Below are 57671 nucleotides of genomic sequence, written 5' to 3'. Positions count from 1 at the left end.
CCTGGTGGCATTTGCACTGCTGTCCGCGCACGCCGCCGCCCGCGCGGGCGTGCCGGCCTTCATGTCCCTGGTGCCGCCAGCGCGGCCTGACGGGCTGTCGGCGAGCGCGGGATCGCCGCCAGGCCGCAGCGTCGCCATCGCCTTCGCTCTTGGAACGCTCGCGCTCGCTCTCGCGTTAGGGCCCGGCAAGGCGCTGGTCGGCCTGATCCTGCTGTCGCTCGCCGGCCTGTTGCTGGCGCGGCTTGCCGTGCGCCAGATCGGCGGGCAGACCGGCGACATCCTCGGTGCCTTCGAGCAGATCGGCGAGATCCTGATCCTGCTGGTCGCCGCGGCCTTTCAGATGGGACGCTGACCTCATGGTCGAGTTCGACGACACCTTCCGCCGGCACCTGCGCGAACTGTTCGTGTGGCGCCGCGACGTCCGCCGCTTTCGAACTGACCCGCTGCCGGACGGTGCCATCGATCGCCTGATCGAGACCGCCTGTCTCTCGCCCTCGGTCGGCCTGAGCCAACCCTGGCGCTTCGTCACCGTCGATGATGCTGCACGACGTCGCGCCATCATCGACGATTTCACGGCGTGCAACGCCGATGCGCTGAACTGCTATTCCGGCGACCGCGCGGCGCGCTATGCCACGCTGAAACTGTCCGGCCTCGAACAAGCGCCCGGCCACCTCGCCGTGTTCGCGGACAAGGCCAGCGACATCGGTCACGGCCTCGGCCGCGCGACCATGCCGGAGACGACGGAATATTCCGTGGTGGCCGCGATCACCGCGATGTGGCTCGCTGCACGCGCCGAGAGCATCGGCATCGGCTGGGTCTCGATCCTCCATCCGGATCGGATCCACGCCATTCTCGACGTGCCTGATACCTGGAAGTTCATCGCCTATCTCTGCATCGGCTATCCGGAAGTCGAATGCGAACAGCCGGAGCTCGAGCAGAAGAAATGGGAGCACCGGCGTGGTGCGGCGGAGTTCACGTTGCGACGTTAGCCCCAAGCTCGTCATCCTCCGTCATTGCGAGCGCAGCGAAGCGATCCAGAAACTTGCCGCGGAAAGCCTCTGGATTGCTTCGTCGCAAGGGCTCCTCGCAATGACGACGGGGAGAAAGCAGCTCGCCGCTACGACTTGCTCTTGCCGGCAATGGCCGCCACGGGCGCGGGGTTTTCCTGCTTCTGGAACATCAGCAGCGGCCGAAGGGTGACGCGGCCATAGGCCTCGTAGTGGTGCTGGGTCGAGACGGCCATCTTCAGCGGCGTCGCGTAGTTCGCCTCGAACGTCATGAACGACGCGTAGGTCCAGGAGAAGCCGATACCGACCGAGGTCATTTCGGTGACCCCGGGGAACGTCGAATACACCGCACCCCAATCGGTGAAAATGTAGGTGTCAAAGCCCCTGAGCCATTGCGACCAGTTGTAGTGCAGCTCGGCGTTGAAATAATAGCCGCTGTCGCCGGACGCCGCGTTGGAGGGATAGCCACGCACGGTGGTCGGACCGCCGATCGAGAAGATCTGGTCGCCCGGCAGAAGTTTCTCCTGCGTGTACTGCCAGCTCGCCAGCACGTTGGTGCTGAAATTCGCCGGCCCCGCGGCGCTGGTCGCGATCAACGAGCCGGTAAAGGTGTTGAACGCGCGGTTGTTGCCGAGCACGTGATCCTGCCAGGCGATGTAATTCACCGCCGGTGAGACCGTGATCGAATAAGTGTTGCCGGAATTGGTCACCGAGACGCCGGCGGTGGCCTTGTCGTAGTGGTCGTTGGTCACGTCGACCGTGGCGAAGCGGCTCACCGTCTTGCCCTCGGTCTCGGCGGCGTTGAGCAGCACCAGCCAGTTCTGGGTCACCCAGACCGGCTGGCTGAAATTGACCGCGGCCTGGCTCGAGCGACCGGTGACGTCGAGCGCGACGAACGGCCCCTGGATGATCTTGATCTTGCCTTCGGTATAGCTGACGCCGACGCGGCCGCCCCAGGGATTGACCGGAATGCTGTAGGCGACGTTGCCGTTGAGATTGCCGTCGGAGCGAACGCCGTAGAAGGTCAGGCGGTCGTCGACGCCGAACAGGCCGTGGCGCTTGTAGAACGCCCCACCCTCCCAGCGCCCGGTGTTCTCGGCGCCCTGGTTGTCGGTGAAGAGCTGCAAGGTGTCGATCGGCGGCTCGATCACCGCGAACTGGAGGTCGGTCAGGCCGAAGCTCGTGCCGGGCTGGAGCAGCGCCTTGATCTGCACGTCGTTGGTCCGGTTGAACCAGGTCACGTCGCGATTGAGCTTGGGAACGTCGAGGACCTCGCCTTCGGGCTCCCTAACGCGGTCGAGAATGTAGTCGGTGCGGGTCTGCTTGTTGCCCTCGATGGTCGTCTTCTGCAGCCGACCTTCAGTCAGCTTGATCCTGACCACCCCACCCTTGGCATCCTGCTCGGGCAGCGTTGCAATGCCCGTGACGATGCCGCGCTCGGTGTAGATGGCGTTGATGTCGGCGACGAGCTGCAACAGCGAGGCAATGTCGACGTTCTTGCCGATGTATTTTTTGGCGATCTCGTCGAGCTCGGCCGGCGTGATGAATTTGGACTGGTCGAACTCGACCTTGCGCAGGCGGAATTTCGGACCGCCCGGCTTCAGAAGCTGGGATTTCTCCCGCTCACCGCCAATCACCGCCGGACCGTTGAGTTTTGGCGGCGCGCTCTGCTGCTCGAGCTGGCGGCGCTGCCGGTCGACATCGTTCTGGATCACGCCGGGATTGATCGACTGGGCACGTGCGGATGCGATGCAGCAAGCTGCAAATCCGACCCCCAATGCTACCCCCAGAACGCGCATCCCGAATCCCGTTACCATGCCTCCGCGAGGCGGCCAATGGCCGGCTTCGCCGTCTCAACAGCCGCATCCTTCCAGCCCGTGCGCCCCGCACGCTGCCCCTGACGGCGCAGCTTGCGCATGTCGCTCAGGCCCTCGATGTTGACGGCGGGACCGGAGCCGATCGTCTCGACCGGCCGCGGCGTCAGCAGCGCATCGAGCCGCGCCTGGCCGGAGAGGCCGAGCAGGTAGAACGTCCCCCCGTCCTTCTTCGCAAGCCAGGTCTCGATGCGCTCTCCCCCCTCACTATCGACGGAGATGTTGCGCATCGCGCTGGCGCCGGTGAAGTCGTTGCAGCAGGTGTGGGTCGGCCCGTAGTTGGTGACGGTCGCCGAGATGTCGCCGGTGTAGAACACCACATAGGCGTTGCTGACATTGGCGTTGCCGACCTGGCTCATCGTGAACACGCCGCCCGGCTGGTAGAGCTGGAGCGACGGCCAGTTGGACGGCGCCGGCGAACGGTTGTTGAGCAGCACCTGTTCGGTGCCCGTGGTGAGCATGAGCTGGCCCGGCACGTAGCCATTCAGGATCGCAACGGCGTGCGCGTCGGTCCAGAAGTTCGCATCCACCACCCTGAACTGGTTGATGATGATGCTGTCAGGATCGATCGAAACGTTGGCCGAGGTCGCCGTGCCGCCGTTATAGCCGGTGATGTTCATGATCAGGGGGATCGGCGGCGTCGAGCGGATCTGCTCGCCGGTGACATTGATCGTGTTGGCGGCGAGATCGAGCGCCTTCACCACGCTGACGGACCTGATGGTGATATCGCCGGGCGCGGACAGCGCGATTCTGTTGCCGCGCAAATGGTCGAGCACCAGCGATGTGCCGGTGTTCAAGTTCACGTCGCCATTGGCCGACATCGACCCGCCCAGGACCGAGCCGTTGGCGGAGTGCAGATTGATGTCACCGGCGTCGCCCGGGATTCCGAGGGTGGTGAGCTGGCTGAACGCGATGTCGCCCACCGCATTGAGGGTCTGCGTGCCGCCGCTGATGGCGGTGCCGAGCGTGATCCCGCCCGTCGTCGCCGTGATGGCGAGGCTGCCGCCAATGTTGAGGTTGTCCCACTGAACCACCTGGCCCTGCAAGGACGCCGCGCCGGTCACGGTTGTCAAATTGTGGCCGGTATTGGATGTCGCCGCGATCAGGTTGGCGGATCCATGGGCATTGATCGATCCGCCCGCCAGCATGCCGGTGCTGGCGACGATGCTGACGGCGCCGGCATCGCTCGGGGTGCCGTCGGTGGTGAGCTGGTTGAACGTCACGTCCTGCCGGGCCTGCAAGGTCAGGCTACCGCCGCTATGGGCCGTGTCGAGCGTGACGCTGCTGCCGCTCGAGGTCATCGCGAGAGAGGCTCCCGCGTTGAGCGTGTTCCAGTTCACGAGGCCGGCGCCGGTGATCGAGCCGGAACCGGTGGCTGCGGTCAGCACCCCGCCGGTGTTGGTCGTGCCCGCGGTCAGCGAGGCCGAACCGTTGGCTGCGACCGAGCCCTGCGTCGCCGTCCCGTTCACCAGAACCGTCTGTGCCAGCACGAACCCGTTGGTGGCGGTCACCGCGACATCGCCGACATCGGTGTTGGTGCCGGTCGTGGTCAGGCTGTTGAACGTGACGTTCTGGTTGGCCCGAATGGTCTGCGAGCCGCCGCTGCTCGCGGTCGCCAGCGTAATGCTGTCGGCGGTCGAGGTGACACCCAGCGTCGTCGCCGAGGTCAGCGAGGTCCAGTCGACCAGGCCGCCGCCGCTGATCGAGCCCGAACCGGTGGCTGCGGTCAGCATCCTGCCGGTGTTGGTCGTGCCCGCGGTCAGCGAGGCCGAACCATTGGCTGCGACCGAGCCCTGCGTCGCCGTCCCGTTCACCAGAACCGTCTGTGCCAGCACGAACCCGTTGGTGGCGGTCACCGCGACATCGCCGACATCAGTGTTGGTGCCGGTCGTGGTCAGGCTGTTGAACGTGACGTTCTGGTTGGCCTGAATGGTCTGCGTGCCGCCGCTGCTCGCAGTCGCCAGCGTGATGCTGTCGGCGGTCGAGGTGACACCCAGCATTGTCGCCGAGGTCAGCGAGGTCCAGTCGACCAGGCCGCCGCCGCTGATCGAGCCCGAACCGGTGGCTGCGGTCAGCACCCTGCCGGTGTTGGTCGTGCCCGCGGTCAGCGAGGCCGAACCGTTGGCTGCGACCGAGCCCTGCGTCGCCGTCCCGTTCACCAGAACCGTCTGTGCCAGCACGAACCCGTTGGTGGCGGTCACCGCGACATCGCCGACATCGGTGTTGGTGCCGGTCGTGGTCAGGCTGTTGAACGTGACGTTCTGGTTGGCCTGAATGGTCTGCGTGCCGCCGCTGCTCGCAGTCGCCAGCGTAATGCTGTCGGCGGTCGAGGTGACACCCAGCGTCGTCGCCGATGTCAGCGAGGTCCAGTCGACCAGGCCGCCGCCGCTGATCGAGCCCGAACCGGTGGCTGCGGTCAGCACCCTGCCGGTGTTGGTCGTGCCCGCGGTCAGCGAGGCCGAACCGTTGGCTACGACCGAGCCCTGCGTCGCTGTCCCGTTCACGAGAACCGTCTGCGCCAGCACGAACCCGTTGGTGGCGGTCACTGCGATATCGCCGACATCGGTGCTGGTGCCTGTCGTGGTCAGGCTGTTGAACGTGACGTTCTGGTTGGCCTGAATGGTCTGCGAGCCACCGCTGCTCGCGGTCGCCAGCGTGATGCTGCCGGCGGTCGAGGTGACACCCAGCGCGGCTGCTGCGGCGAGCGTGGTGCCGGTGACGTTTCCAACCGCGGACAACGCCATCGCGCCGACCGTGGTGTTGAGCTGCGTGAAGCCCAGCGTGCCGGCGCTGTCGATCGTCATGGCGCCGCTGCTCGTCGCGGCATCAATCACGAGGTCGCCGGCAGCCGCTGTCAGGGTCTTGGCATTGAAGGTGCCGCTCGCGCCCGCGGCCGTGCCCGCCAGCACGCTGTCGAGCGTCAGCTTGCCGCTGGACACGATATCGACCGAGCCGGAGGTGGCCGACAACTGGCTGGCGTGGAGATCGGCGACCGAGCCGAGATAGATGCCGCCGGTGCTCGCGGTGGCCGTCAGCAACGGCGTGTCGACGCTCACGCGCTGCGTCTGGGTGCCGATACCGGTGGCGGAAAGCGACACTTCGGCATTCGCCGCGGTTGCAGTCAGGTTGGTGTGACCATCGCCATTGGCCGTGATGGCGCCATTGGTGCTCGTGACCGTGATCACGCTCACGGTCGAAGCCGGGCTGGCAGTCGACGTCATCTGGCCGAGCACGATATCGCCGGGCGCGGTCAGGCTGATCAATTGCCCGGCCTGGATCGAGGCGTTGCTGGCCATCGTGATCGAACCGCCGACCGCGGTCGAGCCGGTCAGGCACGGGCCGGAGCAGACCGTCACCGATCCCTGCGACGAACCCGCGGCGCCGCCGAACGAGATGCCGGCATCGCCGATCAGTGTCAGGCCGTTGACGGCCGTCAAATTGCCGACGTTGAGCGACACTGGATTCTGCGACGCCAGCGTCGGGCTGTAGATGAGGGCGCTCCCGGCGATCGTGCCGCTCAACAGTCCGGTGGCGCCGACCTGGAGCGTGAACGGCGTGTTCTGGGTGCCGACATCGCCCGAGGCGTTGAGGATGATGTTGTTGGCGGCCATGGTGACGCCAGCCAGGTAGCTGGAAATGTTGCCGTTGGTCGCGGTCAGCGAGACGGTGTTGGTGGCGAACACCTTGCCGAAGATCGCATCGCCGCCGGTCGCGGTCAGATAGGCATCGGTGCCGGCCTGCGCCGAGATCAGCTTGCCGTTGATCCGATAGCTGAACGCATTGGCGGCCGAACCGATCGCATTGGTGGCGGCGAGCGTCAGATCGCCGATCGCACCGTTGCTCGGATTGATGACGACCTGGCTGGCGAACAGCGCAGCGCCGGACGCGTTGGTGGCCGTCAGAATGCTCTGCGGCGCCAGCAAGGTCACGTCGCCGCCGGCGTTGATCTGACCGACGGTCAGCGTCGCAACCGGCTGGCCGGCGCTTGCGGCGGCCTGGACATACACCGTCGTTCCCGCCGTCGCATTGAAGGTGCCGCTGGCGTTGACATAGACCGGCGCGGTTTGCGCCAACGCGACATTGGTCAGGTCGTTGACCGTGATGCCGTTCGGCAGCGTGGACAGCGTCAGACCGCTCAGCACGTTTCCGTTGAGGGTGACGCCCGCGCCGAGATGGGCGACGTCGAGACTGGCGAGCGCCTGCGCGCTGAGCGTCGCGCTGAAGGTGATCGAACCCGGCGTGGTCGCGACCGACAGCGCCGCCTGCTGATCGGTCGTGATGGTGCCGTTCTTCAGGTCGGTCAGGGCGATCACAACGCTCGGCGCCGTGGTGCCGATGCTGTTGGCGGCATTCAGCGTGACGTTGCGGCCGACGATGCTGGCGACCGCGTTGGTGCCGACCGTACCCGCCGACGGCAGCAGCGCTGCGTTGCTCAGCGTCGAGACGATCTGTCCCGTCGAATAGACGGAGTTACTGACAAGGCTGAGAATGCCGGCGCTGACCTGCGGCGTGCCGTTGGCCGTCAGCGTCTGATACTGCGAGTTACCGTAGGCCTGGATGGTCGTCACGTTCGCCTGGTACAGCGAGTTGGCGTAGTTCTGCACGGTCTGGACCAGGCCCTGGTACTGGGTGTTGCCATAGGAGCTGATCGAGGTGGCATAGGACTGGTACTGGGTCGCGGCGTAGCCCTGGATCGTCGTCAGGTCGGACGTATAGGCCTGCACCGCAAACGCCTGCACTTGCGCGTCGGTGGGATTGTTTCCGAGGAAGGCGGCTGCCGCGGCCTTGACGTTGGTAATGCCGGCAGAGGTCAGTGTCAGGACGCCGTTCTGGATCGTGCTGTTGCCGGCGCCTACGATCGTCTGGAACACCTGATACGACTGGGTCAGGACCGACGAGCTCGAAGTCAGGTTCGAGTAGTAGCTTTGCAGCGTGGCCGTATTGAGCGTCAGCGCTCCGGCCTGCACGGTCCCCTGCCCGAGCATCGTGATGAAGCTGTTGTAGTCCGCGGTCGAGATCGTGCCGTAGCCGTTGCCGCCGCCCCACGGGTTGCTGGTCGTGCCCGAATGCGCCTGCTGCGCCCAGTCGGTCAGAACCGCATTGGTGATCTGCATCGGGGCGGAGCAATTATTGTACTGGCAAGAGCCGTATCCGTTGGTGGTCCGGTAGGTGCCGCTCGCCAGGTCGACCACGACGTCGAGGTTGTTCGTCGCGTAGTTGATCACCTGCTGCTGCAGCGGCTGGTACTGGCCGTTCGCGTAGGACGAGAACGTGCTGCCGTAACTCTGATACTGCGAATTGGCGTACGTCTTGATGGTGGTCGCGAAGCTCTGGTACTGGCCGTTGGCATAGGCCTGAACCTGCGCCGCGGTCGGAGCCGTGGTGCCCAGATGCAGCGCTGCAGCCGTCGCCGCCGAGAATTGCGCGATACCGGCAGCCGACAGCGTCAGCACGCCGTTGACGACCTCGCCGTTGGCGTTCGCGGTCAACCCCTGGAACAGCTGGTAGTTCACGGCCGTCAGGGCCGCCGGTGCGTAATAGGCGACGCCGGGATCGTTCAGCACCAGGCTCGACGTCGAGACCCCGTTCACCGTCGTGGACTGCACCGTGCCGCTCGCCAGCAATTGCTGCAGGCCGGACGTGCCGAGCGCGGTGGACGCATTGGCGAGAATTCCCGAGGTGCTGAACTGGAACACCCCGGACGCGCCGGTGCCGTAAGTCGCCAGCGTCTGCAGCTTCTGCAGCACCGCCGCCGAGGTGAGCACGAACTGGCCGTTCTGCACCGATCCCGTCGCCAGCAGCGTGCTGAAGGCCGTGGCCAGCGGTGCCGACAGGACGAGTGAGGACGCGGGCGCAAGACCTGCGGTGGTCAGCGTCAGCACGCCGTTCGAGACCGAGCCGTTGGCCGCGTTGGTGAGCGTCTGGTAGGCCTGCAGGTCGGTGCCGTACAGCGCCTGGCTGGCATATTGCGCCATCTGGGCGTCGGTGACGGTGGTCTGCCCTTGCGCCAGGATCGTGCCGGAGCACATGAAGTGGCAGTTCTGATCCTGGTCCTGCAGCCGCGCGAACACCTTGGCGGCGAGGCTCGTATACTGCGTCTGCGCGCCGGACACGATCGACTGCGCGTAGGACTGGTAGGCCGGGTTCGCGCTGTTGAACAGCGAGTTCTGGTATTGCTGGTTGGCGTAGGCCTGGACCTGCGTCGCCGTCGGGCTAGCGATACCGAGCGCCGCCGCAGCGATCGAGGTGTAGGCCGTAAGGCCGCTGCTCGACAGCGTAAACACGCCGTTGGTCACCGTGCCGTTCGCCATCAATTGCTGGTATGACGTGTAGGCGGCGTTGACGCCGGCCTGCGCGTTGGCGAGCACGCCGGAGCTGCTGAAAACGAAATTGCCGTTCTGCAGCCCGCCGCTCGACGTAAGATTGACGTAGGCTTGATAGTTCGGCGTCAGCTGGGCCAGGGCCAAATTGTTCAGGCCTGCCGGCGTCAGGGTCAGCACGCCGCTGGTGTTGGTGCTGATGGTCGACACCAGCGACGAATAGGCCGCGTAGTTGGCTGCGCTCAGTCCTGTCTGAGCATAGGTCCCCACATTGTTGGCGGCGAGCACGAAGGCGCCGTTCTGGATCGATCCCAGCCCGGCGAGAGAGAGGAACGCCGTCCGGTCGGTGGCGGATATCAGCGAGGAAAAATTCGCCAGGAACTGCTGCGCGCCGGCCGGGATGAAGGTCGCATTCGGTCCGAGCAGCATGTCGACCGTCATCGTGCTGCCGAATTGCGCGTTGTAGGCGGCGATGATTTCGGTGGCGAAATTCCGGTACGCGGTGGTCGCCGCAGTGGAAATGGAGGTCAGGTAACCCTGATACTGCACGGTCGCCGCGCCGTTGATGTTCGTGGCGTACGACTGGTACAGCGCATTGGCATAGGTCTGGACCTGCGCATCGGTCGGGTTGGGATTTTGCGCGGTCGCCGCCGCCTGGCGGAAGGCGGCAATGCCGGCGGCGTTGAGCACCCAGACGTTTCCGACCAGCGAGCCGTTGCTATAGAGCGTCTCGAAGTTCTGGTAGTCCTGCGTCAAGGCCGTCTGCGCCATCGACGAGACACCGTTGCTGTTGAGCTGGAAGGTGCCCCCGCTCAGGGTGCCGTTGCTGAGCAGCCCGGAGAACTGCGCGTAGTTCGCGCTCGACAGCGCGCTCTTGGCGTAGCTCAGGATGCCGCTATTGGTCAGGACGAACACGCCGTTTTGCAGCGAACCGCTGGCGCTGAGCAGCGAGAACGCGACCGCCGGCGTGGCGTTGAAGGTCGTCGCCGTCTGCAGCGGCTGATACTGGGCCACGGCATAGCTCTGAATGGTCTGGGCGTAGCCCTGGTACTGGCCGTTGGCGTAGCTCTGGATGGTCTGCGCGTAGGTCTGGTACTTCGCGCTCGCGTAGGTCTGCACGGTCTGCGCGTAGCCTTGGTACTGGCTGTTGGCGTAGCTCTGGATGGTCTGCGTCAGCCCCTGGTACTGCGCATTGGCGTAGGCCTGGACCTGCGCGTCGGTAGGCGCCGTGATTCCGAAGGCCGCAGCCGCAGCCGCCTTGAAGGCGGTGACGCCGGCCGACGTCAAAGTGAGCACGCCGTTCGTCACCGATCCGTTGGCGCTCGAGGTCAGGTTCTGGAACGTCGTCGCCTGCTGCGTGCTGAGCGCGGCCGCGGCGTAGGCGGTGATGCCGGCCGCGGTCAGCACGAGGCCGCTGGCGCCGACGGTGGCGTTGGTGCTCGACGTCAGCGTCTGGAACGCGCCGTAGGTTGCGCCCAGCGCCGCCGAGGCATTGGCGGCGACGCCGGCCGCCGTCAGCGTCAGGACGCCGGCTGTGCTGACCGTCGCGTTACCGTTCGCCGTCAGGGCCTGGAACGTGGTGTAGTTGGCCGATCCCGACCCCAGCGCGGCCGCGGCATAGTTCACCACGCCCGCCGCCGTCAGCGTCAGCGTGCCGTTGTTGACCGAACCGTTTGAAGTCAGGGTCTGGAACAGGCCGTATTGCGCCGACGTCAGGCCGGCAGCGGCGTAGTTCGCGACGGCGGCATCGCCGATGGCGCCGCCGTTCAGCGTGAACACGCCGTTGACGACCTGGCCGTAGCTGGTGAGCGCCAGCAGCGCGGCCGAATTCGCGGCGTAGTTCGCAACCTGCGGATTGGTCTTCCAGCCCGAACCGTAAGCCTGTCCGAACACCGTTGTGAGCGACTGATACAGCGTCGGCGCGTAGGCCTGAATCGTGGTCTTGAAGCCCTGGTACAGCGTGTTCACATAGGCCTGCACCTGCGCGTCGGTCGCGGTGGTGCCGTTGTTCAACTGCGCCGTCGCCGCCGCCCTGAACTGGGCAACACCGGCGGCCGTGAGCGCGACCTGGCCGTTCGTCACCTGTCCATAGGTCACCGTCAGGTTATGGAAGGTCGTGTAGTCGGCCGATGTCAGCGCGGCGGGCGCGTATTTCGCGATCGAGGCCGGATCGCCGGCAAGCACGAAAGTGCCCTGGGCGTTGGCGTAATTCTGGATCGCCTGGGCGTAGGCCTGATACTGGCCGTTGGCGTAGGTCTGGATCTGCGCCGACGTCGGGTTGGTGATCCCGAGCGCGGTCGCCGCGGCGGCCTTGAACTGCGTGATACCGTTCGCCGTCAGCGTCAGCACGCCACCCGAAATGGTCGAGTTGGCCGCCGCGGTAAGGCTCTGGAACGCGGTGTAATCGTTGGCGCTCAGAGCGCCGACGGCCGCACTGGCGAGCCCGGCGGCCGTCAGCTGGGCCGCGCCGGCCTGAACCGTGCCGTGCTGCATCAGCTGGGAATAGAGCACGAGATCGCGATTCACCGTGTTGCTGAAGGCAATCACGCTGGCGAGTGCGGTGTCGTTGGCGCCGTCGAGCGCGGTCAGATGCAGGGCCGACGAGACGGCTGCGACCTGCGCCGAGGTCAGCGTCTGCGACGCCGTCTGTCCGCTGGCATCGAGGATCGTGCCGAACGGCACGTTCAGGAGCACGTCGCCGGAAGCCGAGGCGATCAGCCCGACCCGCAAATCGCTGGAATAGGCGGAGGTCGCCGCGGTCTGCGTCAGGCCGATATCGCCATGGGCCACGACGTTGACGATGCCGCCGCTGTACGAGCCGTCGGTCTGCTGGGCGGCATTGGCGCTGATCGACAGCGGATTGGTGATCGAGCCGATGCTGCCGAGCGTGCTGATCATCGTGATGTTGCGGCCGCTGACCTGCGAATTGGTCCCGGCGAGGAGGTCGCCGGTGGCGGTGATGTTGACGTCGCCGAAGCCGGTCGCGGCGTTACCCGACGACACCTGCCCGAGCGTCGCGCCCGAAGCGAGGTTCAGGTACACGCCGCCGACGCCGGCCTGCGCCGACAGCGCGCCGGGCGCCGAGCCGGAATTGGCCATCGTCGCCCGGATCGGGGCTGCCAGCGAACCGATCGCGCCCGCGGCGTTGAAGCTCGCGCGCTGGGTCAGGATCGAGCCGGTCGAGGTCTGCGAGATGTTGCCGCCGGTCGTCGTGTTGAAGAGCTGCTGCTGCGACGACGATGCCACCGACAGCGCGCCGTTCGGATTGACGATGCTGCCGGCGAAGATCACGTTGCCGGTCGACGTGATGTTGACGGTGCCGCTCGCATTGCCGCCGAAATTAATCCCGAACCGGTTGTCGGCCTTCACCGACGACGTCAGGTACAGCACGCCTGTCCTGGGGAAATTGTAGACCCAGTCGCCGACGCCTTGAGCCGGATTGTTCTCGTAGAAGCCGTAATTGCAATAGCTTCCGTCGCAGCCGTGATACGCCGGGATGAGCTGGCCATAGCTTGTCACCGAACCGCTGATGGTCTCCTGGAACACCGGCATGGTGGTGGAATTGCCGGTCGTGATCGTTCCTTGCGCCGTGGTCGATAGCCCGCCGGTCGACGTGACATACGACCATGGCTGGTTGGGATTGTCGAAGATCCAGTGCGCTCCGGCGTCCACGGTCCGACGGATCGTTGCCTGCTCGACCCACTGGAAGCGCAGTCCGGAGACCGGGTCGTAGGATCCGTTCGAGCCGCCGATCACGGTGCAGTTGTTCGCGCTCGTACAGTCGCCGCTGGGCGTGGCGCCGTTCGAGGTCATGAACTTGTTGATGGCGTCGGTCTTCGGCGAATAGACGTAGGTCGAGGTGTTGTTGCCGGAGGTGATGTTGCGGTCGACGATGGTGACCGTGCTGGTCAAGGCCGCCGCCGCGAGCGTGTTGCCGGTATTGACGCCGTTGAGCACGAGGTCGAGGCCGGTCTGGTTGTTGATGCTGACGCTGCCGTAGCCGCCGTTGACGTGAACGTTGCCGAGCTGGTTGGTGCTGATGATCTTGCCGTCGAGCAGCACGCTGGCGCCGCCGGACGAGGCGTTGATGTTGGCGACGGTGATCTGGTTGGTGATCGCGCTGTAGGTCACCAGCGGCTTGCCGAACTGATCGGTCACGATCGTGTAGATCGGATCGAGGGTCGGGTTCGTCGAGACATTCTGCTGATAGTTGTACTGGAAGCGGGAAAGGGTTCCGCCAGTCGGCGTCGTCGTCGTGATCGTCTGCGTGCAGCTGTCCGGATCGAGGATGCAGCCGAACGAGTTGCTGTTCGTGACCGTCCGGGTCGTGGTCGTCAGCACGAGCGGAGCAGTCAAGTCCGCGCCGAGAGTGACATTGTAGTTGGTCTGGCGTCCCGCCGTGATCGAGCCGTTGATGTCGATGATGCTGGCCTTGATCGCAACCTGGCTGCCGTAGATCCGGAAGCTGTTCTGGCTGCCGGACAGGTCCGCCTGCGCGTATTGGCTCGCGATCGTCTGCGTCGCGTCAGTTGACTTGGTCAGGGAGTAGTACTGGATATACGGCTGCATGCCGTCGGTGGAGTTGCCGACATTGAAATCGTAGTTCTGCGCGTGGCTGACGGCGGCGTCGGGCCAGCCGTTGTAAATCTGCAGGTAAGCGTTACAGGTGCCGGCGGCCTGGTAGGCGCAGTTTCCGAAGAAGATCGTGCTGATGTTGTTCGGCGCGCGATCGCCGACCTCCCCGTAAAGGAGGCTGTTGAGCGTGGCCGCATTGCCGGCCGTCGGATGCAGCGTGTTCGCCAGGTAAGCCGCCGCGATGTCACCGACCGGCGCTGCCGCCGACGGATTGCCGCCCGGCCAGACCATGAAAGTCGCCCACTCCGAGAACGGCGAGCCGCCGGCCAGATACATGCCCGAAGGATCATTGGCCGAGACCGCAACCGCGCCGTTCGGGACCGTGACGGCGACCTGCTGGCCGGTCATGTTGGCCGTCATGCCGTAGGATCCCAGCGTGTTGTTCACGGTCACGAGGCCGTTGACGTTGGTGACGTCGCCGACGATCAGCAGCGTCGGCCCGTTGGTGCTGGTGTCGAAATTGGCCGGATTATACGAGTTGTTGATCGCGATGGTGGCGATGCCGTTCGGGTTGGAGTGAAGGTGCGGCGATCCTGAGGCAAAGCTGCTGGCTGCGCCCGTGAAGAAGATGTCGCCGGCCGCCGCCACGCCGATATACGCGCCGTTGATGATCAAGGCGGCGGCGCTGGCATTGTTCACCGAGATCGTCGGCGAGCCCTGCGCGGTGACGCTGCCGCTGCCGGTGATGTGGTCTGCATTGAGCGTCACCGTGCCGCCGGAGGCGAACAACTGGCCGATCGAGAAGGCGTTGGGTGATCCGCTGAGCCCGTTGATCAGGGTCGTCCTGACCGTCGCGTCGAAGTTCTGGGTGACGAACGTGGTGCCGTCGAAGGAGTCGGTGTAGCTGAAGCTGAACGGTGCGCCGCCGGGCGCCACGCTGAGGCAGCTGGCGCTGTCATCGCAATTGATGGTGATCAGGAGCGAATTATAGATGCCGGCCGTGAGCGTGCCGTTGATCGTCAACTCGGCATGCGCCCCGTTGCTCGTGTTGCTATGGCCGTCGCTGACCGGGATGAACCCGATCTCGTAACCATGGCCGGAGCCGGTGGCCGTCGCCGTCACGGTTCCGGCATAGCCGCCGGTGACGATGTTCTGGCCGCTGTTGAGCGAGGCGCCAGCGACGATGTTGACGCTGGTGTTGTTGTTCAGGGTGGACGTCGCATTGGCGTCCGGAACAGCGATCAATCCCCTGGCAAAGCTGATCGCGGACGCATCACCCGCCAAATAGGTCGAATACGACCCCGTCGGGCTCTGACCGGCCGTGACGTCGACATTGTCGAACGCCGTCAGGTTGGCGGCGCCGATCACGATGTTCTGGTTGGTGGTGACGCTGGTGCTGGCAAAGGCGGCGGCGGCGACGAAGGCGACACCGAAGGTGTTGGCGTAGGACGAGGTACCGGCGGTCGAGCGGGTGTAGGTGCCGATCCCGATGTTGCCGAACGACGTGATCCCGACCTGATCGGCGGCCGCAGAAGACGGCGAGGCCAGCGTCCCCGAGCCATACGCCGAAGCCGCACCGATGTTGATGTCGTTGTCGACGGTCGCGCTCAACGACGAGCTGACGCCCGCGCCTTCGATCCCGCCGCCGGTAACCAGCGTCACGCGGTCGGTGCCGGTGATGATGCTGGTGGCGAGGATCGTCACATTGCCCGGGTTGGCGACGGTGTCGGTGCCCGCGGTCAGATGCGTGTTCTTGCCGATATTGACGGTCGCTGTGCCGGCAAGGGTGATGGCGCTGGTGGCCCCCACGCCGTTGATACCGCCGCCGGCGCCCGCATTGGCGCTCGAACCGGTTCCGACTTCGTTGAAAATGTTGCTGGCGGTGATCGTCAGGTCGGAGGCGCACGCGGCCACGTCGCAATGGCCGGGAGTGGAGCCCCTCACCGCGATGGTGTTGTTGACACCGATACCCGCCGTCACGACCGAATTGGCGAGGTGCGTCGACGCCGCGCCGCTGGCGCCGAGGGCGGCAGCCTGCCCGGTATCGGCTATCGTCGTATAATTGTCGGTGTGGCTGGCGAGGATCGCCAGCGACCGCACCGAGAGGAAATTGTCGGCGATGGAGGCCGTGGCGCCGCGGTTGCCATTGCCAATGCCGGCCGTGACCGTCGAGTTGGCCGACGTGTTCGCCGACGCACCGTTGCCGGCAAAGGTGCCGCCGCTTCCCGACACCGCGTGGACGTAATTGTTATCGGCACCGACGGCCGAAATCGACAGCGCGCCGGTGTTGGAGGCATTCGTGTTATTGCCGAGCGTCGCGGTGGTGGTGGTGCTCGAGTTCGCATTCGCCACGACCACGCCGACCGCCAGCAGTGCCGAGGCTGCAATGCCGGTGGCATTGGCGCTCTGGCCGGTGGTGTTCTGGGCGAGAATGGTGACGTTGCCCGACGCCAGGTTGACGTTGTCCCCGATCGTCGCCGAAACGTCGGAGGTGTTGGAGGCGACCGACGCGGTCGCCTGGACGCCGATGAGCATGCCGCCGACGGCACCGATCGCGTTGGTATAGGCCGCGTTCCCATTGCTCAGGACGTTTTCGTAAGCGGAGACGGTCACGTTGCCGCTCAGCGATGCATGGTCGAGCACTTGCGCCGACACCGTGGAGCTCACGGTTGCGGTTGCAACCGAGGCGCCGATAGCGGCGCCACCGGCAGCGACGCCGAGCGCGTTGGCTTCCGCATCCGGGGTGTCGCTCGCGGTCACCGTCAGGCCACTGGTGCTCGTGGTCGTGATGGTGGCGTAGGCGCCGACCCTTGCCGTGACGTTCGCACCGTCTGTCGCGGTCGCGGCCGATCCGTTGCCGGTCAGGATGCCGCCGGAGACTGCGACCGAATAGGCCCACAGCAGGCCTGCATCGTAAGCGCTGACCCCGACGGTGGTGGCATTGATGGTGCTGTGACCGAGCACCTGCGCGGTGACCGAGCTGGTCTTCCTGGCCGTCGTCACCGATGCGCCGACGGCGGCAAGACCGATCGAAGCGCCCTCGGTCTGGGCACGCTGCGACGTGGAATCGTTGGCAGCGACATTGACCGTGGTGGCGCTGACGGCGGCGGTGCCGGCGTAGCCGAGATTGGCGGCGGTGTCCGCGAACTGCCCGCCGATTTCCGCGGTGACCACGTTGCTGACCGTCCCCACCGCAACGGCGGCGTCACCGCCGAAGTAAAGACCGCCGCCGCCGGCAACCGCCTGGATGTCGATGGTCCTGCCAGGGTGCGAACCGCCGGTCGGATCCTGGACCGTCGCCAGGACGTTGACGGTGGGCGCCACCGCGATGGCATTCAGGTTGGCGAGCACGCTGCTGTTGACGGTCGCAAAGCCGATCGCCGCGCCGACGCCCGCATTCTTGCCGAAGCCGGCACCGAGCAGGAACATCTGCGCGCTGCTCGCGCTGGTGGCGCCGACATCGATCTCGCTGCCGGTGACGTGGCCGCCCGCGATCTGCGCCGTGACGCCATCATTGCCGCCTTCCAGCACCGTGCTGACATTATAGGTCGAGCTGGCATTGGCGCCGGACGGCGCCCCCGCCGTGCCGTTCGCGACCGCGCCGCTGCCCTGGCCCGAATTCGTGCCGTTATTGGCGGCCCCGAGTGTGCCGCTGAGCTGTCCGTTCTCCTGCCCCTGCGTATCCGCGTCCGCGACGTTGGTACCGATGACGATGACGCCGACCGTTGCGCCGATGCCGACCGAGCCGCCGATGCCGGCGGTGACTGCGTAGGACAGGATTTCCTTGGTGCTCTGGCCGACGACAGAGATCACGCCGGACGAGTTCAGGTTGCTGTTGCGGGTTTCCGCAATGGTCTGGCTCTTGAAGGAGATGACGTTGACGGCCGCGCCGACGCCGACGCCGCTGCCGCTCGCTCCGACCGCCAGCGCGCCGGCGATCTCGCTGATGTTAACGGTCTCGGTCGCGTTGACGCTGATGGCGCCGACCGCACCGCCCGTCGCCGACTGCACATTCGTGTCGTAAATTCCGGCGATCGTCGTGTTGTTCGCGATCTCGATATTGGCCATGCCCGCAATGGCGAGCGAGCCGGTCGAGACCGCGCCGCCGATCGAGTAGGCCTGGAAATTGTCCGTGGTCGTCGCACTGACATTGAGCGCACCGCTGAGCGTGATCGCGGTCGAATGCGCCGAGGCGCTGTTGCCGCGATAGTGGAACTCGTCGCCGATATAGGCCTCGGTCGTATTGGAGCTGACCTGCACGACGAACGCCGCGCCGATCGCGACCGAGCTGCCATAGGCGCCGCTGCCGTTCGCCGAGGCGATGCCGGTGCTGTCGGCGGCCCTGACGCTGAGCGAGTTGGCGGTGAGCGCGCCGCCATCGACATAGGCTTCGGTGGTGGCGAGGAAGACATTGAGCCCGACCGAGCCGCTGTTGAAGCCGACCGCAACCGACGAGGCGTCCTGCTCCGCATTGGACTTGACGGTGACGGCGCCGACGGTCGGCGTCGGAACGCCGCCGACGGACGCCGTACCGCCGACCGTGGCGTTGGTGATGGTCGCAAATGTCTGGCGCGACATCGTCGTGCTGATGATGGTCGCGCCGCCGCCGGTGCTGGCGGTGGGCGCCACGATGCCGACCCCGAACGTGCCCGAATAGGAGAAGCTCGAGGCCGCAACGTCGATCTGCGGCAGCAAGGTGGAGCTGGTCAGCCGCGTATCGATGCTGGCGCTGTCGATATAGGCGCGCGTCGTCCCCGACATCACGTTGACGATCGGGTTGATCATGATCGCGATGCCGGTGCTTGCGGCAAGGCTGGCGACGTTGGCGACGACCGCCTGGTGCGAGCTGGCGACGACGGCAAGGCCCCTCACCGTCTCCTGCGTCTCGGTGAGGTCGGGCGTGTTGTCGGTCGGCGCGCTGAAGGAGCCGATGCTGAAGGCGTGCGCGAGCGTGCCGCTGTTGACCGACAGGGTATCGGACGACGAGGTGCCGAGCGCATCGACCTTGGTCGACGCGCCGCTGATGAAGGCCGAGGTGCTCCCGTCGATCTTGTTGGTGACCATCGAGCCGGCGCCGCCGACCGAGCCGGTCGAAATCGAGAACGCGCCGGCAAACACCGAGATGCCGTCGGTGTTGTTGGCGAGCACGCCGACATTGTTGGTCGCGAGCACGTCGGCGCCGCCGCTGATCGCGGCGGTGACGTTGGTGCCCATCACATTGGTCGCAACCGATCCGGCAAGGCCGACCTGCGACGACAGCGCGACGCCGACCGCAACCGTCGAGATCGAGGCGTTCGAGGTCGCACTGACCCCGACATCGCTGCTGGCGATGATCCTGGCGCCGGTGACGCCGGCGTTGAGCTGGTTGTCGACCTCGCTGTAGACGATGGAAAGCCCGCCGGCGCTGCCTTGGGTCGCCGCGCCCCCGACGGCCGCCGTCGAGATGATCGAGGACCGGTCGAGCGCCTGGACGGTGACGTCACGCGCATTCACCACGGTATTGGCGGGGGTCGAGTTGCCGTCACCGATCGCCGCCGAAACGTCGTTCCTGATGGTGCTGATGACGGCGCCGCCCTGCCCGGCAAACTGTCCGGTCGCCAGCCCGAAGCCGATCGCGACGGACTGGATCTTCGAGGAATCCTCCGCTGCCACCAGCACGTCGCCGGTGGTCACGGTCATCTGGGTCTGGGTGATGAAGGCCGAATGCGTGGTGGAGATGGCGTCGACGACGATCGCGACGCCGATGTTGTTCTTGCCCGCCTGGAGGATACCGGCGATCGACGTGATTGCAGCGCCCGGCCCGGCGCCGACGCCGCCATTGAGCGCGGCGCCGCTGAAATCGACGCAGGCCTGCGAACCGCTCGAGGTGATGCAATTGTCGTGCGCGAGCTGGCCGCTGTTGGTGCTGCGCACGAGCGTCGCGAGCGCGTTGTCCAATCCGCTGTCGTCGACGCTCACCGCGCTCACGATGACGTTGCCGCCCGAGACCGTGACGTTGCTCGACGTGATGTAAGCCAGCACGGAGGGGCTGATCGAATCGACGACGATCGAGCCCGCAAGTCCGTTCTCGGCGTAGCCGCCGGAAGCGGCGCCGGCCGCGATCACGCTGGCATCGTCGCCGATGACCGTCAGCGAGTTGAACGCCGAAAGAGTAGAATTGGAGATATGCGCATCGACGGCGTTGCCGCCGCCGGGATTGCGGATTTCGGCATAGGTGAGCGCGATGCCCGCGGCGTTCTTGTCGCCGTTGAGGTAGAGCGACCCGCCGCCGATGGCGATATTGGAGGTCTGGTAGGCGTTGACATTGGCTGCGTTGGTCGTGCCGCCCGCGACGCCGGTGATGGTCGAGCTCTCGACATAGGCGGTCGCCGTATCCGAGATCGAGCCGACCGAAACCGAGACCGAAGCGGCAGTGCCGGTGCGCGTCGCGGAGAGTGCGAGCGCCACTGCCGTCTGCGAGCCGCCGCTGAGCGCCCGGACGTTGACGGCCGTCTCGTCGGTGATCGTCGAATTGGCGATATAGGCCGTGGTCGAGTTGCTGGACAGCGCGATCGCGATCGCACCGGCGAGCGCGGCGCTCGTGGCGTTCCCGCCCGCAAGGTTGAGCGCGCCGGACCCGGAGCCGTTGGTGGTGATGGTGTTATTGAGCGCCTGGACCTGGATGATTGGCGCGTCCGTGGCGGTATAGGGATTGCCGCTGTTGACGGTGACTCCCTTGATGTAGGCAGTGGTGTCAAGGGATGTGGCTGAGACCGCCGAGCTGCCGGCGACATCGATACTGAACTTCGAGGTTCCATTCTTCTTCGCGGCGGCCTGCTTGGCCACCTCGAGGGCCCCCAATCCTCCAAAATCCGGCGCGCTGTAGAGCGCCCCAAGCTTCTTCGTATAGCCGATCTGCGCGTACGGGTCGGATTCAACCGCCGCCACCGCGGCGACCGTCACCCGTCCCGCGGTCGCGGCATTGACCTGAAGGCTCTTGGTGGTCACGTGACCGCCCTGGCCGCTGCTGGCGTTCGGATCATCGCTGCTGAAAGCGCCGTCGGTGATGTCCTTGCGGTTATCGCCGACATAGGCCGCGGTATCGGCGACCGCCGTCATGTAGGCGGCGGAAACACCGACGCCGGAGGTGGTGCCGAGCTGGATCGCACCCGACAGCGAGAACAGCGACACGTCCTGGTTGGCCGAGATCGTGACCGAGCGGGGCGAGAGAATGGTTGCCAGCGAGCTGACCGAGGCGTGCGTCGTGTTGTCGATGAACGCCATCGACAGGATGCCGTTCAGCGCGATGCTGCCGGACGACGAGCCGGATGTCGGCGCGATCGCAAACAGCAGGTCGGTCGTTTTGGCGGTGACCGAGACGTCGCTTGCCGAGTTAAGCGTCGCGCCGGAGGACACGCCGGCGATGGTGTTACTGGTGGATTGAATGAGGTTGAGCGTTCCGCCCGCCGCGGTTCCCGGGCTGTCGGAGCCCGGCAGCAGCACCAGCGGCCCGAACACGCCGCCGATGTCGATCGACGTGTTGTAGGTGTACGCCGAAACCGTCAGCGCCGAGGCGAAGCCCTGCGAAATGATCACGCCGTCGATGTTGGCGAACGCCGTCGCCGTCCAGCCGGCCGTGCTGCTCGGCGCACGGGTCGATGTCAGGTTTGCACCGCTGCCGACCCAGGCCGTGGTGTTGTCGTTCAGGCCGAAATAGGCGAACGAGCCCGCAACCGAAAGGTTTCCGCCGCCGCTGGAGTTCGCGTTGGCATAGGTGGTGACGATGTTGTTGACGACGCCGAAATTGGCATTGAGGTGGTTGAGCGTCTCGCCGAGGCCGTTCCACTCCTGCCAGGAGTTGGTGTTGGGTATCGTCGTCGAGGCGGATACGCCGATGTCCGACGCGCGGATGACCACGTTCGAGCCAACATAGGCGTTCGAATTATGGGTGTAAGCGCCATAGGCAATGGCAGCGGCAATCGCGACCTTGGGGCCGTTGTCTGCGGTGCTGACGTTCACCGTCGACGAGGAGTTGTTGCGGATCTGGTCGTCGATCAGCTGGCTGATCACGCCGACGTCGCCGGCCGTGTAGACCTGCGGCGCCACGCCATTTCCGGTGCTCGCGATGGCGGCGTCGGCGGATTCAGAGGTGGTCGCAAGCGACATCGCACCGGCAATCTTGAAAGGCAGGCTGACGCTGGCGAGCGGCTTCAAGAAGCCATCGAAGAATTTGTAGGGCGTGGTTTTTGGATCGCTGCCGGCCGCGCCGGTGATGATGGTGTTGAGCAACCCGGGCGTACCCATCGTCACTGACGAACTGGTCGCATTCTTCGCGATGTCGGTCGCGGCGGCCACCAGGACGTTACCGGTCTCATTGGCGCCGCTGCTGCCGAAGTTCGCGCCCATGATCGCCGTGGTCGCGACATTGATGTTGTTCAGGGCAACCGCGCCGCCCACGCCGCCGGGATCGCTGGCGCTCGACACCAGCGGGTTGAAAGCGAACGCGGTCGCGCTGACCGAGAAGGTGCTGTAGTTGTTGGCGCTGACCTGAAGGCCTTGGCTGCCGCTGGAGAGAATCGCGCCCGAGTTGACGATCGCCTGGGTCTTGATGTCGGCCAGGCCGATCGCGACCGTTGCCAGGAACTGGCCGCGGGTCGTGACCGAAAGCGCCGATACGTCCAGCGTGGTGTCGGTGGCGGCACCGACCAGGATGCCCTGCCCCGCCCTGATCGCAGCGCCCGACGACACGATCGTCGAGACGTCTGCCGTCACCTTGCCGACGACGACGGCCGCGCCAAGCGGCGACAGAAAACCGGAGGCGATCACCGGGTCTTCGGCGTCCTGGGTACCGCGGGCGGAAATCAGCACGTTGCCGCGGCCGTTGAGATCGGCATGGCCAGTGATCGCCACCTTGGCAACCGTATTGGCCGCGACGTAGCCCCCGTTGACGCCCAATATGGTCGTCCCGACGATCTCGGCTATCGTCGCAAGCTTGCCGAGAGCCGTGCTCGTCAGGTTCGATGTCGCAGTCGATATCGCCTGGATGATGATGGCGCCGCCGGTGATCGTGCCGTCGACGTTGACGGCGGTGGTGGCGCTCGCGAGCCCCGACAGCAGCGTCTGGCTCGCGGTCGCCGTCAGCCTGACGTCACCGTCGGTGAAAGTCGATCCGCCGCTGTTGATCGCCTGCGCCCTGATCGCGGCGCCCTGCGCGATCGTGATCGTCGGCGCATTCAGCGTGACGCCGAGCGCATTGTGCTGGGAAACATTGGAGGCGTTGAGGAAACGCGTATCGATGATGCCGCCGCTGTCGACCGTGACCGAATTGTTGGCCGAGATCGTGAACGTGTCAGCGCTGGCCGCGGCCAGGATCATGCTGGCGACCGTGGCGTTGCTGACGAACCCGGCGGCACCGGAATTGGCGTCGCCGGACGGCCCGATGATGACGTCGTCCTGATCGAAGCCGATGCCGACCCCGCGCGCCAGAAGCTGGGCGCCGGAGTTAACGGTGAGCGTGCCGGACGACAGCCCGACATTGACCGTGCTGCCGCCATTGATCACGGCGGTCGCTGTCAGGGTGAGCGCGTGGCCCGGCGTCGACAGAACGAAGTTGCCGCCGGCCTGCATCGCCGCGATGTAGGTCGCGATCTCGTTGTTCGACAGCACGCCGTTCGTGCCGTTATTGCCAGTGGAGCTGTCGACGCTCTCGTCGGTCGTGAAGCCGAACTTGACGCTGCCACCGCTATCGGCCGCCAGCGACGCGGACGGATTGGTGACGTTGATCCCGTGCCCAGATAGCGAGACCGTGCCGCCCTTGATCGTACCGGCGACCGAGAGCAGGCCTGATGCGGCGACCGAAACCGTGCCGGACGTGAAATGACTGCCGCTCGCGTTGGCGGCCTGGGAATCGATGATAGCCCCCGCGGCAACCGTCACCGAGGCGGCCGAGAGCGCAATGTTCACCCCGTTGGCGGTCGAGTGGGAATTCGAATCCTTGGCTGTACCGTCGATCCTGCCGCTGGCGTCGACGGTGATCGAGTTGGACGCGGACAGCGAAACCCGGCCGAAGCCTTCAAGCGCCGTCACGTAACGGGCAATGGTCGCATTGTCGACAAAACCGGCCGCGCCGGCATTGGCGTCGGTTGCGGCATTGCCGATCACCATGTCGTTCGTGCTGGTGATTTGGACCAGCCCGGCATTCAATTGCAGCGGCGACTGTGCCGTGATCGTCGCGCCACCGCTCCTTGCGCCATTGACGGCGAGCGTACCGTTGCGGCCGGCGTTGAGAACGATCGCGTTGCCGGTCAGCGTCGAATTGGCCGCGAACGAGATCAGCGCCCCCGCGGTCAGATTGACGTTGCGGGCCGCACCGGCCGCAATGCTGGCGCCGTTGTCGACGTACAGCGAATTGGTCGCGCTCAGGGCAAAGGTGCTCGAACCGGCCAGCGAGGCGAGGTAGTTCGCGATCGTCGCGTTGCTCAGGAAGACGGTGCCGGCGGGCGGATTGGCGCCGTTCGGATCGTTGGACGGCCCGACATAGATCGTCCCCGCCCCGGCATTGAACGTCACGACGCCGCCGTTGATCGTGCCGGCGCCGGCCGAAATGCTCGACGCCGCCAGCGTAATGCTTCCCGGCGTATAGAACGTCTGCCCCGATGCGTTGACGATATCGGTGCGCAGGCTGGCGCCGTTCTCGATCGTGATGGTCGGAGCGGCCAGCGCGATGTTCCCAGAGATGCCCGACGAATAGCCGCTGCCAGCGTCGAAGTGGCGCAGATCGATCGTGCCGCCGTTCTTCACCGTAATCGAGGACGCGGCGCTCAGCTTGAGCGTGCCGACCGAGTTGCTGCCGGACAGGTAGCCGGCAATGGCGGCGTTGCTCAGGTTGACGGCTGCGTTGCCGGCATCGCCGACCACCATGTCGGCCGAGCTGGTGAGATTGAGGACGGAGGCGACCAGCAGGAATGACGGCGAGATCACGGCGCCGCCGGTCGTGCCAGCGTTGATGGTGACGGTGGGGCTGTTGATGCTGACGCTGCTGCCGGTCAAGGTGCTGTTGCCGGCCAGCGAGATCGACGTCGCCGCGGTGAGCGCCACGCCGGCGCTGCCTCCGGCGATCACGCCGTGCGCATCGACCGCGAGCGTATCGATCGCCGACAGCGTCGCCACGCCGTTGCCGCCGAGCGCGGCGATGTAGCCGGCCATCGTGGTATTGGAGATGAAGCCGGCGTTGGACGCGTCGGCCGCATCCAGCGTGGGATCGCCGACGATCACCGCGCTGCGCTGGATGTCGAAGATGACGGAATTCGCCGAAAGCTGCGCGCCGCTGGTCACGCCGATGGTCGGCGCCTGCAGCGTGATCGAGGCCGTGCCGGCCGGGACCGAGGCTCCGATGCGGGCCGCGGCTCCGACACCGACCGAGGCGCCCGCCATCAGCATGACATTGGCGCCGGTGATCGATCCGCTGGCCGCAACGGTGCCGCCGCTGACGGCGGTCGCATCGAAGGTGACGGTGCCGCCGACATAGCTGTCGCTGCCGGAGTTGACGGCGCCGGCCTGGATCTGGCTGCCGGCCGCGGCCGTGATGGCGTTGGCGGTGATTGTGACGTCGCCGGAATTGCCGAGCGCGTTGCCGTCGGAATCGCTGTTGCGGGTGTCGATGATCCCCGTGGAACTCAGCGCCACCGAGGTGCCCTTGAGCGTGACGCTGCCGCCGGAGAGCAGGCCCGCCACCGTCACCGCACCCGGCGCGCCCGACGTCGCGTCGAGCACGATGTTGCCGGCGGTGTACATCACGTCCGACGTATTGACCGATTGCGCCAGCACCTGGCCGCCGGACGCGATGGTGATGGTTGGTGCCTTGAGCGCGACGTCGAGCGACTTTCCGTTCGAAACGCCGTCGCTGCCGAGCTGGCGCGTATCGATGATGCCGGTGGAATCGACGGTCAGCGCGGTGGTCGCGCTCACCGTGAGGTCGCCCAGCCCGCCCATCGCCGCGGAGTAACGCGAAATGGCGGCGTTCGAGATGAAGCCCGCAGCGTTCCTGTTGGCCGAATTGGTGCCGTCGCCCACGAAAGCGGTGGCCGTGCTGCTCAGATTCAGATGCGCGGCAATGAACTGCAGCGCGGTGTTGGTCACCACCTGCGCGCCGCCATTGGCGGCAGCGTTGACGTTGATGGTGCCGGCCGCACCGGAATCCAGCAACACCGTATCGCCGCGCACATAGCTGCCGGCGAGGAGCGTCAGCGTCGGCGCGCTCAGCGTGACATTGACTCCGCTGGCGCCGGCGTCGACCCGGCCGTGCTGACCGATCGTGATCGAATTGCTCGCCAGCAGCGTGAAGGTGCCGGTGCCGTTCAGCGCCGCGATGGCGGCCGCGACCGTCGCGTTCGACATGTTGACATTGGCATCGCCCTGGGCCGCGTCGCCGACGACGATGTCGACGGGATCGAGGACCAGTGTGCCGTGTTGGCCGTTCGGCGCCGCCAGATTGATCTGGACCTTGTTGCCGACATCGAACATGCCGTCGGCGCTGAGGTCGACCAGACCGCCATTGCCCTTGGCCGAGCTAGCGTCGATCTTCGCACCGCTCTTGACGGTCAGATCGCCCTGGGTCTTCAGCGTGATGTTGCCGGCGTCCGCGGTCTTGCTGGCCGTGCTGAGCTTGGCGTTCTTGCCGACCTCGATGCCGTTGCCGGCCGTGACGGTGATGTTGCTCGGCGTCGTGGTCTTGCTGCGGGCGATCAGCCGTCCGTTGATCGTCGCCTTGTTGACGGCGCCGATATGGATCGAGCCGTTGCTGACGGTGATGGCGCTCGCGCTGCGAAGGCCCTTCGAATTGACGGAGGCCGCGAACTTCGCGGCATGATCGAGATTGGCGATGTCGCGCTGGCTGGCGCCGCCGACATAGACGTTCTGCCCGGTCAGGCGCACGCCGTCGATGGCATTGACCCGGCCGTAGATGCGGATGTTGCCGTCCGGCGAGACCGGGAACGAGCCCGCCATCAGATTGCCAACGGCCGTGCCGTTGATCGCCCCTCCCGGGCCGATCAGGCTGTCGGTGAACTCGCGCGTCGGCGTCGACACGTTGAGGCTGCCGACATTGACCGTGCCGCTGCGGCCGACCACGAAGCCTTTGGGATCGGCGAAATAGACGTTACCGCCGATCGCACCGTTCATGTAGGAGTTCAGCGTGCCGTTGACGTAGACCGGCGCGTCGCGAACGATGTTGACGAGGTTCTGCGTGCCGTTCGGCAGCTGCAGATTGACGGTGTTGCCTTGGCCGACGCTGAACTGCGAGAACGAGTTGAAGGCGTTGTTACCGGAGACCGTCGACGTCGTGACGTTGGTGACGTTGCCGGAGGTCTGCAAGCCGGTCCCGGTGCGTCCGTCGGGAACGATGACGTTCGCCGTCTGCGCCTGGAGGCGGACGCTGAAGACCGGCAGGAAGACCATCTGCAGCGCGCAGAGCAGCGACATCGAACGGAAGCGCGCAAGTCGTTGCAGCGTCCGTTCGTTGTTGTCTCGCGTCGCAGATGGTCCGCGCATTTCAGATCCTCGTCATCGGCATTGGCGCCGATCCACAACCGGGTGGGAGAATGTCGAACGAAGCGTCCGGTCTCAGAACTGGCCGGGCGGCAGCTTGAAGACGTCGGGGCTCTTGACGTCGGCCACGTAGAACAGCAGCAGGCTGGTCGGCGTCAGCACACGCTGGTTGTTCTCCTTGTTCTCGAACGTGCCCTGGAGCAGCAGGATCACCGAACGATCCTTGGCGTCGCTGCCGCGGAACATCACGATGCCCCCGTTGACGGGCATGTTGACCGCGATGGAATCAGGCTTGAAACCCTCGCTGAGGAAATGGGCGCGCAGGATGTTGGCGTTGGAGAACAGCTTCTCCGGCGTCATCGCCGCGTCGGCCCCCTTCGACCACACCGCGCCGACCTGGATCAGCGACTTGGACTTGTAACCGAACACGTAGGAGAGTTCGGCGGTGCCGCCGTTCGGCAGCAGCTCCGGAGCGGAGAGCAGCAGGCTGTGCGTCAGCTCGGACGCATTGTCCTGGGACTTGATCGCGTCGGACTTGGCGTTGAAGTCCTTCGTCATCGCTGCGCGGACGTCGGCCTCGTTCATGCCGAACTTGGCAGAGCGGAAACCGTCGATCGCCTTGATCTTGTCGTCCGCGGCGGGCGTCTCGGCGGCAGCCGCCGAGGTCGCGCCGGCGGCGACGGGCGTGCCGGCTGCGGCGGGCGCAGCGCCTGTTGCGGCTGCTTTCGGTGCCTGTGCGGCCTTCTGCTTCGGGACGGCGCCCTGGGCGGCGAGCGGTCCGGCGGCGACGGCGGTGAGGAGGCCAACCATGGCCGGGACGAGATAGATTTTGCGCATCGAAAACCTTCGAAATAAACGGGAAACAACGCTTTAAAAATCGGCAGTCACGAAATCGGCTTCTCCGAACCGCCGTCGCAACCGGGACGGAAATATTGCAACGCCACAATGCGTTACAGAGCGTCACGGAGGAGACACGGCTCGAAACAGCGACTCTTTGGCGGCGTAGGAATACGGTATCGGGCTGCCAAAGGCTGCGAATGAGCATTCATAAGCGCATTTTTTCATCAATTGTGGTTGCTAGCCTTTCGGGATATGCACAGCGCCAGGGACAACTTTTGCGAAACATTTCATGATTAAGCGGCCCGCTCCTGCCCGCGCTGTGCCGGCGGTCGCCCGCCGCGATTTCCTTCGCCTTGCAGGTACAACTGCCGCGGGTTTCTTTGCGCTCGGCGCAACGGCTGATCGCGTGAAGATCGTCGGCTCGCTGACGGCATTGCCGCTCGACGACGAACTGACCAAACGAAGCATGACCGAGGCTGCAACCACGCGGCTCGGCGGGCTCATCGCGGGCCTGAGGCAACGAGGCTGGGTCGAAGGCGTCAACTTCCGCCTCGAAGTCCGTTCGAGCTTCGGCGGAGCGGATCGACTGAAGATTGCAGTTCAGGAATTGCTGGAGCTGAAGCCGGACGTCATCCTGACGGGGTCGACGGGCGAGACCGCGGCCGTCCTCGCGGCCACCAAGGCGATCCCGATCGTTTTCGCGACGTCCAACGACCCCGTCGGCAACGGCTTCGTCGAGAGCCTCGCGCATCCCGGCGGCAACGTCACGGGCTTCACCAGCAGCACCGCCGAGATGGGGGGCAAATGGCTTCAGCTCATCAAGGAGGCCGTGCCGGACATGGCGCGTGTCGGCGTCCTGTTCAATCCGGAGACCACGCCTGGTGCCGGGCGCTTCTTCCTCGACTCGCTCGAGCAGGAGGCCGCAGCATCCCGCGTTGACGTGGTCCTCGCCCCCATCGGCAAGGCAGCGGAGATCGACGGGGCGATCAGCCGCTTTTCCGAGCTGCCCAAAGCCGCGATGATCTCGCTCGTCGACAGTTTCCTGGTGGTGAACCGCCAGGTGATCGTCGCGGCAACGGCGAAGTATCGCGTCCCGATGATCTATCCGTTTCATTATTTCATGGATGCAGGCGGGCTGATGAGCTACGGGCCAACGCTGGAGGTGCGCTCGGCCGATTATGTCGACCTGATCCTGCGCGGCACCAAGGCCGGCGATCTGCCGGTGCAATCGCCGCGCAAATACGAGCTCCTGATCAACCGCACGGTCGCCCGCACGCTTGGATTGACGATACCGTTCACGCTGCTCGCGCGCGCCGACGAGATCCGCGAGTGAACGAGCAGGTCGACCAGGGAGATTTGCGGACGCCTCCCGGCCGGCTGTTCCGAAAATATCTCTACTCGATCGTCGCCCTCGCCTTTGCCGCGCTTGCCATCAACACCGGCTTCGACGTCTGGTTCTCCTATCGTGAGCAAAAGCAGCTTCTCGCGGCGACACAGCGCGAGCAAGCCGCGTCGGCCGCCATTCAGATCGGCCAGTTCATCGGTCAGATCGAAAACCAGATCAGATGGCTCTCGCGCCTGCCTCCGGAGCTGTCGACCAACGAAGACGATCGCCTGAACGCCATCCGCCTGCTGCGCCTATCGCCCGCGATCGCGGAAATCACCGAGCTCGACGCGCAGGGCCGTGAACAGGTGCGGGTGTCGCGCCGCGTCGCGGACCGGGTCGGCAGCAAGGCCGACCTCTCCACTTCGCCTGCCTTCCGCGGCGCCAACGAAAGCCGCGCCTATTACGGGCCGGTCTACTTCTTCGGCGACACCGAGCCGTTCATGACGATCGCGACGCGCGGCACCGGCCCCGCGCCCAATGTGGTCGTCGCCGAAGTCAATCTGCGCTTCATCTGGGATCTCGTCGCCGGGATCAGGGTCGGCAACACCGGCAAGGCCTATGTGGTCGACCGCATGGGGGTGTTGATCGCGCATCCCGATCTGTGGCCGGCACTCCAGCGCAGCGATCTCTCCGGTCATGCCGACGTCCGCGCCGCGCTCGATGGCGTCGGGCCGCCCTCGGGCGGCCTGGTCAAGGAGAATCTGTCCGGTCAACGCGTGCTCTCGACCTATGCAACGGTGCCATCGATGGGCTGGCTGGTGTTCGTCGAGCTGCCGCTCAGCGAAGCCTATGCGCCGATCTATGCCTCGATCGGACGCTCGACGTTCCTCTTGGTCATCTTGCTGGCCGGTGCGGTGCTGGTCTCCCTCTTCCTCAGCCGGCGCATGACGGTGCCGATCCAGCTCCTGACACAGGGCGCGCGGCGGATCGGCAGCGGCGATCTCGACATGCGGCTTGCGATCACGACCGGTGACGAGCTCGAAGCGCTCGGCGACCAGTTCAACCGGATGGCCGCGCATTTGCGCGATTCCTACGCCACGCTCGAGCGCAAGGTGATCGAGCGTACCTCCGAGCTGGAGAAGGCGCGCGATCAGGCCCTCGCCGAGCACGATGCCGCCGAGCGCGCGCGCAGCGCGGCGGTCGAGGCCAACGAGACCAAATCGCGCTTCCTCGCGGTCGTCAGCCACGAGCTGCGCACGCCGCTGAACGGCGTCATGGGCGTGCTGCAATTGCTCGACGACGGAAGTCTCAGCGAAGCGCAGCGGCGCCACCTCGCGACCGCCGCCGCATCGGGCGAGACACTGATCGCACTGGTCGATGCCGTCCTGGAATATGCCCGCCTGGAGGCCAGCACCGAAGCGCTGGAGACGCGCGATTTCCGCCTCGACCAGCTGATCGAGACCGCCGCGGACCTGATGCGCCCGCAGGCCTTCGGCAAAGGGCTGACCTTCGACCTCGCCTGCGATGCGACGGTCAATACCTCCGTGCACGGCGATCCTGTCAGGCTCAACCGCATCCTGCTGAACCTGATCGGCAACGCGATCAAGTTCACCCCGCGCGGCGGCATCGGCGTGAACGCGGCCGCCGAGCGGCGCGACGATCATGTCTCGCTGCGCATCACCGTTCGCGACACCGGCATCGGCATCGCGCCCGACATGCACGAGCGGATTTTCGAGGATTTCGTCCAGGCAGACGACAGCATCGCGCGCCGGTTCGGCGGCACAGGCCTCGGACTTGCGATCGCGCGGCGCCTCACCCGCTTGATGCGCGGCGAACTGACGGTGGAGAGCACCCCGGGTGCGGGCAGCACGTTCACGCTTGAAGTGCCGCTCGGCCTTGCCGCGAGCGGCATCGCGCAAGGTGCGATCCCGCCACCGTCGCGGCGGCTTCGCGTGCTGCTGGTCGACGATGATCCTGTCAATCGCCAGGTCGGCGAAGCCATCCTGAACCGGCTCGGCCACCACGCGACGATCGCGACGAATGGCGCGTCGGCCATCGCGCTCAGTCGCGATCAGGCGTTCGACGTCATCCTGATGGACCTGCACATGCCCGACATGGACGGCGTGGAGGCGGCCTCGCGCATCGGCAAGCTCGGCCTGCCGAAGATGCCGCGCGTCATCGCAGTGACGGCCGACGTCTCGCGCAGCGCCCGCGAGCGGATCGCAGGCGCCGGCATCGCCAAGGTCGTCAGCAAGCCGATCCTGATCAACGCGCTGCGTGAGGCGATCGAGGACGATCCGGAAGCCGAGCCGACGGCAGCACAGCTCGCCGCAGGCGCCTTGATCGACCGGAACTATCTCGACGACCAGCAGGAGCTGCTTGGCGCCGCGCAAGTCGAAACGCTACGCCACCTGCTGGAAAAGACCAGCGAAGACCTGATCGGCGACATCACCAGCACAGCGGTAGCCGGCGACCACAAGCAGCTCGCCCGATCCGCACACCAGCTCGGCAGCGCCGCCGGCGCGCTCGGCCTCGTCCGCCTGTTCGAGCACTGCCGCGAGGTCGAGCTGGCGGCTGGCTCGATGTCGCTACCCGAGCTGGAGAGCGCTGCGCGCGAGCTCGCGGCGCTGCGCGAGGCGTCGATGCGTGCGCTGGATGAGCTGCTCCAGCCCACGGAGCAGCATTCGGTCAACTAAGGAAGCTCAGATAGGTTGCCAATCTGCCAAGTCCGGATTCGAGCCTCAGCTAAGGTTGCGAACAGTGTGCCAGCGGCTCTTAGCGACGATTCTTCCTTATCTCGCTCTCCTCGACCAGCTTGCGCAGACGATCGAACCGCTCACCGGCGATCGCAAGGCGGTCCAGCACTTCTGGGTCCAGTTCGTCTTGCAGACGGGTGTCCTCGTTCGCAAGATCCCCGCCTTTGCCATACGCCATACGCCGCTCGGTCGCACGCAGCCGGTCCGAGAGCAGGATGGCAAGTGCTCGATAGAAGCGGCTCGCGAAGGGCGCATCGCTGGCCAGTTTGTGCTGCAATACTCCTTTGTCGACGAACAATGCGAGTGCGTCGACCTTAGCGAGAACCGTCGCCGAAGGCGGCGCGGAATCGACCAGCGACATCTCTCCAACGACATCTCCCGCCTCGATCTGGGCAATTTCGCCGGCCCCCTGAATCTCGATTCCCATGCGCCCGTGCAGCACGAGGATGATCGACCCGATCGGTACTCCTTCTTGAATGACCACCTCTCCGCTCCGGATCGTGCGCCGCTGGCCGGACCGCACCAGCCATTCGACGTCGGAATCGTTCAGCACTCCAAACATGAAAAGGACCTTGCGCATGGTCACTCCTCCAGCAGTTGGCGGCGGGCGAATTCGGCAAACAGGCCGGGCTTCTCCATCAGTTCGTCGAAGCCGCCCGACTGCACGATCCTGCCTTTATCCAGCACGACGATGCGATCGGCGGATTGCACCGTGCTGAGCCGGTGCGCGATGACGATCCTCGTGATGTTGAGGCGCTCGATGGACGCAGTCACGATGGCCTGGCTACGGTTGTCGAGCGCACTGGTCGCCTCGTCCATCAGCAGCAGGCGCGGATTGTGCGCCAGCGCTCGAGCGATCAGCAGGCGCTGGCGCTGTCCGCCGGACAGCGTGTTGATGCCTTCGGCGACGAAGGTGTGTATTCCCATCGGCATGGCCTCGATATCGCGGTCGAGCCCTGCGGCTCGCGCAATTTCCCAGACCCGGTCAATCGGCAAGTGGATGCCGCCGCAGATGTTCTCGTAGAGATTGCCGGAAGAAAGCTTGGAATTCTGCAGCACGACCCCGACCTGGCGCCGCAATGAACTGAGGTCGATGGTCTCGATCGACTTGCCGTCCATGAAGATTACGCCTGACTGTGGCTTCTCGAACCCGAGCAGGAGACGGAACAGGGTCGACTTCCCGCTGCCCGACGGACCTACGATGGCGACATATTCGCCGCGCGCGATGCTCAGACTGATGCCATCCAGCACGGGCGGCCCAGCTGAGCCGTACCGAAAGGACACGTCGCCGAGTTCGATCGCGCCCTCGATCTCGCCCGGGGCCTTCGCGTGCTCGGATACTTCGATCGGAGTTGCAATGATCGGACTCAGCCGCTCGATGCGGGGAATGACGGTGACGAGCTGGGCTGCAGCCTGCCCCCATTCGCCGATAGAACCGAGCGTTATTCCGAACGCCGCATAGAACGCCAGGAAGGTGCCGAGATCGTGCATCGGGCTGGTCGCCGCCAAATGTTCGGACCCTGCAAAAATCAGAAGCGTTGCGACTGCCGGGAAGCCCGCCTCAATGCTCCTGAGGCCATTGGCTGCGCGTTGGGATGCCATGAAGTGCAGCTTGTGGCGACTGAAGCGCTCGACCCACACATTCAAGGCATTGGTCGTTGCATTGGCAATCCGCAGCTTGGCGATGCCCGTCACGAATTGCACGATTGCGCCCCCCAGCCAGCCCCTGTGGCCAAAGCTGGCCCTTTCGTGCTTCAGGCGGGCGTAACTGAAGCCCGCGATCACCGAGAGCCGAACAAGGGCAAGCACGGCAGCAAATAAGCCGAGTGGGGCATCGAGATAGAGCATTACCGCGAAGCCAAAGACAAACGAGGCCAGCGCCAGCATTCCACGTATGGACCGGGAGGTGATGATCACCCTGATCGCTTCGATTCCCAACGCACGATCCGCAAGGTCGCCGGCCGAATAGCTCCGGAAGAACGCAAGTGGCATTCGCAGCAGCCTGTCGGCGACGGCTGCCTGCACCATCCAGTCGAACCGGCTCTCGAGGCGCAGCACCGCGGCGCCCTGCATGAACTGGAAACCTCCAGTCACCAGCGTCACGATGAGGAGCGCTGCCGCGCATACCAGCAGTTGGTCGGCTTCCGCGCGCGGCAGCACGGAATCGATCAGGACCTTGGTCACCAGCGGCGTTGCCATCGCGAGCAGGCCAAGGCCGAGTGCCGCCACGACGATTCGCGACAGATCGGCGCGAACCATCGACGCAACGAACGACACCAGATCGCGAAAAGCGAGGGGGTGGGCCGGCAGGGAATGGTAGAACATCACGGCCTCCGGCGCGAGTTCGGCAATGACGTCTCGCGTCAGGGGCTTGCGCGTCCCGGATGCGGGATCGAGCAGGAGATGTCTGCCGCGAGCGCTCGGCAGGATTGCTACTGCGCGGCGTTCCTCGCCAAAAAACGCGAGAAATGGGCCTGCGCTGTCGGTCCACCAGTCGGCCCGAAGCAGCAGGCGACGGCTGCGAAGTCCTGACGCCTCTGCAAGTTTGAGCACCGCCGTCAGGTCGTCGCTGCCGGTCATGCGCTGGCGGGCCGGTGCAAGCTCCACGCCCATCGCTTCCGCGACGGCGCGGCAGGCCAACAACACGCGGTCGCTCCGGTCGGCGAGGTGCTCGGGCGGTACGGCAGGAGGATCGATGACGCCGACGAGACGGCCCATCGCGGCTTCGGCCCGCAACTCCTCCTGGATGGCTCGCCGCTGCAGACGGGCCACATCGGCCGCCCATTCCATCTCGAACTTGCGAGCGAGCTCGTTGGCGACCTGTGTGTGCAAGAGATCGAGCCCGGCCTGGATCTCGGCGGGAGAGAGTGATGCGCCATCCCTGACGCGCAGCTTCGTGGGGCGCTCGGCCACCATCCACGTGCCGGGAGACACCGGGCAGAGCGGGTCGACTGCCGTGATCGCTTGGTGCGAGCCGACGATCCGGATGGCGCCGTCCTCGACGTCGACCCATCCGACCTGTCGGCCCGACATGCGCAGCGTCTCGCCAGGTGCCAGTTCGCTTGTGGCGCCGGGATCGATGTGAGAGGCGGCGACCTCCTCGGGAAGCGTCGCGACCGTCGCCAACAGCAACGTCGACCATTCCTCGAGCATCGCTCGGTCGGTGATCTCGCGGCGGGTGCAGGCGATCAGCTCCGCGTCGGCTCCGCCGAGCGCAATGACCTCGAGCGGACGCCCGTCATGAGCGGAAGCAGGCAGGCCCAGGATGAGGCGCCCCTGCTCTGCTCGAAGCAAATGCCAACGTCGAGGTGGTGAGCCTTCGCCGATCGGCATGACCGCAAACAGATCGACGTAACCCTGCGCCACCACAAAAGCTTGATCGGACTGGCCGATCGACAAGGGTCGATGGTTGTCGAGCGCGAAGCGGTGCGTCAGCGCACCGCTCGTCTCCGGGGGCTCGAGATGAGATGGTCGGAGGGGGCTGGTCATTCGGCGGTCAACAGACGAACATATTCGCCGCCTTCGGCAAGCAGATCCCGGTGTGTTCCCCGCTGCACGACGCGACCCTGGCTCATGACGAGAATCTCATCGCAGTCGCGGATCGTGCTGAGCCGGTGCGCGATGATGATGCAGGTACACGCCCGTCGGCGCAGATTGTCGTCGATCATCTTCTCGACGCTGGGATCGAGGGCCGAAGTGGCCTCGTCGAGGATCAGGATGGACGGATTGCCAGCGAGGGCCCGTGCTATTTCCAGCCGCTGGCGCTGGCCGCCGCTGAAATTGCGGCCCTCCTCGTCCACGTGACAGTCGTAATTGCCGGCCCGGACCGAGAGATCCTCGTGAATGCACGCATCCTTGCTGGCACGCGACAAGTTGGCTTGCGCAATGGTGTCGTCCCATAGTGTCAAATTGCTGCGCGCGGTCCCCTCAAAAAGCAGAATGTCCTGATCGACATAGGCGACGGAGCCGGCGAACACCTGCTCGGGAATGCGATCAATCGGCCAGTCGTCGATGAGGATTTCGCCCGACCAGGGCCGATAAAGACGGCCGATCAGGCGACCGATCGTGGATTTGCCACTGCCTGACGCGCCGACGAATGCAATGCGGCGGCCAGGTTCGAGCTGAAACGACAGCCCTTCGATCAGCGGCGGCTCCAGGGGGGAATAACCAAACGACACATCGACCAGCCTGATCTGCCCGGAAAGCTTCGCGGGCATTTCCGGCGGCTTGAGGTCCATCGTGACGACCGGCTGTGCCGCGTAATTGAAGACGTCTTCGACCCGGAACAGGTTGGCCTTGATCGCAAGGAATGCGGAGGTCTGCTGCACCATCGCATTGATCGGCTCGACCAGGCTCAGCAGCAGGGCTTGCAACGCGACCAGCCCACCGATCGTCAGGGCGCCATCCATGATGCGAAGGCCGCCGACCCCGAGCACGATCGCGCTGGAAAGACCGGTCAGAAAGGCAGGACAGATCTCGAGAAGGTTGGAATAAAGGCCAAGATCGCGTTCGGCATTGAGGACCTTGGCCTGGAAGCCACCCCAGCGGGCGAACGCGTCGTTCTCGAGCCCGCCAGCCTTGATCGTTTCGATCGAGCGAACGATCTCGATCGTGTTCGCGGTCAACTTCGCCTTGTCGATCGTCAACTTGCGATTGAGTCTTTCACGCTCGCCTGCAACCAGCGCAAGCACCAGCACGTTCACGAGCGCAATACCAATGCTGATCGCTGCCAGCACCGGGTCGTACAGCGCCATGGCGGCTGCGATGAAAATCGCCGAGACCAGATTGAGCGCGCTGGTTGCGAGCCCGCTCGACACCAGCTCTGCGACCGCTTCGCTCGCCCCGACGCGGCTGCCGATCTCCCCTGCATGACGCTGATTGAAAAACTCCAGGGGCAGTGCCATCAGGTGCCAAAGCAGCTTTCCCACCAAGGTCACCGTCAGCTTGGTCTGCAGCCTGAGCAGCAGCGACTGTTGGAAAGCCGTGATCAGCGCGCGCCCCAGGGCGGTCAGTGCGAGGCCGATCAGGAGCGGCCTGAACCATCCTTCCACATGCATGATCAGGACGTGGTCGACGAATATCTTGGCGAAGGTCGGGATCAGGATCGTCGGAATCACCAGAGTCATGCTCAGGGCTATCAGCAGGATCACGGCACGCTGTGATCCCCGGAGGCGCCGCCAGAGCGTCGCGAGGAAACTGGGCTTCGCGCCGCCCCGGCGAAATTCCGGGCCTGGCTCCATCGCCAGGACGACCCCGGTGAAGGCAAGACTGAACTCCGCGCGATCGACCCTGCAGCGCCCGAAGGCGGGATCGTTGATGTAGGCGTAATCGGCCTCGATCCGCTCCAGCACCACGAAATGATTGAAGTTCCAGAAGAGGATTGCCGGCATCGGCAGGTCATTGAGCGTTTCCGGTTCCTTGCGAAAGCCCTTCGCCGATAGCCCGAAACCTCGTGCGGCTTTCAGAAGGTTGTTGGCTTTGCTGCCGTCACGGGATACGCCGCACGCGATGCGCAGTGTTTCGAGCGGCACCCAGCGACCGTAATGCGCGAGCACCATCGCGAGCGATGCTGCTCCACATTCCAGCGCTTCCATCTGCAGAACGGTTGGCGTGATCCAGCGTCGGCGGGCGGCCAGGACGAGGCTCTTGAACAGATCGCGCAAGGCAAGCCACAGGCCTTGTCCGGGTCGGTGCGGCTGCGAGGGCGCTGCGTTCATGCGCGATCCTAGCCGCCGATTCCGGTCAGCCGTTTGACCGTCGGGAATAGGAGATTGATCGGGGGTTGCTCGCGCGTGGTGACTTCGGCACGAGCCAATGTGCCGCTGGACAGCTGGAGCGGCGGGCCCTTGCCCGACGTCCATCGATAGCCGCTGGGCGTGGCGCCGTCGCGCTCCAACGCCACGCGCATGACATAGGGTGCGCCCTTGTCGGAAAAGCGTTTCACCAGAGTATCGTTGTGGAGATCGGCAGCCATTCCCTCGGGCGTCACGGGGAAGTCGGATACCGCGGCGACCCGGCCCACGATGGCACCGTACTCCTCGCGCTTGACCGGATTCGGCTCAATCCGAACCTCCATTCCCGGCTGGATCGACTTGCCGCGGTCCGGCGGCATGTAGATGGTCGCCTCCAACGTAGGACTCGCGGTTTCAATCTGGGCAACGGGCGTGCCCACCGCCAGCACGACGGCATTCGACACCTTGATCTCCACCACCCGGCCGTCGGCAGGGCTGAGGATGCGCGATCCGCGTTCGAGTTCACCCATAAGCTGCTCGACCGTGCGCCTGGCGTCGTTCACCCTGAATTCCGATTGCAATCGATCGCGCTCGCGCTGGCTCTGCAGCTCGAGCCGCTGCGCATTCAGTTTCAGGACCTCGTTTTTGGAATCAGTGATGCGCTCACGGGCCGCATTGAGCTCGACGCGACGATCCTCGAGATATTTCCGGGTCACGTAGCCGCCGGCTGCGGCGGGCTCCAACTTGGCGACCTCATCGACCAGATAAGCGGCGCGCCGCTCGGCAACGGCTGTGACCTCGCGCAGCCCGGCCTCCTGCGCTGCGTAGTTGCCCTGCTTGGCCTCGATCTCCCGCGAGACCGCCGCGATCAAGTCGGAATGTTCGCGCTCGCGCTCCTTCAGCACGTCCCGTGCCTGCTGCAGCCGCAGCTCGACATCCGGCTGCACGACGCGGGCGATTTCCTGGTCTCGGCGAACGACGTCCCCGATGTGGACTTCGATCGATGCCAGTCGCCCCCGGACAGCCGATACGGCGTCCACCAATCGGCCCCCGCTGCTGAGCAGGATACCCTCGCCCGATACCCGCGTCGGAATGCGGCCCAGCACGCTCCAGGCCAGCAGAACGGCGATGCCGACAGCGAGCGCCAGGGTAGCCACCCAGTCGTAGGGACGCGTGATGCTGACGACATGATCGAGTTGCTCGGGATGGGACAGCCGCTCGATCGCAGCCTCCCGGAATATCCGATTGATCCCGCCTTTCATGCAGCCCCCCGGCGCATCCAGACCCGCGCAAATCCGATTTGGCCTCAAAGGGCCTGCGTTTTCAAGCCAGTATCCGGCGCAAGCAGATTATCCGCGGGGTATGAGCAGACTTTACTTGTGGTTGAGCGGCAACAGGGGCTAATTTCCTTCACCGGAACGTGACCGATTTCGGAGCCGATCCGCTCGGAATGGCGTCGACGCTCCGGGCAGGACCTTGAACCTTCAGGTCCTTGCTCAGACCCATCGAAGGCGGCGGCCAACACGTCGTCGCAGGAAACGATATTGGATCCAGGAGCTGCAAATGGTCGACCAGAAATCCGAGGCAAACGGGGCTCATCCGGAAACCACCCAGTCCGGCGAGCCTGCAAAGGCCAAGACGCCGATCGCGACGATGACTGACGCATTGCCGGATGATCAACTCGACGTCTCTGGTGGCGGTGCCTACCCGCTGACCTACACGAAGGGCATCAACACCGGCGCCGGCGGTTAGCCCCCTTTCAATCCTGACAACACGCGAGCTCAGCGCCGGCCTTGTGCGGCCGGTGCGCGAGACGATTGTGCGTTGGCTCTTCGGAGCAGCCCATCTGGACTGGTGCTGCCTACCGGCAGATGGTCCTTGCCCCCATCTCTTGATGCTGTTGGCCCCAAGGCGAAATCGCGGCGCTACGCGAGGCGTCGATGCATGCGCTGGATGAGCTGCTCGCGCCCGCCGAGCAACATTCGCTCGGCTAGCCTCGATCCGTTTACCGAGCCGCACGAACGTTCGCTGCCACATCCCGCTTGCTGGGTGGGCTCGGAGGGATACAATCCTCCGAGCCTTGGGACGAACGCCCGTGAAACGACGCGATTTCATCTTGGCGATCGCCGGCGCTGCGATCTCGCTGCCAAGGGCGCGAGCGCAACAGAGGCCGCCCCCAGCTGTGGGCTTCCTCGTCAACGGATCGCAACAAGCCGTTCAGTCAAACCTGACGGTCCGTTCGGTGAAGGACCGACTTGCAGAAATGGGCTTCGTCGAAGGACGCAATCTCACGTTCGAATATCAAGCCGCAGACGATCAGCTGGATCGATTGCCCGCCCTGGCCGCCGATCTGGTGCAGCGTCGGGTAGCAGTCATCGCGGCATTCTCGGGGCCGGCAATTTCTGCGGCCAAGGCTGCGACCACCTCGATCCCGATCGTTTTCTTCACCGGGTTTGACCCAGTCACCAGCGGCTTTGTAAAGAGCCTCAACCGACCGGGCGTCAACGCGACGGGCGTGTCGATCCTCGCGCCCGAACTGAACGTGAAGCGACTGGAGCTCCTTCACGAGCTGGTACCGGCCGCAAAGACGATTGCGTTCCTGCACACGCAGACCACGATCAGATCGGAAGATCCCTTCGAGAAGAGCATGCAACAAGCTGCTCGAACCATCGGCGTGAACTGGCTTTCTCTCAATGTAGCCGGCGCGACCGATCTCGATCAGGCATTCGCAAGAGCCAAAGAAGCAAGCGCAGGAGCCGTGATTGTGAAAAGTGATGCTGTTTTCTTGAACAATCGACAGACAACAATCGCTCTGGCGGCTCGCCACAACTTACCCGCCATGTATTTCATCCGCGAATACGTCGCGGAGGGCGGGTTGATCAGTTATGGACCCAACTACAACGATACTTTCCGACAGGTTGGCGAAATGATCGGGCGCGTATTGAAAAGCGAAAAGCCCGAGGATTTACCGGTACGGCAGGTCACGAAGATTGATCTTGTCATCAACGCGAAAACCGCGAAGTCCCTTGGCCTGCCGTTCCCGGCCGCATTGCTCGCCCGCGCCGACGAAGTTATTGAGTGAAGGTGGTTATGCTGCGGTGTAACTTGTCCCTGGTAGGACCATGCATGAAGTAGAACTCGATGCCAGCAGTTGGAAAACTGCTCAAGATTTTCGACTAGCGCTTAAGGCTGCGATAGGAGCTCCGGATTGGCATGGCCACATAGTGGGAGCGTTTCTAGACTCGATTTTTGGAGGCGGGATGAACGCGCTCAAACCTCCCTACGCGATCAAAGTCGTAAACACGGAAAACCTGTCGCCCGAGGTGCGGGGGATCGTCCGCGATTTTTCATCTGCAATCGCGGAGACTCGAGAACGCAGGCTTGCGCGCACTGGTGAGGATGTTGCGGTTCGGCTCGAGATCGAAAGCTAGGAAAAATGTTGCTGCGTGCCAATGAGTCCACGCCCAAGCCTCACCGCGTCCGCCCACTCGCTTCCTCCTCCCGCCCAAACCGCTCCACCAGAAAATCGATAAACAGCCGCACCTTCACCGACAGATGCCGCGTCGGTGGATAGACCGCGTAGAGCGCGAGCGGCGGCGCGGCATAGTCTTGCAGCACGGCGCGCAGCTCGCCCTTCTTCAAAGCGTCGGCCGCGATGAACTCGGGCAGCAGCGCGAGACCCCTGCCCTTGATCGCGACGTCGCGCAGCACCTCGGCATTGTTGACGCAGAGCGACCAGGCCGGCTGGATCCAGTGATCGCCGTCGCGGCCTGTGAGCTTCCACTGGTTGCCGGTCAGCAGGAAGCCGTAGGTCAGCGAGGCGTGCTCGCGCAGATCCTGCGGATGCCTGGGCGTGCCGTGACGCGCGAGATAATCCGGAGAGGCGCAGATCATGCGCGCCACCGGCATGATCTTTCGCGCGATCAGGCTGGAGGACTCAAGCTCCGCGATCCGCAGCGTCACGTCAAAGCCGTCCTGCACGGGATCGAGCAGATCGTCGCTGAGCACGATCTGGAGCTGAAGCTCCGGATAATGCGTCATGAAGTCGGCGAGCACGGGCCCCAGCCGCATCGTGCCGAACGACATCGGTGCGTTGACGCGGAGCAGCCCCCGCGGGGCCGACTGGGCCTGCGTCACCGCCTGGTCGGCGGCCTCGATCTCCGAGAGGATCACGACCGCGCGCTCGAAATAACGCTGGCCGTTCTCGGTCGGGCTCGCATGCCGCGTGGTCCGGTTCAGGAGCTGCACGCCGAGGCTCTCCTCGAGGTCGGCGATGTATTTGCTGATCGCCGAGCGCGATAGCCGCAGCTGGCGGCCGGCCTCCGCAAAGCTGCCGCTCTCGACCACCTTCACGAACGCCCGGAGACTGGCGACCTTATCCAACGGCTCGCCCTGGGGATTGTTTCCAAATCGTAGACATAGACGTCATATTTGCATGGATTGTCTCCAATCCAAAGCGGAACGATATTTCCGGCCAGAGCAAGACCGCTCCCCGAATTCTGGAGGACGACAATGTCTGGACTGCACCATGTCACCGCGATCGCCGGCGATCCCATCCGCAATTTCGGCTTTTACACCCGGGATCTCGGCCTGCGCTTCGTCAAGAAGACGGTCAATTTCGACGATCCCGGCACGTATCACTTCTATTATGGCGACGAGACCGGCCGCCCCGGCACCATCCTGACCTTCTTCCCGTGGGCAGGCGTATCGGCGGGACGCCGCGGCGTTGGCGAGACCCACCAGACCGCGTTCCGCGTGCCGCAGCGCTCGCTCGGCTACTGGACGCAGCGCTTCACCGAGAAGGGCATTGCTTACGAGGCACTGGAAAAGCGTTTTGGCGAGTCCGTGCTGCCATTCACTGATCCTGATGGCATGGCGCTCGCACTGGTCGGCGTCCCCGGCGCCGAGAACGAGCCCGGCTGGAGTAATGGCGACGTGCCGGCGGAGCACGCAATCCGCGGCTTCCATGGCGTGACCCTGCTGCTCGACAGCGCGGCCAAGACGGCCGCCGTCCTCACCGACGTGTTTGGCTTCAAGGAGACGGGGCGCGAAGGCTCGGTGATCCGCTTCAAGGCGCTCGGCGATATCGAAGGCAGCGTCGTCGACATCTACGAGGCCAAGGGCTTTTTGCGCGGGCATCAGGGCGGCGGCTCGGTGCACCACATCGCCTTCCGCGCGGCTGACGATGCCGAGCAGGGCCAGATGGCCGAGAGGCTCGTGAGCAATCACGGCCTGCATCCGACCGAGCAGCGTGACCGCAACTACTTCCGCTCGATCTACTTCCGCGAGCCCGGCGGCGTGCTGTTCGAGATCGCGACCGACATCCCCGGTTTCGCCGTCGACGAACCCGTCGCGACGCTGGGACGAGACCTGAAGCTGCCCGGCTTCCTCGAACAGCATCGCAAGCAGATCGAGGGTGTGCTGCCGAACCTGGAAGAGACCGTGTCATGACCGAGAGTGCATTCATCCATCGTTTCGAGCCCGCGACCAGCGCGGGCTCCCCTCCGCTGCTGCTGTTGCACGGCACCGGCGGCGACGAGAACGACCTGCTCGGGCTCGGCAAGATGATCTCGCCCGGCTCCGCCCTGCTCTCGCCGCGCGGCCGCGTGCTCGAGCACGGCATGCCGCGCTTCTTCCGCCGTCTCGCCGAGGGCGTGTTCGACGAGGAGGATGTGCGCAAGCGCGCGATCGAGCTCGGCGACTTCGTCACGGAGGCGCGGAAGCAATACGGCATCGCCGCGCCGATCGCGGTCGGCTTTTCCAACGGCGCCAACATCGCGGCGGCGTTGTTGCTGCTGCAACCGGATGTGCTTGCGGGCGCGGTCCTGCTGCGCGCCATGGTGCCGCTGTCGGACCCGCCAAAGGCGGAGCTCGCGGGCAAGCCCGTCCTGCTGTTGTCCGGGCAGGCCGATCCGATCGTGCCGGCGAGCAATTCGGCCAAGCTGGCGGCGCTGCTGTCGCAAGCGGGTGCGCAGGTTGACCACAAGGTGTTGCCGGCAGGCCATCAATTGTCGCAGGCCGACGTGACGCTGGCCCGTAACTGGATCGGCAACGTCGCCGCCGAAGCCGCCTAACCAGGAGACGCGGCGCACCGCTCACCGGTGCGCCGCTTCGACGTCCCGTCAAGCGACCTTCCGCCGCATCTGCGCAATCGGGCGCCAGCCTGCGCGAAATTTCCGCTTGCCCGTTTCTGCGCCATGCTTAGAATTTGGGACAAGGTTCCGAAATATGGAACTCTCTTGGACCAGCTGTCATGAGCGCCCTGACCAACGCCATCGATATCCTGCGCTGCTTTTCCAGCGCGCGGCCGGATCTGTCGTTCGCGGACGTGATGACGCTCACGGGCAAACCGAAGAGCTCGACCTCGCGCCTGCTGCGCTCCTTGCGCGATTGCGGTCTGCTCGAACAGGACCCGCACACCCGCCGCTACCGGCCGGGCCTGCTCACCTTCGAGCTCGGCCGGCTGCACCGCGCCCATGACGATCTCATCAGCATGGCCGAGCGCGAGCTGCGCGAGGTCTGCGCGCGCACCGGGCACACCGGCTACATCGCCGTGCTCGACGGCTTCGAGCAGGTCGTGCTCCGGATCGTGCCGGGCTCGAATCCCCTCCGCGTCGTCAATCCGCCGGGCCAGCGCACACCGGCGCTCGCGACCTCGAACGGCCGCGCCATGCTCGCGCGCCTCATCGACGAAGACATCCGCGCCCGCGTGCCGGCGACCTATCCAAAACTGCCGCGCAACTCGCCGCAGAATTTCAAGCAACTGATGACGCGCCTCGACGAGATCCGCCGCACCGGCGTATCCGAAGCTGCCGATGAATCCATCGAAGGCGTCGGCTCGCAAGGTTTTGCGCTCAAGAGCGGCGAGACCGGCGAGATGATCGGCATCGCGGTGTCCTATTCGGTGCAGGCGACCACCGCCGCCGAGCGCGCCAATGTGCGTCGCGAGCTGGCGGCGATGGCCGCGAAACTGCGACGGCTGACCGGCGATCCGCTCGACCAGGACGCCGCCCGCACGCAGACGGGGACGCGATGAGCAGCACCGCAACCACGCGCCCTAACGGCCTTGCTCTCTTCATCCTGCCGAGCGCGCTGCTGTTCGCCTTGTTCTTCTTCCTGCCGATCGGGCTGATGGCGGTGATGAGCGTGCTCACCGGCAATCCCGTGGTGATGCCGAAGGTCGCTTTCACCACGCGGCACTACGCCCGCATGATCGGCGACCCCTATTATCTCGAGGTGATCTGGACCACGATCCGGCTCGGACTCGTCACCACGCTGGTCGCGCTTCTGATCGGCTATCCCCTGGCGCACTGGATGGCGCGCATCAAGAGCCGCACCGGACATGCGCTGCTGCTGATGGCCGTGCTGGCGCCGATGCTGACCGGCATCGTGGTGCGCACCTTCGCCTGGATGACGCTGCTGTCCGACAAGGGCGTGGTCAACCAGACGCTGATGTCGCTCGGCCTGATCGCTCAACCGCTGAAGCTGATGTATAGCGAGACCGGCATCGTGGTCGGCCTCGTCCACATCTATGTGCCCTTCATGGTGCTGACGCTGACCGGCGTGATCGGCCGCATCGACGAACGGCTGGAGCAGGCCGCGGAAAACCTTGGCGCGAGCCCGTTGCGCGCCTTCATCGAGGTGACGCTGCCGCTCAGCCTGCCCGGCATCCTCGCCGGCTCGCTGCTCGTCTTCGCGCTCGCGATCAGCGCCTATGTCACGCCGATCCTGCTCGGCGGCTTCCAGATCATGACGCTGCCGATCCTGATCTACCAGCAGATCTCCGCGAACTTCAACGTCGGCTTCGCTGCCGCGCTCGGCATCGTCCTGCTCATGATCTCGCTTCTGCTCGTCATCGCCTACAACCGCGCGCTCGGCCTCGTCTCCGGCCAGCGCGACCTGCAGTGAGGCGGACGATGAGCACTTCCACCTCGCACAGCCCATCGCTCGCGACGACCCGGCAGGCAGCGCCCGCGCGCACGGCCGGACGCGTCAGGCATTACGGCCGCACCCTTTATCTCGCGATCAACATCGCGATCCTGGTCTTCCTGCTGGCCCCGATCGCGATTGTCGTCGTGTTCGCCCTGAACCCGACGCCCTTCATCCAGTTTCCACCGGTCGGCGTGTCCTTGCGCTGGTTCGAAAAATTCTTCGCCTCGCGCGACTTCATGCATGCGCTCGGCTTCAGCCTCGAAGTCGCAGTCCTCACCACGGTGTCCGCAACAATCCTCGGCGCCTCCGCGGCGCTGGCGCTAGCCCGCGGCAATCTGCCCGGTACGCGGCTGATCGTGGCGACCATGCTCTCGCCTTTGATGCTGCCGGCGATCCTGACCGGGCTCGCGCTGTTCCAGACCTACGTGCTGCTCGACGTGGGCCGTCCGACCTGGGGCCTCGTCGCTGGCCACACGCTGGTGACGCTGCCATACGTGGTGCGCACGACGCTTGCCGTGCTGCATAATTTCGACACGCGCCTGGAGGAAGCCGCGCAAAATCTCGGCGCAAGCCCTGTGCGCACCTTCTTCGAGGTGACGCTGCCGCTGATCAAGCCCGGCGTGCTCGCGGGCGCGATCTTCGCTTTTATCGTCTCCTTCGACCAGTTTCCGGTGTCGCTGTTCCTGGTCTCGCCGGGCAACGAGACGCTTCCGGTCACCCTGTTCAACTATCTCAAGTTCGATCTGGACGGCACCATCGGCGCCGCCTCGGTGGTCTCGATCGTTCTCGCCTTCGTCGTCGTCATCGGGCTCGACCGCACCGTTGGGCTGCGCTCCTACGTCAAATTGTAACCGCTCATTGTAACCAGGGATTCGAGACATGATGAAAGCTTTGGGATCGCTCAGCCGCCGCCGCTTTCTGACCGCGAGCGCCTCTCTCGGTATCGGCACCATCGCCGCGCCCTACGTCGCGCGTGCCGACGATCCGACGCTGCGCATCACCGGCTGGGGCGGCAAGTGGGGCGAGATCATGAAGGCCGAGATCGGCCCCGCTTTCGAGAGCGAGTTCAAGTGCAAGCTCCAGATCGATTCCGCATTCCCATATCTGCCAAAGCTCCAGGCGAGTTCGCGCTCCGCGCCGATCTACGACGTGATGCACACCAATTCCAACGAGCAGTGGGCCGCGGCCGAAATGGGTCTGGTCGAGCCGAAAATCGATCCCAAGCTCGTGCCCAACCTTGCCAATGTCTATCCCTACGCCATCAGCGATAAGATCGTCGGCGTCTCGATCTTCACCAGCGCCATCGGCCTCGGCATGCGTACCGACAAGGGCTACAGCGGCGTCACATCCTGGAAAGAGCTGTGGGACGCGAAATATAACGGCGTCCGCGGCGGCTATGTCATCCCGGTCAACAGCCTCGGCCAGGCCTTCCTGATGATGTGCGGCACGCTGTTCGGCAAAGGGCAGACCGATCTCGATGCCGCCTATGCGGCGCTTGAGAAATTGAAGCCGATCAAGATCGTCGATTTCACCGGCGCGATGGAGAAGATGCTGCTGTCGGGCGAAGTCGGCCTCTGCGTCATCCACGATTCCGGCATCTACCGCTATGACGGCCAGAACCAGCCGACCGATTTCGTCTCGCCGAGCGAAGGCGTCCTCTCGCTGGAGCAGGTTTTGACCATCACGCCCGGCAGCAAGATGAAGGAGCTCGCCAACGCCTATGTGAACTACATGCTCCGCCCCGAGGTGCAGAAGCGCCTCGCGGAGACCGTGTGGTACTCGCCGGCCAACAAGAAGGTGAAGCTCGACGCCAAGTACGACGCCAAGCTGCTCACCACGCCCGAGAAGGTCTCCAAGCTGATCCAGGTCGACTGGAAGTGGTACAACGAGCGCAAGGACGAGATCGACCAGCGCGTCAACCGGATCTTCCGCGCATGAGCGCGTCGATCGAGATCGCCGGCGTCAGCAAAATCTATGACGGCGGCGTCCGCGCGGTGGACGCGGTCGCCATGGACATCCGGCAGGGCGAGTTCTTCTCCCTGCTCGGCCCGTCCGGCTGCGGCAAGACCACGACGCTGCGCATGATCGCAGGCTTCGAAATCCCGAGCGCGGGCGCGATCCGCGTCGACGGATCTGACATCACTCACGTGCCCGCGCACAAGCGCGACATGGGCATGGTGTTCCAGAACTACGCGCTGTTTCCGCATCGGACCGTCGCCGAGAACGTCGCCTTCGGGCTACGCATGCGCGGGCTGGACAAGGCGAGCATCGCGGCGAAGGTGAAGGCGGCGCTGGCCATGGTCGAGCTGTCGGGTCTCGAAGACCGCCGCCCCGCCCAGCTCTCCGGCGGCCAGCAGCAGCGCGTCGCGCTTGCCCGGGCCATCGTCATCGCCCCGCGCGTCCTGCTCTGCGACGAGCCGCTAGGGGCGCTGGACAAGAAGCTGCGCCAGCAGATGCAGTTCGAGCTGAAGCAGCTCCAGAAGAAGCTCGGCCTGACCCTGGTCTTCGTCACCCACGACCAGGAGGAAGCGCTCGCAATGTCCGACCGCATCGCCGTGATGAACGGCGGCCGCGTCGAGCAGGTCGGCACGCCCGCCGAGATCTACAACCAGCCGACGACGCGTTTCGTCGCCGACTTCATCGGCGACACCAACATCTTTCGCGGCGAGAGCACCACGACCAGCACAGGCGCTCCGGCTCTCGACGTCGGCAAAGGCCTGATCCTCGCGTTGCCGCCGACCGCGACGCAAACCACCGGCATTCTCTCGGTGGCGCTGCGCCCGGAAAAGATCCGCCTCTCCCCGCGCGCTGACGCCGCCACCGCGGCCGGCAGCTCTGCCCACGGCATCGTCGAGAACACCAATTTTCTCGGCGGCGCCGTGCTCTACCGCATCACGCTCGAAGGCGGTCATCGCGTCCTCGTGCAACAGCCAAATGCAGGCACGAGTCGCCTGTTCGCTCCCGGCGACGGTGTCACGCTTCAGTGGACCCCGGCCGATCTCGTCGTCTTGAAGGACTAGAGTGCATATGAACATGCCATTGAAGCACCAGCGCATCGGTGTGGTCGTGATCGGCCAGAGTCCGCGCCCCACCGTCGCATCCGAGATCGCCACCGTGCTGTCGCCGGGCATCCAGATCGAGCTGCGCGGCGCTCTCGACGGCATGAGCCGCGCCGAGATCGACGCCATCCCGCCGATGGACGGCTACGACACGCTGTTCACGCTGCTGCCGAACGGCGACGGCGTCACCATCAGCAAGAAGGAAGTGGAGCGGCGCGCGAGCCAGCAGATCACGCGCTTCAAGCACGAGGGCGTCGGCGTGACGCTGATGGCCTGCACCGGCAAATTTCCCAATCTCGCCGCCGACGGTCTCGTCATTCTCCCCTCGGCCATCCTGCACAACCTCGTCGAGGCCGTGCTACCGAAGGGCCGGCTCGGCGTATTCTCCCCGCTGACCGAGCAGACCGCATTGATCGACAAGAAATGGCAGCGCGAGGGCGTCGAGGTCGTCGGTGTCACGCTGCGTCCCGGCTCCGACGATGCCGCCGTCGACGAAGCCGCACGCACCATGGCCGACCTCGAGCCAGATCTCGTGGTGATGGACTGCATCAGCTACACCAGCGCCAACAAGGCGCGCGTGCGCAAGGCCTATCCGGGGCCGGTGATCCTCGGCATCGCCGCCGCGGCCCGCATCGTCGAGGAGCTGGTGTCGTGAGCAAGGCAGAAATGAAGACGATCAGCCTCGAGGAGATCGAAGCACTCGCGGTCGGCGCCTGGATTCTCGGCACCGGCGGTGGCGGCAGCCCCTATCTCGGCCTGCTCAATCTGCGCCGGCTCTATGCCGGGGGCCACAGCGTGCAATTGATGTCGCCGCTCGATCTCGACGATGAGGACTGGGTCGCCGTGGTCTCCAACATGGGCGCGCCGCTGGTCGGACAGGAACGCCTTGCCGACAGCCGCAACATCGCGCGCGCGGTGCGCATGCAGGAGGAGATCAACAACATCAAGTTTCGCGCCGTGATGTCGGTGGAGATCGGCGGCGGCAACGGCGTGCAGGCGCTGATGGCGGCCGCGCATCTCGGCATTCCCGTGGTCGACGCCGACTGCATGGGCCGCGCCTTCCCCGAGGCGCAGATGACGTCGGTTGCGATCGGCGGCCTGCGTCCCTACCCCTGCACGCTGTACGATCCCCGCGGCATCGAGGCCGTCGTCACCAAGGTGCCGAGCTGGAAGTGGATGGAACGGGCGAGCCGCAAGATCTGCGTCGAGATGGGCTCGATCGCCTCCACCAGCAAGGCGCCGCGCACGGGGCGCGAGGTGAAGGACTGGGGTATCCACTTCACCACCACCAAGGCGATCCGCATCGGCCGCGCCGTGCAGGAGGCGAACCGCCGTCACGAGGATCCGATCGCCGCACTGCTCGAAACCGAAGGCGGCAAAAAACTGTTCACCGGCAAGATCGTCGACGTCGCCCGGCGTACCACCGAAGGATTTTTGCGCGGCACCGCCATGGTTGACGGCAGCGATGCCGATCGCGGCACAAGGCTAAAACTCTCGTTCCAGAACGAATGGATCGTGGCCTGGCGCGACGAAGAAGCGATCGCGACCTCGCCCGATTTGATCTGCGTGCTCGACAGCGTCAACGGCCACGGCATCGGCACCGAGACCATCCGCTACGGCCAGCGCGTCACCGTGGTGGCGCTGCCGGCGCCGCCGGTGCTGACGAGCGCCCGCGGTCTCGAATTCGTCGGCCCGCGCGCCTTCGGCTACGACCTCGAATTCCGTTCCCTCTTCTCGCCCGCTGCGGCTGGAGCTTAAGATCCCATGAAACGCATTGGCATCGATGTCGGCGGCACCAACACGGACGCCGTGCTGATCGTCGACGAGAAGGTCGTCCATTCCGTCAAGCGTCCGACCACGGCCGACGTCACCTCGGGCATCCTGGACGCGCTGAAGGCGCTGCGCGCCGAGCCCACTGCCGCGGTGAAGGTCGATGCGGTCGTGATCGGCACCACGCATTTCATCAACGCCGTGGTGCAGCGCCGCCATGTGCAGAAGATCGGTGCGATCCGCATCGGCATGCCCGCGAGCGCCTCGCTGCCGCCGTTCTGCGACTGGCCGACCGATCTCGCATCGCTCGTCAATGGCGAGATCTTCATGCTTGAGGGCGGGCACGATTACGACGGCCGTCCCTTCATGCCGCTCGACACCGCCGGTCTCAAGGACGCGGCCCGAAAGATCAAGGACGCCGGCCTGCGCTCGGTCGCGGTGTGCTCGAGCTTCTCTCCGCTCGATCCCTCCTGCGAGACCACCGCACGCGAGATCCTTGCCGAGATCTACCCCGATGTCGCGGTGACGCTGTCGCACGATCTCGGCCGCATCGGCCTGCTCGAGCGCGAGAACGCCGCGCTGCTCAACGCGTCCCTGCACGACCTCGCCGTCACCACGGTCGCGGCCTTCCGCAAGGCGATCGCCGACAGTGGCATCGACGCGCCGCTGTTTTTGACCCAGAACGACGGCACGGTGATGCAGGCCGAGATCGCCACCGCCTTCCCGGTGATGAGCTTTGCCTCCGGCGCGACCAACTCGATGCGCGGCGCCGCGCATCTCTCAGGCCTCGACGACGCCATGGTGGTGGATGTCGGCGGCACCACCAGCGACATCGGCCAGCTGCGCCACGGCTTTCCGCGCGAAGCCAATGCGGTGGTCGAGGTCGGCGGCGTGCGCACCCTGTTCCGGATGCCTGATCTCTTGTCGATCGGGCTCGGCGGCGGCAGCCATGTCGACGAGGATCCGGTGCGCGTCGGCCCGCTCAGCGTCGGCTATCGCCTGACATCGGACGCGCTGGTGTTCGGCGGCTCGCGTCTCACCGCCACCGACATTGCGGTGGCGGCCGGTCTGATCGACATCGGCGACCGCTCCCGCGTCGCCAACCTGCCGAAGCGCCTGATCGAGGGCGCGATGCGCGATGCCTGGCGCAAGCTGGAGGAAGACATCGACCGCATGAAGACCGAAGCCGGCGACGTGCCGCTGCTTGCGGTCGGCGGCGGCGCCTTCCTGGTGCCGGATCGCCTGCCCGGGATCTCCGAGATCGTGCGCGTCCCGCATGGCGACTGCGCCAATGCGGTGGGCGCCGCGATCGCGCAGGTCTCTGGCGAGGCCGACCAGGTGTTCCGCGATCTCAGCCGCGAGGATGCCATCGCCGCCGCGCGCGGCATCGCAGCCGACCGTGCCGTGCAGGCGGGCGCCGCGCGCGCCAGCCTCAAGACCGTCGATGTCGAGGACATGCCGATCGCGTACCTGCCCGGCAACGCACTCCGGGTGCGTGTGCGTGTTGCAGGGGCGATCGCCGATCCGGATCTGCCGGCGGCGGCATAGCTGAGGCATCCTCAACAAACATAAATGCGAAAACAACCCCATGCACAGTAGCCAGCGGCAACAGATTCAACGACTTACGCAGATAGCCAGGTCCCTTTGACACGTCGGGCAAAACAGGGGTATAATGCTATTATTCCGAAGTCTGAGCGTTGCCCTCTTTCTCGAGGAATACCGGCGCGAAAGGCCTCTGGATCGATGGCTCGGCGGCGCTGACCTTGTCGGCCTGTTTTCACTCGGTGACCCGCTTCTTTGTATCCTCGCGTCAGTCGGACATCCGCGCTTCGTCTGCTCGGCGCGCGGCGCTGACATGCGGCTGAACTTCAACGGGAGCACCCCACGCACTTGAGCGATGGGTTATCAGAATACACCAAAGTGAGAGGCGCGCAGGCCAGTGGCACGGCCGTTGCGCGCAGCCGTGTGCCTCGTGGCGGTTGGTCGGCGTCGGATGTTGATTGGGAGCAAACACCACCCGTAAATTTCCCAAGTGTCCGCCTATCACCCTCCTGGTTAACTGGTGCTGTCGAGCACCGCCATGAAAGCGCCGAAGCCAAAGCAATGGGCCGAGCAGGAAGTCCGCCGATTGATCAGGCTCGCCCGGCAGGGAGTTGGGGCATCGAAGATAGCCGCCGAATTGGGGCGTCACGCCGGGTCGGTGCGACGAATGGCGCGGAGCATGGGAATACTGTTGAAGAAGTAGCCGGCACGCTTCTGGTCAGGCACATAGAAGCGAACAAACTATTCTGCGAGGGCCGCGGTCGGTTGTGTGATACCGCGCTCTCCATGAAGCGGTGAGCCAACCTGGCAAAGTTCGATATGATCGAGCGACACATCGCGGGCCAAATGCTCCCAATACTCAGCTTCGGCGAGCAGTTTCCAACTTCGATCAGGATGATGCGCGGCTGTCTGACGGCACAGCGATGCCATCGCGCGCAGGCGACTCGCAGTATCCATTTACTCCTCCCGGCAATTTTTGTTTTTTGCACCTTATTTTCTTTTTTTGCGACGGAGTCATTATGATTATGGCGCAGAACTAATTTTCACTTTCCGGACGTGATTCGAGTTCGTTACGACTTCAAATCGTTCGAGCACAACTGGTGAAATCCAGTGACGTTCAACGCAGCCACCGCGAGCAACACGAGGCTGCGACATTATTTGCCGAGAGGGAGCAAATCGGATTCTGCTGGATCGAGTCGCCGACGAACGGACGATCTGGAGACATCAACTTTGCACCAGGCCAACAGGTCACATTGGATGAAGAGAACGTAGATGCTGCCAACTCAGGTGGGCCTCACTCCTCTTTCGGACGGGGTCGTGAGCCGGTGGCAATCTTGCTATTGCTCGCTCCAACTCCCCGGCGATCGCCCTGTAGCGAGCGAGCAATCTCGTGAATGTGTCGCGCTTGATTTGGTTCTTGGCAGTTTTCTGAAGTTGCTCGCATTCGGCGATCTGCGCGCGGAGCAGTTCTAGCTGGGCCAGCGTTTCCTTCATTGCTATTCCCGCGAGAGCCGCAACCTGGCAAATCAACGCTCCCGAATTTAATCTAGGGCGCGTACTCATAAACTTGCGCGGCCACCTTCGTACGAGGTCCGCTCTGCCCCTCATAGCGGCGCGTTGGCGTACCTAACCCTAGGTCCGCGTTGGGCCAACAGCAGAAGTCATGCCATATTCAGCTCGTCGCCACGGCTGAGTATCTGGCTGCGATGGTCATTCCGGCAGCCCGGCTCGCCGCAATCCTTCTTCAAATCGCGAGAGGTCTTCCGCCCGCCTAAAAGGGCCCACCACGTCTTTTAGAGTCGAAACACGTAGCGTGGGGTTGAGTTGCTGCAGCCGAGCCACGGCCTGATGTGCTTGCTCCGGGCGTCCGGCCATTGCATTGCTTGCGGCGGCGATCCGTAGTCCAGGTTGATAGTCCGGATTGTCCTGCAATGCCATTGCCACCCACGATGCCGCTTCGGCATAGCGGCCCAGGAAGAAATGTGCATGCGCGGTCCCCGCCCGCGCGGCTGACGCCCGCGGATCAAGTGGGCTCAGGCGCATGGCACGCGCGAAGCGCTCGATCGCCGGTTCCGGCTCCCCGAGGTAGTTTTTTGCCCAGCCGCCGTAAAACCATGCCTCGGCCAAATTGGAATTGAGCACAAGCGCGCGATCGATTAAGCTGGCCCCTGCCTCCAGATCGCGAACAATATGCGCTAACGCCCACCCGCTGGCGGCGTGCGCCATCGCATCATCTTTGCCCAACTCAACCGCCCGCTGAGCGAGCCTCGTCACTTGAGCAATCTCGCTCGGTGTGCCTGAAATCCAGCCATTGCCCTTGGCATAGGCGTAGCAAGAGGCGGCACGAGCGTAGGCCGACGCAAAATCCGGGTCGATCTCGATCGCGTTGTTGAACAGGCGTAGCGCCTCGTCGTTCACTTGCCGGCCAGCAAACTGATAAAACCTGGCCAAACCGCGCGAATAGAGGGCATAGGCATCGAGACTCTCGGTCGGCTTGCGCTTGGCACGCTCGATCTCGGCTTTCTCCAGCGCTGGCGCGATCGCCCCGACAACGCTCTCAGTCACCTGGTCCTGCAGATCGAAGACGTCGCCGAGACCACCATCAAACCGGTCCGCCCATAGATGTGCGCCGGTGGCGGCATCGACGAGCTGTCCCGTGATGCGCACTCGGTTTGCTGCTTTGCGAACGCTGCCTTCCAACACGTAACGCACCCCTAGCTTTCGCCCGATTTGCTTCACGTCAACGGCGCGCCCCTTGTAGGTGAAGCTCGAATTGCGGGCGATGACGAACAGCGCCTTGAACCGGGATAGCGCCGTGATGATGTCATCTACCATTCCGTCCGCGAAATACTCCTGTTCGGGATCACCTGACAGGTTGTGGAACGGCAACACCGCGATCGAAGGCTTATCGGGCAGCGTAAGGGCGGGTTTCGACGGTTCTACGGCGTTATCGGTGACTACCGCGCCTGCGGCTCCCTGCGCTTCCCGCACTGGTCCGACGAAACGGAAGCCCTTGCGCGGCAGGGTTTTGATGAGGCGTTGTTCCTCACCAGAATCGCCGAGCGCACTGCGGGCGGCATTCAGGCGCGTTGTCAGCGCCGCATCGGACACGATACGGCCGTTCCAAATGGCATTGATGAGGTCGTCTTTACTGACGACGCGCCCCCTGTTGCGGATCAGGTAGTCGAGCAGATCGAATACCTGTGGCGCGACGGAGACGACGTCCGCCCCGCGATGCAGCTCGCGCCGGTCAGTGTCGATTGCGTACTCCTCGAAGAGATAGCGCAAGCTGCTAATCCCTCAGGCGGCCTCCGATCGTCGGGGCCTCTAGCACCGCTTGGAACGCAAAGAATAAGCCCCCGGTAAGGAAAATGTAAGCCGAATGTCAAGCGCGCTCGCTCATGCCTTGGCACCCTCGTCCGGGTAGAAACAACGCCCAGGAGATTCCGCCATGAGCACGACCTACGGTGCAACTGGGTTCGGACAGTGGGCCGTATCGACGCGGCGCGTCTCCAGTTTTTTCATGACATATTGGGGCGCGTTTCAGGAACGGCGCAAACGCCAGAGGTTGATAGCCAACTTGTGCGACCTAAGCGACAGGGAGCTAATGGATATCGGTACTACGCGCGGCGAGATCGACTATGTCGCCTCGAACAGGGGTATCGATCCGCGGGGCATCCGATCCGCCGAATGATCGTTCGATTTCTGCCAAGTAAGGATGGGATGGTCGGACACGACTAGACGCATCATTGCCCAGAGTCCGACTTCCGGTAGGGGTCACAAGCCGCCGATCACAGCTAAGGTGCGAGACTTCCGGTGTGCGTTTGTGAGCGGACGGTTATGAGTACACGCCCTAGATGCTTGGGGGTTCGACGACATCAAGTCGAGGACGCAGTCTAATTGGGACAATCTCTCTGACAAATCGTCTCGTGGGCGTCGCGTTTCCTTCCGACAGGAGACGCCAGCCGTGTTCGGTCGCACCAACAAAGAGGCCATCCGCGCGGCATTCCACGTGGTCAACCGCCAGGTCGGCAACCTCGCGCCGATGTCGACGCGTTTTCGAGTTGGTTGATCTGGATCAAGCCAACCGAAGCCCTATTCAAGAGGATTGATCGGGCAACGCGCAGGGGGCTCGGGATGAAACGTTGGGTGGGGCTTGTCATCGCAGCACTCATGGTCGCCGGATCGCGCTCGAGCGATGCCGCCGTACGGATCACAGACGATCGAGGCGGATCGATCGGGAAGTACATATACAAGTATGAACGGCTGCGCGCTTCAGGCCAGAATGTCATCATCGATGGTTTCTGCGCGTCGGCTTGCACGATTGTCCTGGCGACCCTGCCCTCCGAAAGGATCTGCGTGACGTCGCGGGCTGAGCTGGCGTTCCACGCCGCATGGGATATTGGTCCTCGCGGACGGGCTGTCACGAACGCCGGCGCGACGCGTATGATGTATCTCATGTATCCCGCAACGGTGCGACGCTGGATCGCCCATCGCGGCGGCCTGACGCCCCGAACGATATTCCTCCGCGGAAACCTGCTGCAGGCGATGTATCGCTCGTGCCCATCCTGAGCCCGCGGGAAAGCTCCCGAGACGTTCGGCCCAAGACAAGACTGACAGGCAGATGGCTGCGGCGATTGGCCGTAGAAGCGGTCAGATCCGGTGGCCGCGACAAAGGCTGAGTGAAGACTGCAAATTCGGTTGCAGAAACAGCTTGAGGTGCCGGCCCAAGAGGTCGCCTCTGGTCCGGAACACTCGGCGGCGAGAGAGCTGAGAGCAGGCGGCGGCCCTCGGTCACCGCCGTCCGCGCTCACTTGGTCTTTTCAATACTGATACGGATATTGATTCGGACAGACGTAGCTGCCGGAGGCGTTGTAGTAGCAGCCGCTGTTGTAGTTGTTATTGTAGTAACCGTAGGCTCCGTAGGCAGCGGCGGCACCCACCGCGGCAGCACCATAGCCCGGACGGTAGTAGCCGCCGCCTGGATAGCCGGCAACCGGACGCCCCGGGCGACCAGCCACCGGGCGCCCCGGATAGCCGGGTCGACCTGCAATCGGGCGGCCTGCTATCGGATGCGACGGCCGAACTCCTCCGGCCACGCCATAGCCGCGACCGCCGTGGATGCGTCCGGCATGAACCGCGCCTCCCCCAACGTGGGCAGCACGCATGCCACCGCCGTGAAAGCCACCGGCGCGCATGCCGCCACCATGAAATCCTCCTCCACCGTGGAAGCCGCCACCTCCACCACGGCGAGCAAACGCGTCATCGGGCACCAGGCTGGCAGCGACGAGGATAGCTGCCGCGAAACCAATCAGACCATAGCGAACCATGAGCTTCCTCCTGATGGTGAGGCGCCATCGATCGCTGGCTTCCGCGCGTGATGCCCGCGCCAACGGCGACGGCACCAGCACAT

General features: G+C 64.8%; 31 protein-coding genes (1 of these 31 only partly in view). 20 read left to right on the top strand and 11 right to left on the bottom strand.

Translation table 11 applies throughout. The annotated features are described in order from the left end of the window. Together cobS and bluB are read left to right on the top strand one after the other, a co-directional pair. On the top strand, positions 1-352 hold the final stretch of the coding sequence (cobS, locus tag RAD15_RS27620) for an adenosylcobinamide-GDP ribazoletransferase (RefSeq protein WP_458181371.1). The gene continues 431 nt to the left of window position 1, outside the view; the window shows 352 of its 783 coding nt (coding positions 432-783); its start codon lies beyond the left edge, outside the window; it ends in the stop codon at positions 350-352. Between the two features lie 4 nt (positions 353-356). Beyond that, positions 357-989, top strand: a complete 633-nt coding sequence (gene bluB / locus RAD15_RS27615) for a 5,6-dimethylbenzimidazole synthase (RefSeq protein ID WP_458181370.1) — start codon at positions 357-359, stop codon at positions 987-989. Positions 990-1117: 128 nt separating this feature from the next. Here the strand turns inward: bluB and RAD15_RS27610 are convergent, their stop codons facing one another. From RAD15_RS27610 to RAD15_RS27600, 3 genes are all read right to left on the bottom strand, one after another. After that, a complete protein-coding gene (locus RAD15_RS27610) occupies positions 1118-2806 on the bottom strand; it encodes a ShlB/FhaC/HecB family hemolysin secretion/activation protein (protein WP_458181369.1) in 1689 nt (562 codons plus the stop codon). Positions 2807-2817: 11 nt separating this feature from the next. Beyond that, positions 2818-27303: a leukotoxin LktA family filamentous adhesin gene (locus tag RAD15_RS27605; protein ID WP_458181368.1), complete on the bottom strand. Its 24486-nt coding sequence runs from the start codon at positions 27301-27303 to the stop codon at positions 2818-2820. Positions 27304-27375: 72 nt separating this feature from the next. Then, on the bottom strand, positions 27376-28137 hold the full coding sequence (locus RAD15_RS27600) for a hypothetical protein (RefSeq protein ID WP_458181367.1): 762 nt from the start codon (positions 28135-28137) through the stop codon (positions 27376-27378). 292 nt (positions 28138-28429) lie between these two features. Here RAD15_RS27600 and RAD15_RS27595 point away from each other — a divergent pair, with 292 nt between their 5' ends. Together RAD15_RS27595 and RAD15_RS27590 are read left to right on the top strand one after the other, a co-directional pair. After that, the gene (locus RAD15_RS27595; protein WP_458181366.1) at positions 28430-29473 is read left to right on the top strand and encodes an ABC transporter substrate-binding protein; all 1044 of its coding nucleotides are present in this window, start codon (positions 28430-28432) and stop codon (positions 29471-29473) included. Then, positions 29470-32163 carry an ATP-binding protein gene (locus RAD15_RS27590; RefSeq protein ID WP_458181365.1) on the top strand — a complete coding sequence of 898 codons (2694 nt, stop codon included), beginning with the start codon at positions 29470-29472 and terminating at the stop codon, positions 32161-32163. Before RAD15_RS27595 ends, RAD15_RS27590 begins: the two co-directional genes overlap by 4 nt. 79 nt (positions 32164-32242) lie before the next feature. Here the strand turns inward: RAD15_RS27590 and RAD15_RS27585 are convergent, their stop codons facing one another. From RAD15_RS27585 to RAD15_RS27570, 4 genes are read right to left on the bottom strand one after another with little or no spacing between them, the layout of a single operon-like run. Continuing rightward, positions 32243-32803 (bottom strand): cyclic nucleotide-binding domain-containing protein, encoded by a 561-nt coding sequence (locus RAD15_RS27585; protein ID WP_458181364.1) that lies wholly within the window; start codon positions 32801-32803, stop codon positions 32243-32245. Positions 32804-32805: 2 nt separating this feature from the next. Continuing rightward, the gene (locus RAD15_RS27580) at positions 32806-35712 is read right to left on the bottom strand and encodes an NHLP bacteriocin export ABC transporter permease/ATPase subunit (RefSeq protein WP_458181363.1); all 2907 of its coding nucleotides are present in this window, start codon (positions 35710-35712) and stop codon (positions 32806-32808) included. Continuing rightward, positions 35709-37940 (bottom strand): NHLP family bacteriocin export ABC transporter peptidase/permease/ATPase subunit, encoded by a 2232-nt coding sequence (locus RAD15_RS27575; RefSeq protein ID WP_458181362.1) that lies wholly within the window; start codon positions 37938-37940, stop codon positions 35709-35711. The genes RAD15_RS27580 and RAD15_RS27575 overlap by 4 nt, the downstream gene beginning before the upstream one ends. An 8-nt stretch (positions 37941-37948) precedes the next feature. After that, entirely contained in the window at positions 37949-39217 is a 1269-nt protein-coding gene (locus RAD15_RS27570) for an NHLP bacteriocin system secretion protein (protein ID WP_458181361.1), read from the bottom strand. Between the two features lie 301 nt (positions 39218-39518). Here RAD15_RS27570 and RAD15_RS27565 point away from each other — a divergent pair, with 301 nt between their 5' ends. From RAD15_RS27565 to RAD15_RS27555, 3 genes are all read left to right on the top strand, one after another. Then, the gene (locus RAD15_RS27565; RefSeq protein WP_458181360.1) at positions 39519-39707 is read left to right on the top strand and encodes a hypothetical protein; all 189 of its coding nucleotides are present in this window, start codon (positions 39519-39521) and stop codon (positions 39705-39707) included. 343 nt (positions 39708-40050) lie between these two features. Beyond that, complete coding sequence (locus RAD15_RS27560; RefSeq protein WP_458181359.1) at positions 40051-41037, top strand: ABC transporter substrate-binding protein; 987 nt, start codon at positions 40051-40053, stop codon at positions 41035-41037. Between the two features lie 40 nt (positions 41038-41077). Then, positions 41078-41386: a barstar family protein gene (locus RAD15_RS27555; RefSeq protein WP_458181358.1), complete on the top strand. Its 309-nt coding sequence runs from the start codon at positions 41078-41080 to the stop codon at positions 41384-41386. 40 nt (positions 41387-41426) lie between these two features. Here the strand turns inward: RAD15_RS27555 and RAD15_RS27550 are convergent, their stop codons facing one another. Then, entirely contained in the window at positions 41427-42338 is a 912-nt protein-coding gene (locus RAD15_RS27550; protein WP_458181357.1) for a LysR family transcriptional regulator, read from the bottom strand. A gap of 129 nt (positions 42339-42467) precedes the next feature. Between RAD15_RS27550 and RAD15_RS27545 the strand changes: the two genes are divergently transcribed. From RAD15_RS27545 to RAD15_RS27500, 10 genes are all read left to right on the top strand, one after another. After that, positions 42468-43406 carry a ring-cleaving dioxygenase gene (locus RAD15_RS27545; RefSeq protein ID WP_458181356.1) on the top strand — a complete coding sequence of 313 codons (939 nt, stop codon included), beginning with the start codon at positions 42468-42470 and terminating at the stop codon, positions 43404-43406. Next, the gene (locus RAD15_RS27540; RefSeq protein WP_458181355.1) at positions 43403-44029 is read left to right on the top strand and encodes an alpha/beta hydrolase; all 627 of its coding nucleotides are present in this window, start codon (positions 43403-43405) and stop codon (positions 44027-44029) included. Before RAD15_RS27545 ends, RAD15_RS27540 begins: the two co-directional genes overlap by 4 nt. Positions 44030-44208: 179 nt before the next feature. Further along, positions 44209-44991 carry an IclR family transcriptional regulator gene (locus RAD15_RS27535; protein WP_458181354.1) on the top strand — a complete coding sequence of 261 codons (783 nt, stop codon included), beginning with the start codon at positions 44209-44211 and terminating at the stop codon, positions 44989-44991. Continuing rightward, positions 44988-45863 (top strand): ABC transporter permease, encoded by an 876-nt coding sequence (locus RAD15_RS27530; protein WP_458181353.1) that lies wholly within the window; start codon positions 44988-44990, stop codon positions 45861-45863. The genes RAD15_RS27535 and RAD15_RS27530 overlap by 4 nt, the downstream gene beginning before the upstream one ends. A gap of 8 nt (positions 45864-45871) precedes the next feature. Further along, positions 45872-46738, top strand: a complete 867-nt coding sequence (locus RAD15_RS27525) for an ABC transporter permease (protein WP_458181352.1) — start codon at positions 45872-45874, stop codon at positions 46736-46738. A 28-nt stretch (positions 46739-46766) separates the two neighbouring features. Beyond that, positions 46767-47825 (top strand): ABC transporter substrate-binding protein, encoded by a 1059-nt coding sequence (locus tag RAD15_RS27520; protein ID WP_458181351.1) that lies wholly within the window; start codon positions 46767-46769, stop codon positions 47823-47825. After that, on the top strand, positions 47822-48907 hold the full coding sequence (locus RAD15_RS27515) for an ABC transporter ATP-binding protein (RefSeq protein WP_458181350.1): 1086 nt from the start codon (positions 47822-47824) through the stop codon (positions 48905-48907). The genes RAD15_RS27520 and RAD15_RS27515 overlap by 4 nt, the downstream gene beginning before the upstream one ends. Positions 48908-48914: 7 nt before the next feature. Continuing rightward, complete coding sequence (locus tag RAD15_RS27510) at positions 48915-49601, top strand: AroM family protein (RefSeq protein WP_458181349.1); 687 nt, start codon at positions 48915-48917, stop codon at positions 49599-49601. Continuing rightward, positions 49598-50704, top strand: a complete 1107-nt coding sequence (locus RAD15_RS27505; protein WP_458181348.1) for a DUF917 domain-containing protein — start codon at positions 49598-49600, stop codon at positions 50702-50704. Before RAD15_RS27510 ends, RAD15_RS27505 begins: the two co-directional genes overlap by 4 nt. A 6-nt stretch (positions 50705-50710) precedes the next feature. Continuing rightward, positions 50711-52264 carry a hydantoinase/oxoprolinase N-terminal domain-containing protein gene (locus RAD15_RS27500; protein WP_458181347.1) on the top strand — a complete coding sequence of 518 codons (1554 nt, stop codon included), beginning with the start codon at positions 50711-50713 and terminating at the stop codon, positions 52262-52264. Between the two features lie 735 nt (positions 52265-52999). Here the strand turns inward: RAD15_RS27500 and RAD15_RS27495 are convergent. Then, positions 53000-53215 carry a hypothetical protein gene (locus RAD15_RS27495; protein WP_458181346.1) on the bottom strand — a complete coding sequence of 72 codons (216 nt, stop codon included), beginning with the start codon at positions 53213-53215 and terminating at the stop codon, positions 53000-53002. Between the two features lie 753 nt (positions 53216-53968). Continuing rightward, on the bottom strand, positions 53969-55546 hold the full coding sequence (locus RAD15_RS27490; protein ID WP_458181345.1) for a winged helix-turn-helix domain-containing protein: 1578 nt from the start codon (positions 55544-55546) through the stop codon (positions 53969-53971). Positions 55547-55709: 163 nt separating this feature from the next. Between RAD15_RS27490 and RAD15_RS27485 the strand changes: the two genes are divergently transcribed. Continuing rightward, the gene (locus RAD15_RS27485) at positions 55710-55952 is read left to right on the top strand and encodes a DUF1127 domain-containing protein (protein ID WP_458181344.1); all 243 of its coding nucleotides are present in this window, start codon (positions 55710-55712) and stop codon (positions 55950-55952) included. A gap of 443 nt (positions 55953-56395) precedes the next feature. Continuing rightward, positions 56396-56830, top strand: coding sequence for a hypothetical protein (locus RAD15_RS27480; protein WP_458181343.1), 435 nt, complete (start codon positions 56396-56398; stop codon positions 56828-56830). Between the two features lie 251 nt (positions 56831-57081). On the opposite strand, the gene RAD15_RS27475 is transcribed toward RAD15_RS27480, so the two are convergent. Beyond that, positions 57082-57357, bottom strand: a complete 276-nt coding sequence (locus tag RAD15_RS27475; RefSeq protein ID WP_458181342.1) for a hypothetical protein — start codon at positions 57355-57357, stop codon at positions 57082-57084. Positions 57358-57390: 33 nt separating this feature from the next. Here RAD15_RS27475 and RAD15_RS27470 point away from each other — a divergent pair, with 33 nt between their 5' ends. After that, positions 57391-57639, top strand: a complete 249-nt coding sequence (locus RAD15_RS27470; RefSeq protein WP_458181341.1) for a hypothetical protein — start codon at positions 57391-57393, stop codon at positions 57637-57639. Positions 57640-57671: the final 32 nt, after the last annotated feature.

The organism is Bradyrhizobium sp. 14AA (assembly GCF_054185205.1).
Note: the sequence above shows the minus strand (reverse complement) of the source record. Positions and strands in the feature narration are given on the sequence as shown.

Excerpts from the sequence above, each read along its gene's own strand:
- bluB (WP_458181370.1), top strand. The coding sequence starts at position 357 with ATGGTCGAGTTCGACGACACCTTCCGCCGGCACCTGCGCGAACTGTTC.
- RAD15_RS27610 (WP_458181369.1), bottom strand. The coding sequence starts at position 2,806 with ATGCGCGTTCTGGGGGTAGCATTGGGGGTCGGATTTGCAGCTTGCTGC.
- RAD15_RS27605 (WP_458181368.1), bottom strand. The coding sequence starts at position 27,303 with ATGCGCGGACCATCTGCGACGCGAGACAACAACGAACGGACGCTGCAA.
- RAD15_RS27600 (WP_458181367.1), bottom strand. The coding sequence starts at position 28,137 with ATGCGCAAAATCTATCTCGTCCCGGCCATGGTTGGCCTCCTCACCGCC.
- RAD15_RS27595 (WP_458181366.1), top strand. The coding sequence starts at position 28,430 with ATGATTAAGCGGCCCGCTCCTGCCCGCGCTGTGCCGGCGGTCGCCCGC.
- RAD15_RS27585 (WP_458181364.1), bottom strand. The coding sequence starts at position 32,803 with ATGCGCAAGGTCCTTTTCATGTTTGGAGTGCTGAACGATTCCGACGTC.
- RAD15_RS27580 (WP_458181363.1), bottom strand. The coding sequence starts at position 35,712 with ATGACCAGCCCCCTCCGACCATCTCATCTCGAGCCCCCGGAGACGAGC.
- RAD15_RS27575 (WP_458181362.1), bottom strand. The coding sequence starts at position 37,940 with ATGAACGCAGCGCCCTCGCAGCCGCACCGACCCGGACAAGGCCTGTGG.
- RAD15_RS27570 (WP_458181361.1), bottom strand. The coding sequence starts at position 39,217 with ATGAAAGGCGGGATCAATCGGATATTCCGGGAGGCTGCGATCGAGCGG.
- RAD15_RS27565 (WP_458181360.1), top strand. The coding sequence starts at position 39,519 with ATGGTCGACCAGAAATCCGAGGCAAACGGGGCTCATCCGGAAACCACC.
- RAD15_RS27555 (WP_458181358.1), top strand. The coding sequence starts at position 41,078 with ATGCATGAAGTAGAACTCGATGCCAGCAGTTGGAAAACTGCTCAAGAT.
- RAD15_RS27545 (WP_458181356.1), top strand. The coding sequence starts at position 42,468 with ATGTCTGGACTGCACCATGTCACCGCGATCGCCGGCGATCCCATCCGC.
- RAD15_RS27540 (WP_458181355.1), top strand. The coding sequence starts at position 43,403 with ATGACCGAGAGTGCATTCATCCATCGTTTCGAGCCCGCGACCAGCGCG.
- RAD15_RS27535 (WP_458181354.1), top strand. The coding sequence starts at position 44,209 with ATGAGCGCCCTGACCAACGCCATCGATATCCTGCGCTGCTTTTCCAGC.
- RAD15_RS27530 (WP_458181353.1), top strand. The coding sequence starts at position 44,988 with ATGAGCAGCACCGCAACCACGCGCCCTAACGGCCTTGCTCTCTTCATC.
- RAD15_RS27525 (WP_458181352.1), top strand. The coding sequence starts at position 45,872 with ATGAGCACTTCCACCTCGCACAGCCCATCGCTCGCGACGACCCGGCAG.
- RAD15_RS27520 (WP_458181351.1), top strand. The coding sequence starts at position 46,767 with ATGATGAAAGCTTTGGGATCGCTCAGCCGCCGCCGCTTTCTGACCGCG.
- RAD15_RS27515 (WP_458181350.1), top strand. The coding sequence starts at position 47,822 with ATGAGCGCGTCGATCGAGATCGCCGGCGTCAGCAAAATCTATGACGGC.
- RAD15_RS27510 (WP_458181349.1), top strand. The coding sequence starts at position 48,915 with ATGAACATGCCATTGAAGCACCAGCGCATCGGTGTGGTCGTGATCGGC.
- RAD15_RS27500 (WP_458181347.1), top strand. The coding sequence starts at position 50,711 with ATGAAACGCATTGGCATCGATGTCGGCGGCACCAACACGGACGCCGTG.
- RAD15_RS27495 (WP_458181346.1), bottom strand. The coding sequence starts at position 53,215 with ATGGATACTGCGAGTCGCCTGCGCGCGATGGCATCGCTGTGCCGTCAG.
- RAD15_RS27485 (WP_458181344.1), top strand. The coding sequence starts at position 55,710 with ATGAGCACGACCTACGGTGCAACTGGGTTCGGACAGTGGGCCGTATCG.
- RAD15_RS27480 (WP_458181343.1), top strand. The coding sequence starts at position 56,396 with ATGAAACGTTGGGTGGGGCTTGTCATCGCAGCACTCATGGTCGCCGGA.
- RAD15_RS27470 (WP_458181341.1), top strand. The coding sequence starts at position 57,391 with ATGAACCGCGCCTCCCCCAACGTGGGCAGCACGCATGCCACCGCCGTG.